The sequence below is a fragment of the [Enterobacter] lignolyticus SCF1 genome (assembly GCF_000164865.1).
Classification (GTDB): Bacteria; Pseudomonadota; Gammaproteobacteria; order Enterobacterales; family Enterobacteriaceae; genus Enterobacter_B; species Enterobacter_B lignolyticus.
In genome coordinates this window covers 2513725-2570507 of the sequence record NC_014618.1, presented here as the reverse complement: position 1 = coordinate 2570507, position 56783 = coordinate 2513725, and the positions used below count along the sequence as shown (strand labels likewise).

At 60.2% G+C, this 56783-nt stretch carries 52 protein-coding genes (2 of these 52 only partly in view); 37 read left to right on the top strand and 15 right to left on the bottom strand.

Features of this window, described 5'->3' with window-relative positions:
- Both ENTCL_RS12080 and ENTCL_RS12075 read left to right on the top strand, forming a co-directional pair.
- On the top strand, window positions 1-1361 hold the 3' portion of the coding sequence (locus tag ENTCL_RS12080) for an aldehyde dehydrogenase family protein (RefSeq protein ID WP_013366413.1). It extends 139 nt beyond the left edge of the window; only the last 1361 of its 1500 coding nucleotides appear in the window; the start codon falls outside the window, past its left edge; its stop codon occupies window positions 1359-1361.
- A gap of 76 nt (window positions 1362-1437) precedes the next feature.
- The gene (locus ENTCL_RS12075) at window positions 1438-2385 is read left to right on the top strand and encodes a zinc-dependent alcohol dehydrogenase family protein (RefSeq protein WP_013366412.1); all 948 of its coding nucleotides are present in this window, start codon (window positions 1438-1440) and stop codon (window positions 2383-2385) included.
- 40 nt (window positions 2386-2425) lie between these two features.
- Here ENTCL_RS12075 and tynA read toward each other — a convergent pair whose 3' ends face one another.
- Together tynA and paaZ are read right to left on the bottom strand one after the other, a co-directional pair.
- Window positions 2426-4693, bottom strand: coding sequence for a primary-amine oxidase (gene tynA, locus ENTCL_RS12070; RefSeq protein WP_013366411.1), 2268 nt, complete (start codon window positions 4691-4693; stop codon window positions 2426-2428).
- A 176-nt stretch (window positions 4694-4869) separates the two neighbouring features.
- Window positions 4870-6915, bottom strand: a complete 2046-nt coding sequence (gene paaZ / locus ENTCL_RS12065; protein ID WP_013366410.1) for a phenylacetic acid degradation bifunctional protein PaaZ — start codon at window positions 6913-6915, stop codon at window positions 4870-4872.
- A gap of 288 nt (window positions 6916-7203) precedes the next feature.
- On the opposite strand from paaZ, the gene paaA reads away from it, so the two are divergent.
- The 13 genes from paaA to paaY all read left to right on the top strand — a co-directional run bounded on the left by paaA (window position 7204) and on the right by paaY (window position 18366).
- Window positions 7204-8133, top strand: a complete 930-nt coding sequence (gene paaA, locus ENTCL_RS12060; protein ID WP_013366409.1) for a 1,2-phenylacetyl-CoA epoxidase subunit PaaA — start codon at window positions 7204-7206, stop codon at window positions 8131-8133.
- Between the two features lie 11 nt (window positions 8134-8144).
- A complete protein-coding gene (gene paaB / locus ENTCL_RS12055) occupies window positions 8145-8432 on the top strand; it encodes a 1,2-phenylacetyl-CoA epoxidase subunit PaaB (protein ID WP_013366408.1) in 288 nt (95 codons plus the stop codon).
- Between the two features lie 8 nt (window positions 8433-8440).
- Window positions 8441-9196, top strand: a complete 756-nt coding sequence (gene paaC / locus ENTCL_RS12050) for a 1,2-phenylacetyl-CoA epoxidase subunit PaaC (protein WP_013366407.1) — start codon at window positions 8441-8443, stop codon at window positions 9194-9196.
- Window positions 9197-9208: 12 nt separating this feature from the next.
- Window positions 9209-9706 (top strand): 1,2-phenylacetyl-CoA epoxidase subunit PaaD, encoded by a 498-nt coding sequence (paaD, locus tag ENTCL_RS12045; protein ID WP_013366406.1) that lies wholly within the window; start codon window positions 9209-9211, stop codon window positions 9704-9706.
- A gap of 7 nt (window positions 9707-9713) precedes the next feature.
- Entirely contained in the window at window positions 9714-10784 is a 1071-nt protein-coding gene (gene paaE / locus ENTCL_RS12040; protein ID WP_013366405.1) for a 1,2-phenylacetyl-CoA epoxidase subunit PaaE, read from the top strand.
- Entirely contained in the window at window positions 10781-11548 is a 768-nt protein-coding gene (gene paaF / locus ENTCL_RS12035) for a 2,3-dehydroadipyl-CoA hydratase PaaF (protein ID WP_013366404.1), read from the top strand. The genes paaE and paaF overlap by 4 nt, the downstream gene beginning before the upstream one ends.
- Before the next feature lie 2 nt (window positions 11549-11550).
- A complete protein-coding gene (gene paaG / locus ENTCL_RS12030) occupies window positions 11551-12339 on the top strand; it encodes a 2-(1,2-epoxy-1,2-dihydrophenyl)acetyl-CoA isomerase PaaG (protein ID WP_013366403.1) in 789 nt (262 codons plus the stop codon).
- Window positions 12340-12341: 2 nt separating this feature from the next.
- Window positions 12342-13784 (top strand): 3-hydroxyacyl-CoA dehydrogenase PaaH, encoded by a 1443-nt coding sequence (gene paaH / locus ENTCL_RS12025; protein ID WP_013366402.1) that lies wholly within the window; start codon window positions 12342-12344, stop codon window positions 13782-13784.
- The gene (paaI, locus tag ENTCL_RS12020; RefSeq protein WP_013366401.1) at window positions 13774-14196 is read left to right on the top strand and encodes a hydroxyphenylacetyl-CoA thioesterase PaaI; all 423 of its coding nucleotides are present in this window, start codon (window positions 13774-13776) and stop codon (window positions 14194-14196) included. The genes paaH and paaI overlap by 11 nt, the downstream gene beginning before the upstream one ends.
- The gene (gene pcaF, locus ENTCL_RS12015) at window positions 14196-15401 is read left to right on the top strand and encodes a 3-oxoadipyl-CoA thiolase (RefSeq protein ID WP_013366400.1); all 1206 of its coding nucleotides are present in this window, start codon (window positions 14196-14198) and stop codon (window positions 15399-15401) included. The genes paaI and pcaF overlap by 1 nt, the downstream gene beginning before the upstream one ends.
- Before the next feature lie 26 nt (window positions 15402-15427).
- Entirely contained in the window at window positions 15428-16741 is a 1314-nt protein-coding gene (paaK, locus tag ENTCL_RS12010) for a phenylacetate--CoA ligase PaaK (RefSeq protein WP_013366399.1), read from the top strand.
- A gap of 82 nt (window positions 16742-16823) precedes the next feature.
- Window positions 16824-17759, top strand: coding sequence for a phenylacetic acid degradation operon negative regulatory protein PaaX (gene paaX, locus ENTCL_RS12005; RefSeq protein WP_013366398.1), 936 nt, complete (start codon window positions 16824-16826; stop codon window positions 17757-17759).
- 10 nt (window positions 17760-17769) lie between these two features.
- A complete protein-coding gene (gene paaY / locus ENTCL_RS12000) occupies window positions 17770-18366 on the top strand; it encodes a phenylacetic acid degradation protein PaaY (protein ID WP_013366397.1) in 597 nt (198 codons plus the stop codon).
- A 44-nt stretch (window positions 18367-18410) separates the two neighbouring features.
- Here the strand turns inward: paaY and azoR are convergent, their stop codons facing one another.
- Window positions 18411-19016 carry an FMN-dependent NADH-azoreductase gene (gene azoR / locus ENTCL_RS11995; RefSeq protein ID WP_013366396.1) on the bottom strand — a complete coding sequence of 202 codons (606 nt, stop codon included), beginning with the start codon at window positions 19014-19016 and terminating at the stop codon, window positions 18411-18413.
- Window positions 19017-19217: 201 nt separating this feature from the next.
- Between azoR and hrpA the strand changes: the two genes are divergently transcribed.
- Window positions 19218-23120 carry an ATP-dependent RNA helicase HrpA gene (gene hrpA / locus ENTCL_RS11990; protein WP_013366395.1) on the top strand — a complete coding sequence of 1301 codons (3903 nt, stop codon included), beginning with the start codon at window positions 19218-19220 and terminating at the stop codon, window positions 23118-23120.
- An 8-nt stretch (window positions 23121-23128) separates the two neighbouring features.
- Here the strand turns inward: hrpA and ydcK are convergent, their stop codons facing one another.
- A complete protein-coding gene (gene ydcK / locus ENTCL_RS11985) occupies window positions 23129-24109 on the bottom strand; it encodes a YdcK family protein (protein ID WP_013366394.1) in 981 nt (326 codons plus the stop codon).
- Window positions 24110-24220: 111 nt separating this feature from the next.
- Between ydcK and tehA the strand changes: the two genes are divergently transcribed.
- Both tehA and tehB read left to right on the top strand, forming a co-directional pair.
- Window positions 24221-25225, top strand: a complete 1005-nt coding sequence (gene tehA / locus ENTCL_RS11980; protein ID WP_013366393.1) for a dicarboxylate transporter/tellurite-resistance protein TehA — start codon at window positions 24221-24223, stop codon at window positions 25223-25225.
- Window positions 25222-25818 (top strand): tellurite resistance methyltransferase TehB, encoded by a 597-nt coding sequence (gene tehB / locus ENTCL_RS11975; protein ID WP_013366392.1) that lies wholly within the window; start codon window positions 25222-25224, stop codon window positions 25816-25818. Before tehA ends, tehB begins: the two co-directional genes overlap by 4 nt.
- On the opposite strand, the gene pepT is transcribed toward tehB, so the two are convergent.
- Window positions 25815-27050 (bottom strand): peptidase T, encoded by a 1236-nt coding sequence (gene pepT, locus ENTCL_RS11970; RefSeq protein ID WP_013366391.1) that lies wholly within the window; start codon window positions 27048-27050, stop codon window positions 25815-25817. The genes tehB and pepT overlap by 4 nt on opposite strands.
- A 93-nt stretch (window positions 27051-27143) precedes the next feature.
- Here pepT and ENTCL_RS11965 point away from each other — a divergent pair, with 93 nt between their 5' ends.
- Entirely contained in the window at window positions 27144-28736 is a 1593-nt protein-coding gene (locus ENTCL_RS11965; protein ID WP_013366390.1) for an ABC transporter substrate-binding protein, read from the top strand.
- A 135-nt stretch (window positions 28737-28871) separates the two neighbouring features.
- Window positions 28872-29540: a DUF3313 domain-containing protein gene (locus tag ENTCL_RS11960; RefSeq protein ID WP_013366389.1), complete on the top strand. Its 669-nt coding sequence runs from the start codon at window positions 28872-28874 to the stop codon at window positions 29538-29540.
- A gap of 31 nt (window positions 29541-29571) precedes the next feature.
- Here ENTCL_RS11960 and ENTCL_RS11955 read toward each other — a convergent pair whose 3' ends face one another.
- Window positions 29572-30480: a DMT family transporter gene (locus ENTCL_RS11955; RefSeq protein ID WP_013366388.1), complete on the bottom strand. Its 909-nt coding sequence runs from the start codon at window positions 30478-30480 to the stop codon at window positions 29572-29574.
- Between ENTCL_RS11955 and ENTCL_RS23700 the strand changes: the two genes are divergently transcribed.
- Together ENTCL_RS23700 and ENTCL_RS11950 are read left to right on the top strand one after the other, a co-directional pair.
- Window positions 30479-30631: a hypothetical protein gene (locus ENTCL_RS23700; RefSeq protein ID WP_157865545.1), complete on the top strand. Its 153-nt coding sequence runs from the start codon at window positions 30479-30481 to the stop codon at window positions 30629-30631. The two genes, ENTCL_RS11955 and ENTCL_RS23700, sit on opposite strands and share 2 nt — an antisense overlap.
- A 33-nt stretch (window positions 30632-30664) precedes the next feature.
- A complete protein-coding gene (locus ENTCL_RS11950) occupies window positions 30665-31537 on the top strand; it encodes an AraC family transcriptional regulator (protein WP_013366387.1) in 873 nt (290 codons plus the stop codon).
- Here the strand turns inward: ENTCL_RS11950 and ENTCL_RS11945 are convergent.
- A complete protein-coding gene (locus ENTCL_RS11945; RefSeq protein WP_071841399.1) occupies window positions 31517-32713 on the bottom strand; it encodes a benzoate/H(+) symporter BenE family transporter in 1197 nt (398 codons plus the stop codon). The two genes, ENTCL_RS11950 and ENTCL_RS11945, sit on opposite strands and share 21 nt — an antisense overlap.
- Window positions 32714-32814: 101 nt before the next feature.
- Here ENTCL_RS11945 and ENTCL_RS11940 point away from each other — a divergent pair, with 101 nt between their 5' ends.
- The 3 genes from ENTCL_RS11940 to ENTCL_RS11930 all read left to right on the top strand — a co-directional run bounded on the left by ENTCL_RS11940 (window position 32815) and on the right by ENTCL_RS11930 (window position 36222).
- Window positions 32815-33393 carry a hypothetical protein gene (locus ENTCL_RS11940; protein ID WP_013366385.1) on the top strand — a complete coding sequence of 193 codons (579 nt, stop codon included), beginning with the start codon at window positions 32815-32817 and terminating at the stop codon, window positions 33391-33393.
- A gap of 45 nt (window positions 33394-33438) precedes the next feature.
- Entirely contained in the window at window positions 33439-33981 is a 543-nt protein-coding gene (locus ENTCL_RS11935; protein WP_013366384.1) for a helix-turn-helix domain-containing protein, read from the top strand.
- A gap of 276 nt (window positions 33982-34257) precedes the next feature.
- Window positions 34258-36222 carry a peptidase U32 family protein gene (locus ENTCL_RS11930; protein ID WP_013366383.1) on the top strand — a complete coding sequence of 655 codons (1965 nt, stop codon included), beginning with the start codon at window positions 34258-34260 and terminating at the stop codon, window positions 36220-36222.
- Between the two features lie 31 nt (window positions 36223-36253).
- Here ENTCL_RS11930 and ENTCL_RS11925 read toward each other — a convergent pair whose 3' ends face one another.
- From ENTCL_RS11925 to ENTCL_RS11915, 4 genes are all read right to left on the bottom strand, one after another.
- The gene (locus ENTCL_RS11925) at window positions 36254-36547 is read right to left on the bottom strand and encodes a hypothetical protein (protein WP_013366382.1); all 294 of its coding nucleotides are present in this window, start codon (window positions 36545-36547) and stop codon (window positions 36254-36256) included.
- Between the two features lie 111 nt (window positions 36548-36658).
- Window positions 36659-36784, bottom strand: coding sequence for a DUF2474 family protein (locus ENTCL_RS22975; RefSeq protein ID WP_013366381.1), 126 nt, complete (start codon window positions 36782-36784; stop codon window positions 36659-36661).
- Window positions 36784-37794: a cytochrome d ubiquinol oxidase subunit II gene (gene cydB / locus ENTCL_RS11920; RefSeq protein WP_013366380.1), complete on the bottom strand. Its 1011-nt coding sequence runs from the start codon at window positions 37792-37794 to the stop codon at window positions 36784-36786. Before cydB ends, ENTCL_RS22975 begins: the two co-directional genes overlap by 1 nt.
- Entirely contained in the window at window positions 37794-39191 is a 1398-nt protein-coding gene (locus tag ENTCL_RS11915; RefSeq protein WP_013366379.1) for a cytochrome ubiquinol oxidase subunit I, read from the bottom strand. The genes cydB and ENTCL_RS11915 overlap by 1 nt, the downstream gene beginning before the upstream one ends.
- A gap of 292 nt (window positions 39192-39483) precedes the next feature.
- Here ENTCL_RS11915 and tnaC point away from each other — a divergent pair, with 292 nt between their 5' ends.
- The 10 genes from tnaC to ENTCL_RS11870 all read left to right on the top strand — a co-directional run bounded on the left by tnaC (window position 39484) and on the right by ENTCL_RS11870 (window position 50198).
- The gene (tnaC, locus tag ENTCL_RS24160; RefSeq protein WP_203415279.1) at window positions 39484-39561 is read left to right on the top strand and encodes a tryptophanase leader peptide; all 78 of its coding nucleotides are present in this window, start codon (window positions 39484-39486) and stop codon (window positions 39559-39561) included.
- 249 nt (window positions 39562-39810) lie between these two features.
- Window positions 39811-41226, top strand: a complete 1416-nt coding sequence (gene tnaA / locus ENTCL_RS11910) for a tryptophanase (protein WP_013366378.1) — start codon at window positions 39811-39813, stop codon at window positions 41224-41226.
- 108 nt (window positions 41227-41334) lie between these two features.
- On the top strand, window positions 41335-42585 hold the full coding sequence (tnaB, locus tag ENTCL_RS11905) for a low affinity tryptophan permease TnaB (RefSeq protein WP_013366377.1): 1251 nt from the start codon (window positions 41335-41337) through the stop codon (window positions 42583-42585).
- 101 nt (window positions 42586-42686) lie between these two features.
- Window positions 42687-44099 carry an aminotransferase-like domain-containing protein gene (locus ENTCL_RS11900; protein ID WP_044612127.1) on the top strand — a complete coding sequence of 471 codons (1413 nt, stop codon included), beginning with the start codon at window positions 42687-42689 and terminating at the stop codon, window positions 44097-44099.
- Between the two features lie 321 nt (window positions 44100-44420).
- A complete protein-coding gene (gene ydcS / locus ENTCL_RS11895) occupies window positions 44421-45566 on the top strand; it encodes a putative ABC transporter substrate-binding protein YdcS (protein WP_013366375.1) in 1146 nt (381 codons plus the stop codon).
- A 16-nt stretch (window positions 45567-45582) separates the two neighbouring features.
- Window positions 45583-46596 (top strand): ABC transporter ATP-binding protein, encoded by a 1014-nt coding sequence (locus ENTCL_RS11890; RefSeq protein ID WP_013366374.1) that lies wholly within the window; start codon window positions 45583-45585, stop codon window positions 46594-46596.
- Window position 46597: 1 nt separating this feature from the next.
- Window positions 46598-47539 carry an ABC transporter permease gene (locus ENTCL_RS11885; protein WP_013366373.1) on the top strand — a complete coding sequence of 314 codons (942 nt, stop codon included), beginning with the start codon at window positions 46598-46600 and terminating at the stop codon, window positions 47537-47539.
- Window positions 47529-48335 carry an ABC transporter permease gene (locus ENTCL_RS11880; RefSeq protein WP_013366372.1) on the top strand — a complete coding sequence of 269 codons (807 nt, stop codon included), beginning with the start codon at window positions 47529-47531 and terminating at the stop codon, window positions 48333-48335. The genes ENTCL_RS11885 and ENTCL_RS11880 overlap by 11 nt, the downstream gene beginning before the upstream one ends.
- 19 nt (window positions 48336-48354) lie before the next feature.
- Window positions 48355-49782 (top strand): aminobutyraldehyde dehydrogenase, encoded by a 1428-nt coding sequence (gene patD, locus ENTCL_RS11875; RefSeq protein WP_013366371.1) that lies wholly within the window; start codon window positions 48355-48357, stop codon window positions 49780-49782.
- A 170-nt stretch (window positions 49783-49952) separates the two neighbouring features.
- A complete protein-coding gene (locus tag ENTCL_RS11870; RefSeq protein ID WP_013366370.1) occupies window positions 49953-50198 on the top strand; it encodes a membrane lipoprotein lipid attachment site-containing protein in 246 nt (81 codons plus the stop codon).
- A gap of 22 nt (window positions 50199-50220) precedes the next feature.
- On the opposite strand, the gene yncL is transcribed toward ENTCL_RS11870, so the two are convergent.
- Window positions 50221-50313: a stress response membrane protein YncL gene (yncL, locus tag ENTCL_RS22970; RefSeq protein ID WP_013366369.1), complete on the bottom strand. Its 93-nt coding sequence runs from the start codon at window positions 50311-50313 to the stop codon at window positions 50221-50223.
- Between the two features lie 179 nt (window positions 50314-50492).
- On the opposite strand from yncL, the gene ENTCL_RS22965 reads away from it, so the two are divergent.
- Complete coding sequence (locus tag ENTCL_RS22965; protein WP_013366368.1) at window positions 50493-50666, top strand: GhoT/OrtT family toxin; 174 nt, start codon at window positions 50493-50495, stop codon at window positions 50664-50666.
- A gap of 67 nt (window positions 50667-50733) precedes the next feature.
- Entirely contained in the window at window positions 50734-51492 is a 759-nt protein-coding gene (locus tag ENTCL_RS11865) for an alpha/beta fold hydrolase (RefSeq protein WP_013366367.1), read from the top strand.
- A gap of 37 nt (window positions 51493-51529) precedes the next feature.
- Here ENTCL_RS11865 and ENTCL_RS11860 read toward each other — a convergent pair whose 3' ends face one another.
- The 3 genes in view from ENTCL_RS11860 to ENTCL_RS11850 are tightly spaced (at most 2 nt apart) and all read right to left on the bottom strand, a layout consistent with a single transcriptional unit that may run on beyond the window.
- Complete coding sequence (locus tag ENTCL_RS11860) at window positions 51530-53671, bottom strand: virulence factor SrfC family protein (protein ID WP_013366366.1); 2142 nt, start codon at window positions 53669-53671, stop codon at window positions 51530-51532.
- Window positions 53668-56649, bottom strand: a complete 2982-nt coding sequence (locus tag ENTCL_RS11855; protein WP_013366365.1) for a virulence factor SrfB — start codon at window positions 56647-56649, stop codon at window positions 53668-53670. The genes ENTCL_RS11860 and ENTCL_RS11855 overlap by 4 nt, the downstream gene beginning before the upstream one ends.
- 2 nt (window positions 56650-56651) lie before the next feature.
- A protein-coding gene (locus ENTCL_RS11850; RefSeq protein ID WP_013366364.1) for an SrfA family protein crosses the window boundary here: on the bottom strand, window positions 56652-56783 show its 3' end. The gene runs 1212 nt beyond the window's last position; 132 of the gene's 1344 nt are visible here — the last part of the coding sequence; its start codon lies off the right edge, out of view; its stop codon occupies window positions 56652-56654.

The following is a 56783-nucleotide window of genomic DNA, read 5'->3' as shown; positions in this document are numbered from 1 at the left end:
CCATTGCCACCACCGCCGACGCCAACAGCGCCGACGTGGATAGCGCCGTTATGTCGGCGTGGCGCGCGTTTGTCGATCGCCGCTGGGCAGGGCGTTTACCGGCGGAGCGCGAGCGTATTCTGCTGCGCTTTACCGATCTGGTGGAGCAGCACAGCGAAGAGCTGGCGCAGCTTGAGACGCTGGAGCAGGGGAAATCGATTAACATTTCCCGCGCTTTTGAGGTGGCCTGTACGCTGAACTGGATGCGCTACACCGCCGGGCTGACCACCAAAATTACCGGCCAGACGCTGGATGTGTCTATTCCGCTGCCTCCCGGCGCGCGCTACCAGGCCTGGACGCGTAAAGAGCCCGTCGGCGTTGTCGCCGGTATTGTGCCGTGGAACTTCCCGCTGATGATCGGCATGTGGAAGGTGATGCCCGCGCTGGCGGCAGGGTGCTCTATCGTGATTAAGCCGTCGGAAACTACCCCGCTGACGCTGCTGCGGGTGGCGGAGCTAGCGGTGGAAGCCGGGATCCCCGAAGGGGTGTTTAACGTGGTGACCGGCAGCGGCGCGGAATGCGGCGCTGCGCTGACGTCTCACCCGCACGTGGCGAAGGTAAGCTTCACCGGCTCAACGCAGACTGGTAAGCAGATTGCCCGTACGGCGGCGGACAGGCTGACCCGCGTGACGCTGGAGCTTGGCGGCAAAAACCCGGCTATCGTGCTGAAAGACGCCGACCCGCAGTGGGTCATCGAAGGGCTGATGATGGGCAGCTTCCTCAACCAGGGGCAGGTCTGCGCCGCCAGTTCGCGAATCTACATCGAAGCGCCGCTGTTTGACACCCTGGTCACCGGTTTTGAGCAGGCGGTGAAATCGCTCTCCGTCGGGCCAGGCATGTCTGAGGCCGCGCAGATTAACCCGCTGGCGAGCCGCGCGCATTGCGATAAGGTGGCAGCATTCCTGCACGATGCGCAGCAGCACCATGCGGAGCTTATCCACGGCAATGAAGGGCCTGGCGGGCAGGGCTACTATATTCGTCCGACGCTGGTGGTGAACCCGGACGCCCGTTTGCGCCTGACCCGCGAAGAGGTGTTTGGCCCGGTGGTGAACCTGGTGCGCGTCGCCGATGGCGAAGAGGCGCTGCGCCTGGCGAATGAGACCGAATACGGGCTGACGGCAAGCGTCTGGACGCGGGATCTGTCGCAGGCGCTTGGCTACAGCGACCGCCTGCAGGCCGGTACGGTGTGGGTGAACAGCCATACGCTTATCGATCCTAACCTGCCGTTTGGCGGCATGAAGCAGTCCGGCACCGGCCGTGATTTCGGCACCGACTGGCTGGACGGCTGGTGCGAAACGAAGTCCGTCTGCGTACGCTATTAACCCTTCACCACAGGGATGGTATCATCCCTGTAAGGATCCCTCAGCTAAGCGGCCTGAAAAGGCCGCTTTTTTATTGATGAATAAATACTGCATTCGCTATGACCGCTACGGTCAACCCGAGTTTGTTCTGCATCTGCAGACCCTGGCGCAGATGGCGCTCAACCCAGGGCAGGTGCGGGCCAGCATGCGTTATGCCCCGGTTAACCCCTCCGATCTGATTCCGGTGACCGGCGCCTACCGTCACCGCACCCGGCTGCCGTGCGTCGCCGGGTATGAAGGCGTGGCAACGGTGACGGACGTTTCGACAGGGCTTGAACGCTGGTCAGGACGGCGCATTTTGCCGCTGCGCGGGGAGGGCACATGGCAAACGGCGCTCGATCTCGATAGCCGCTGGCTGGTCGCGGTGCCGGATGAGATCGACGATACGCTGGCGGCGCGGGGGTACATTAACCCGCTGACGGCGCTGCTGATGCTGCGACGCTGGCCGGTTCGCGACAAGCGCGTGGTGCTCACGGCGGCGTCCAGCTCCTGCGCCGGTCTGCTGGGCCAGTGGGCGCTGCGAATGGGCGCCCGTTCGGTCAGCGGCGTTATCCGTTCGCCCGCCCATGCGGAACGGCTGTCGCGGCTTGGCGTTTATCCGGTAATGGCGCAGGATCTCGCCACGCTGCAGCTTATCAGCCATGAGGCGGATGTGGTGTTTGACGCCGTCGGCGGCGAGCTGGCGACCCTGATGCTACAGGCGCTGTCGCCCAGCGCCGTCTTAATTTCCTACGGTCTGCTGTCGGGCCAGCCGGTAAGCTACCGGCGCGGACAGGCGAAAGTGGTGAAATTCCATCTGCGGGAGGCGCTGCCGCTGCTGGATGAGGTTGCGTGGCAGGCGGCGTTTAGCGAACTCTGGCGGCTGCTGCCGCAAACGGTGCTGCCGCCGGTGAGGATCCTCCCCTGGCGGCAGTGGCGGCTGGCGCTTGAGGCCGTCCGTGAGGTGGGCAGAGCGGAGAAGATTTTGCTCGATTTTGCAGAGTGAAGGGCCTTCTCCCCCTCAGGAAGAAGGCCTCAGCGCCGCGTTATTTTTTCTTTTCACCGAGCGTCGGCGTTTCATCAAAGAAGTTCCACGGCTTAAGCAGCGCATGGACCCACTCTGTCGGCATGATTGGCCACTCTTCGGCGCGGGCGACGTGGGTGGTGCCGGTGGTTATCCACACCACATCATCATGATTATCCAGCGACTCGTTATCCTTACTGTACTGTCCAAGCCCGGTGTCATGGGTTGAACGGTTCGGGTATTTCCCTTCCGGGTACAGCTCGCCCGGATGGTAGCGGGTGACCCACAGCTGTTTGTCCATAAAGCTCAGACGGTGATAGATCCACTCGTCCGGGGCGAACTTCGCGCCGGTAGCGACCGGATGCGTACCGCCCGCATACGGGATTATCTGGTAGGAGACCGGGTTACCCATGCGGTTTTCTTTGCTGGTGTTGCTCAGCAGGCGGATGGTGCCCGGGTCGAACTTCTGCGCCGCCTGCTGTTCGGTATCAATATTATACTTATCGATCTGCATGGTGCTGGTGCGCGGGCCACCTGCGGTGTTCGGCTTCACGACCGGGTCCATCGCGACCAGCGTGTTGTCGGTCCCGTCAACGTCGAGATCCAGACGGAAGTTATAGATGTGCTGGTGGGTGGTGCCGACGATGTTGTGATCGATAAGCGTGCCGTATCGGGTGTCGTCTTTTGCGCTCGGGTCATGCATGGTTTTCGCCTGCACGCCTTTCACCGCTTCAATCCCGGTCGCTCCGGCATCAATGCCAATAACGCCGTTGTCGTGGAACACCCAGTCAAAGATATAGTCATAGTTGCCGACGGTGCTAATCCAGCGGATCACCAGCTCGCGGCGCTCGGTGCTGACGTTCGGCTGCCCCATCTCCTGATGCTTATACTCCGGCCCGGCGTAGCGTTCGAAAACCGCGATAGCGTGCGGAATCGTCATCGGCGTACCGGTGTAGTCGGCAATGGTTTCATCCAGCAGCACGGCGTTTGACGGCGCGTCTTTACCACGGGCGATGGAGGAGGTCAGGGTGCCCATGCCGTAGTCGCCGGAATCCAGATAGGCTTTAAAGTACCAGCCCACGTCCGGGTCGCCGTAGGGCACGATCATCCCGCCAAGCGAACCTTCATACATGATCTGGCGCTTTTTGCCGTTGTCGTTGTACGTGACGGTCGACAGAATCGGTCCGACGCGTGAATCGAGGCGCAGGTGGAAATCCCAGTTCTGCCAGTGAACGGTATCGCCGGTAATGGTGTAGTTTTTCCCTTCCGGCTCAATAATATCCAGCGGTTTGACTGCGGCCTGGACGCGATCGCGCCCGTCGTATGGCCGCGGGGCCAGCGGTACCGGGATCGTCGGGCCTTCTTCAATTTTAATGATCTTCTTCTGCTCAAGATCGACCACCGCTACCAGGTTTTCAATCGGGTGCGCCCAGTAGTTGCCGTCGCCGACGTCGAGATAGCTCACCACTTTCAGCAGGCGGTCTTCCTGCTTTAAGCCGTCTTTACCGTCGAAATAGCCTACGGTCAGCGGGGTGGTGATCACTTTCGTCGGGTCTGTGATGCCGTGTTTTTTCAGCGCCTCGGCGTACTCCTGACTTGCGTTAATGATGTTCTGCACGCTGGTGAAATCGTCCAGCAGCACCATGCCGTGCGCGTCTTTCACCGGCTGCCAGCTAAGGACTTTTTTCTCTTTCAGGTCGACGACGCTTTCGATAACGTGTTTGCCGTCGAGCATCGTCACGTTGGCCTGGCGCGGTTCATCCACCGCGGTGCCGTTGAGGACGAAGTCCCAGACTTTCGCTTTTTCCGGTTCGGCCAGGGAGACCTGGGTAAAGCGGGTGTTCGGTTTGAAATCCGGCGACGCCTTGACGATAGCGACGGCCTGCTTAATTTCATCTGCGGTCAGCGCGTTCAGCGGATGCGGGCGCTTCTCGACCTGGAAGGTTTGATCGAGGCCGGACTGGAAAACGTCGTTGATAAAGGTGTCGGAAATCCACGCCGTGTTGTTTTTCATCACCACCGGCACCTGCAGCGCCAGGGTTTTGCCGTTAACCACGGCGGTTTTGGCACCTGGCTTCACCTTCACATAAGCGCCGTCTTTGGCGATGGTGAACATCTGTGCGTAATCATCCCACTGCACATCGGCACCAAAGTCCTGCAGCGTTTTATCCATCGGGACCATATGCGCTTCGTCGCCGTGGGCGAGAACCGGCGTCTGCCAGGAGCAAAACAGAGCGACTGCCAGGGCCAGCGCCGTTTTACGGGCGGAAAAAGAAGAGAAGCTTCCCATCGTTGACCTCATTATGTTTTGTTGTGTTTTGGTGTTGTGACAGCCTTATCCTGGCAGGAGACGACACGGGAGTGTTTGCCTGCTCCTGCCAGGTTGTTTGTCAGTTTTGCCAGGTTAGGGAGTGGTCCATCGAAGCCGGGCGGCAGCGCTGCCGCCCGGTGGGGAGAGCGGCGAAATTAGTCCGTAAAATCGCCGTGCTGGCGGGCGACCAGCGTCAGAATGGAGTACAGCGCCACGGCCTGCTGGTGCTGGTTAAACACTTCAACCGCCCATTCCACCACGCCGGTGGGTTTCTCTTCGGCGGTTTTCTGGCGTTTGGTGGTTTTGCGCTTACAGGTCAGCCGCACCTGGAGGGTGTCGCCGGGTTTGACCGGTTCGATAAAGCGCAGGTTTTCCATGCCGTAGTTGGCGATAACCGGGCCGACGCCCGCATCGACAAACAGCCCGGCAGCTGCCGAAATAACGAAATAGCCGTGGACGACGCGTTCGCCGAAGATGGACTCGGCGGCGGCAATCTTGTCCATATGGGCATAGAAGTGGTCGCCGCTCAGGCAGGCGAAGTTGACGATATCCGCTTCGGTCATGGTGCGGCGCGGCGTTAGCAGGCTGTCGCCCGGCTGCAGTTCTTCAAAATATTTGCGGAACGGGTGAATGCGGTCCTCCTGCACCTTCGCGCCCCGCACCCACTGCTTGCCGATGCTGGCAAGCATCGTCGGGCTGCCCTGCACGGCGGTGCGCTGCAGGTAATGTTTCACCGCCCGCAGGCCGCCGAGCTCTTCGCCGCCGCCCGCGCGTCCCGGACCGCCGTGCAGCAGCTGCGGCAGCGGCGAGCCGTGGCCGGTAGACTCTTTGGCTGACTCTTCATTCAGCACCTGGATCCGCCCGTGGGCGCGGGCGGCGCCGAGGATAAACTCGCGGGCGAGAGCGCCATCCGCCGTCACCAGCGTACCGGCCAGGCTGCCCTGACCGGCGCGGGCCAGCTGCAGCGCGTGCTCGCGGCGCTGGTAAGCCATCAGCGTGGCGACCGGGCCAAACGCCTCAATGGCGTGCGCCGCCGGGGTTTCATCCGGCTGCGGGCAGAACAGCAGGGTCGGCGGGAAAAAGGCCCCGGCGGCCTGCAGGTCGGCGCTACCGCCCAGACGAACTTCACAGCCCGCTTCGATAAGCGCGTTCACCTTCTCCTGCACGTCCGCGCGCTGCTCGTGGTTGATAAGCGCGCCCATTTTTACCCCCTCCTGCGCCGGGTCGCCAACGCGTACCGCCTGCAGACGGGCGACCAGCGCGTCGCTGACGGCCTGTAGCTGCGTCTGCGGTACGATAATACGGCGAATCGCGGTACATTTTTGCCCGGCTTTCGCCGTCATTTCCCGCACCACTTCGCGAATAAACAGGGCAAACTCCGGCTGCTCCGGGGTGACGTCATCCCCCAGCACGCAGCAGTTCAGGGAGTCCGCCTCCATGGTGAACGGCACCGCGTTCGCCACCAGGTTCGGATGAACGCGCAGCGACTGGCCGGTCTGCGCCGAACCGGTAAAGGTCACCACATCCTGGAAATCAAGATGGTCGAGCAGGCTGCCGGCTCCGCCGCAAATCAGGCTCAGGGCGCCATCCGGCACCAGCCCGCTGTCGACGATGGCTTTGACCATCGCCTGGGTCACCTGGGCGCTGGCGGTGGCCGGTTTCACAATAGCGGGCATACCGGCAAGCCAGGTTGGCGCCAGTTTTTCCAGCATGCCCCAGCAGGGGAAGTTAAAGGCGTTGATGTGTACCGCAACGCCGGATTTCGACGTCAGCACGTGGCGGGCGGCGAAACCGCCGCCTTTGGATAACGGGATCAGCTCATCTTCCGGCCACAGCGTATCGTCCGGCAGCTCGCGGGCGCCAAGCCCGGCATAGGTAAACAGCGTGCCGATACCGCCTTCGATATCCACCCAGCTGTCGGCGCGGGTGGCGCCGGTCTGCGCCGAGAAGGCATAGAACGTCTCTTTATGCTCCAGCAAATACTTCGCGACCGCTTTTAGCATGGCCGCGCGCTCGACAAAGGTCATCGCCCGCAGGGCGCTGCCGCCGTGGTCGATGGCATAGCGGCGCGCCTGCGCCATATCCAGCCCGTCGCTGGTGACTTCCCATAACGCTTCATTGCTGATGGCGTGGTGAATAGTGCGCGCGCGGCCCCGGCCATTTTGCCAGGTGCCGGATAAGTAACTGGCTAGCTGCTGCATCGTCTGTCTCCGTAATGTGTTACGTAATCTCACTATATATAGTTTTGTTGTGAATCATAAAAATCAATCCATATTTTAATAATTTATTAACATTGCGATCTGCATCGCCGTTACGCCGATCGTTATTTTTCTGTTTTTAAAGACGTTTAGCATTCTCTCTGCGAAGGAGATCACAGAATACACAAACTAAGCTTGGGGTTTTATTTAACCATTATGTAACTTTTATAAAACAAAGTGATTCACAAAAATCCGTTTTATGAATCATTATTGAATCGTAAAGGTGACGAAGTGACTGAAGAACAACGCTTTGAAGCGCGCATAGAGACAGAAACCGCCATCGAGCCGCAGGACTGGATGCCGGAGGCGTACCGCAAAACGCTGATCCGCCAGATTGGCCAGCACGCCCATTCCGAAATCGTCGGCATGCTGCCGGAAGGCAACTGGATAACCCGCGCGCCGACCCTGCGCCGTAAGGCGATTCTGCTGGCGAAAGTACAGGATGAGGCCGGGCACGGCCTGTACCTGTACAGCGCCGCCGAGACGCTGGGCTGCGCCCGCGAGGACCTCTACCAGAAGATGCTCGACGGCAAGATGAAATACTCCTCCATCTTCAACTACCCAACCCTGAGCTGGGCCGACATCGGCGTGATCGGCTGGCTGGTGGACGGCGCGGCCATTGTCAACCAGGTGGCGCTGTGCCGGACCTCCTACGGCCCCTATGCCCGCGCGATGGTGAAAATCTGCAAAGAAGAGAGCTTCCACCAGCGCCAGGGCTATGAGGCCTGTATGGCGCTTGCCGCCGGCAGCGACGCGCAGCGCCAGATGCTGCAGGACGCCATTAACCGTTTCTGGTGGCCGGCGCTGATGATGTTTGGTCCGAACGACGACAGCTCGCCGAACAGCGCCCGCAGCCTGGCGTGGAAAATCAAACGCTTTTCCAACGATGAGCTGCGCCAGCGCTTTGTCGACAACACCATCCCGCAGGTGGAGATGCTGGGGATGACCGTGCCGGACGCCGACCTGCGCCTTGATGAGGCCAGCGGGCACTACCGCTTCGGCGAGATCGACTGGCAGGAGTTTAACGAAGTGATTAACGGCCGCGGCATCTGCAACCACGAGCGGCTGGCCGCCAAGCGTAAAGCCTGGGAAGAGGGCGCATGGGTGCGCGAAGCCGCGCTGGAACATGCGAAGAAACAGCAGGCCCGCAGCGCCGCATAAGGAGAACAACGATGAGCAATGTTTACTGGCCGTTATATGAAGTGTTTGTCCGTACCAAACAGGGGCTGTCGCATCGCCATGTCGGCAGCCTGCACGCGGCGGATGACCGCATGGCGCTGGAAAACGCCCGGGATGCCTACACCCGCCGCAGCGAAGGCTGCTCCATCTGGGTGGTGAAGGCCAGCGAAATTGTCGCCTCGCAGCCGGAAGAGCGCGGTGAGTTTTTCGATCCGGCGGAAAGCAAAGTGTACCGTCATCCGACGTTTTACACCCTTCCCGACGGCATTGAGCACATGTGAGGCGGACGATGAACAATCACGATCCTATTGCCGCCTATGCCCTGCGTCTGGGCGATAACTGCCTGGTGCTGGCCCAGCGTCTCGGCGCCTGGTGCGGCCACGCGCCCGAGCTGGAAATCGATCTGGCGCTGGCGAACATTGGCCTCGATCTGCTGGGGCAGGCACGCAATTTCCTTAGCTACGCCGCGTCGCGTCAGGGCGCAGGCGATGAAGACACGCTGGCCTTCGGCCGCGATGAGCGCCAGTTCAGCAATGTGCTGCTGGTCGAACAGCCGAACGGCAACTTCGCCGATACCCTGGCGCGCCAGCTGCTGATGGATGCCTGGCACGTGGCGCTGTTTACCCGGCTGATGCAAAGCCAGGACGCGCAGCTTGCCGCGATCGCCGCCAAAGCGATTAAAGAGGCGCGCTACCATCTGCGCTTTAGCCGCGGCTGGGTCGAGCGCCTGGGCGGCGGTACGGCGCTGTCATCCGTGCGGATGCAGGCGGCGATCGACAGCCTGTGGCGCTTTACCGCCGAGCTGTTTGCTGCCGATGCGCTGGAGCGCGAGCTGAGCGAGCAGGGTATCGCCGTGGATCCAGCCAGTCTTCGCGACGAGTGGGAGACAACGGTGTTCGCCGCGCTTGCCGACGCCGGGATGACGGTACCGCAGGAGGCGGCGTTCCGCACCGGCGGTAAGCAGGGGCTGCATACCGAACATCTGGGGCCGATGCTGGCGGAAATGCAGTATCTCCAGCGCAGCCATCCAGGCCAGCAGTGGTAACCGGAGGCCGCGATGCAACGTCTTGCCGGGATTGCCCCCGCCGAAGTTCACCACATCTGGGCACTGTTAAGCCAGATCCCCGACCCGGAGGTGCCGGTGCTGACCATCACCGACCTGGGGATGGTACGCAGCGTGACGCCGCAGGACGACGGCTGGACCGTCGGGTTTACGCCGACCTACTCCGGCTGTCCGGCGACCGAGCATCTGATGGGCGAGATTTGCGCCACGCTGACCGCGCATGGCTATACGCCGGTTCATATCGTGTTGCAGCTCGACCCGCCGTGGACCACCGACTGGATGACGCCGGACGCCCGCGAACGCCTGCGCGCTTACGGCATCAGCCCGCCGCAGGCCCACAGCTGCCACGCGCAGATGCCGGTTGCGGTGGCGTGCCCGCGCTGCGGCAGCACCCATACCACGCTTATCAGCGAATTTGGTTCAACGGCCTGCAAAGCGCTGTACCGCTGCGACAGCTGCCGTGAACCCTTTGATTACTTTAAATGTATTTGAGGTTGCCATGACAACGTTTCATTCGCTCACGGTAGCAAAAGTGGAACCGGAAACCCGCGACGCGGTGACCATCACCTTTACCGTGCCGCAGGCGCTGCAGTCGGCCTACGCCTTTCGTCCAGGCCAGCACCTGACGCTGAAAGCGCGGCTGGCGGGCGAAGAGCTGCGCCGCTGCTACTCCATCTGCCGTCGCGCCGTGCCGGGCGAGATTAGCGTCGCGGTGAAAGCCATCGACGGCGGACGCTTTTCCGGCTACGCCCGGGCGCAGATTAAAGCCGGTATGACGATCGACGTCATGGTGCCGCAGGGCAACTTCGGCTACCAGCCGCAGCCTGAGCGCACCGGCAGCTATCTGGCGATTGCCGCAGGCTCCGGCATTACGCCGATGCTCGCCATTATGGAGTCAACCCTGCAGACCGAGCCGCACAGCCAGTTCACCCTGATTTACGGCAACCGCAGCAGCCAGACCATGATGTTCCGCCAGGCGTTGGCGGACCTGAAAGACCGCTGGCCGGCTCGCCTGCAGCTGGTCTGCCTGTTCAGCCAGGAGAGCCTCGACAGCGAGCTGCTGCACGGGCGCATCGACGGCGAAAAGCTGCGGGCGCTGGGGAAAACGCTTATCGCCTTCGACCAGTTCGACGAAGCCTTTATCTGCGGCCCGGCGGCGATGATGGATGATGCGGAAACCACGCTGCTGTCCCTCGGCATGCCGGGGAAAGCGATTCACCTCGAGCGCTTCAATACGCCGGGCGGTAGCGCGCGTCGCGCCGCCAACGTCCACGCCCAGGGGCAGACGGTGGTTATTCGCCAGGACGGCCGAGATCGTCATATCACCCTGTCCGCCGATGACGAAAGCATTCTTGACGCCGCATTGCGCCAGGGGGCCGACCTGCCTTACGCCTGCAAGGGCGGCGTCTGCGCCACCTGCAAGTGCAAAGTGCTGCGCGGCGAAGTGTCCATGGCGACCAACTACAGCCTTGAGCCGGACGAGCTGGCCGCGGGCTATGTGCTGAGCTGTCAGGCGCTGCCGGTCACGCCTGATGTGATCGTCGACTTTGATGCAAAGGGGATGGCATGAGCGAACTTTTAAGCGTGCATCACGGCCGCGTACTGCAGCTGACCCTGAACCGTCCACAGGCGCGAAATGCGCTGAACAACGCGCTGCTGACGCAGCTTGCTGAGGCCCTGGAGGCCGCGCAGCAGGACGACAGCGTCGGCGCCGTGGTGATTGTCGGTACGACGCGCTTCTTTGCCGCGGGCGCCGATCTGCAGGAGATGGCGGAGAAGGACCTGGCCGCCACCCTCAATGACAGCCGCCCGCGGCTGTGGGCGCGTATTGACGCGTTCAGCAAACCGCTGATTGCGGCGGTTAACGGCTACGCGCTGGGGGCCGGATGCGAGCTGGCGCTGCTGTGCGATGTGGTGGTCGCCGGGGATAACGCCAGCTTCGGGCTGCCGGAAATCACGCTCGGCATCATGCCCGGCGCAGGCGGCACCCAGCGCCTGATTCGCTGCGTGGGCAAATCGCTGGCCGCCCAGATGATCCTCACCGGAAACGCCATTGATGCGAAACGTGCGCAGCAGGCCGGGCTGGTCAGCGAAGTGTATCCCAGCGGCCTGACGCTGGAGTACGCGCTGGCGCTGGCGCTGCGCATGGTAGAGCACTCGCCTCTGGCGCTGCAGGCGGCGAAACAGGCTCTGCGCCAGTCGCAGGAAGTGAGCCTGCATGCCGGTTTAGGACTGGAGCGCCAGCTGTTTACGCTGTTGAGCGCAACTGACGATCGCCAGGAAGGGATCGCCGCTTTTCTTGCCAAACGCAAACCCGAATTTAAAGGACGGTAATCATGGATGCACTGATTCTGAGCCACGTTGAGCACGGCGTGATGACCCTGACGCTGAACCGTCCGGATCGCCTGAACAGTTTTAACGACGAGATGCATTATCAGCTCGCCGAGTGCCTGAAGCAGGCGGAGCGCGACGAGACGATCCGCTGTCTGCTGATTACCGGCGCCGGGCGCGGTTTTTGCGCCGGGCAGGACCTGAATGACCGCAGCGTCGACCCGAACGGCCCCGCGCCGGATCTCGGCCTGTCGGTAGAGACTTTTTATAACCCGCTGGTGCGCCGTCTGGCGAAGCTGCCGAAGCCGGTGATCGCCGCGGTAAACGGCGTTGCGGCCGGCGCCGGTGCGACGCTGGCGCTGGGCTGCGACATCGTGATCGCCGCCCGCTCGGTGAATTTCGTGATGGCCTTCAGCAGGCTTGGCCTGGTGCCGGACTGCGGCGGCACCTGGCTGCTGCCGCGGGTCGCAGGGCGCGCCCGTGCGATGGCCCTGGCGCTGCTCGGCGACAAGCTCAGCGCCGAACAGGCCCAGCAGTGGGGCATGATCTGGCAGGTGGTGGACGATGCGCAGCTGCTGGAGACCGCGGGCCAGCTGGCGCGCCATCTGGCGACGCAGCCGACCTTCGGGCTGGGGCTTATCAAGCAGGCGATCAACGCCGCCGAAACCCACACCCTTGACCAGCAGCTCGATCTGGAGCGCGACTATCAGCGGATGGCCGGGCGCAGCGACGACTATCGTGAAGGCGTCAGCGCCTTTCTTGCCAAGCGTCCACCTCAGTTCAGCGGGAAGTGAACATGAATGTAGCGATTAACACGGTGGCGGTCATTGGCAGCGGCACGATGGGCGCCGGGATTGCCGAAGTGGCGGCCGCCGCAGGCCAGCAGGTGCTGCTGCACGATATCTCCGCCGACGCGCTGTCGCGCGCGGTCGCCGCGATGCGCCAGCGCCTGGAAGACCGGGTGGCGCGCGGCAGGCTGAGCGCTGACGACGCCGGGCGGATGCTGGCGCGCATTGTGCCGGTCGCCGACCTCGCCGCGCTGGCGGCGGCCGACCTGGTCATTGAAGCCGCCGCGGAGAACCTGGAGATTAAAAAAACGCTGTTCAGCCGGCTCGGCGAGATTTGCCCGCCGCGGACGCTGCTGACCAGCAATACCTCCTCAATCTCCGTTACCGCCATTGCCGCCGGGGTGAAGCACCCGGAGCGCGTGGCGGGGGTGCACTTCTTTAACCCGGCGCCGGTGATGAAGCTGGTGGAAGTGGTGAGCGGCATGGCGACGTCGGCGGAAGTGGTCGAACAGCTGTGTCAGTGCGTTGCGCGGTGGGGAAAGCAGCCGGTGCGCTGCCAGTCAACGCCGGGGTTTATCGTCAACCGCGTGGCGCGGCCGTTCTACGCCGAAGCCTGGCGCGCGCTGGAGGAACAGGTGGCGCCGCCCGAGGCTATCGACGCCGCGCTGCGCGAGGCGGGCAGGTTCCCGATGGGGCCGCTGGCGCTGACCGATCTCATCGGCCAGGACGTCAACTTTGCCGTGACCTGTTCGGTCTTTAACGCTTTCTGGCAGGAGCGCCGTTTTCTGCCCTCGCTGCTGCAGCAGGAGCTGGTGCTGGCGGGGCGGTTTGGCAAGAAGAGCGGCCACGGCGTGTACCGCTGGCCGCAGGGGGCGCCGGAGGTGGCGCTGGCGGCAGCTGCCGACGACGCGTGCGCGGCAGCGCGGGTGACGCAAAATCGTGACGTTGTCACGCATGCGGTGTGGATCGAGCTGGACGAGGTGGTGCTGGCGGTGACGACCGGCGAAACCGCGCAGGCGATGTCGGCGCGCCTGCAGCGCCCGGTAGTGCTGATGGACCACAGCGAGGGCGACCTCGTGGCGGTCGCGGCGGCGGCGGGCAACCGTCCCGGGGAGACGCAAAAAGCCGTTCGTTATCTGCAGCAGCAGGGAAAACGGGTGCTGGTCGTCGCCGATTACCCGGGGCTGCTGGTCTGGCGTACCGTCGCAATGCTGGTCAATGAAGCGCTGGACGCCCTGCAAAAAGGGGTTGCCAGCGAAGCGGATATCAACACCGCTATGCGCCTTGGCGTCAACTACCCGCGCGGCCCGCTGCAGTGGGGAGAACAGCTGGGCTGGCAGCGGGTGCTGCAGCTGCTGGAAAACCTGCAGCGTCATTACGGCGAAGAACGCTATCGCCCCTGTTCACTGCTGCGCCAGCGCGCGCTTCTGGAGAGTAGCTATGAGTCATAACGCCTGGCATAACGCTCGCGCCATGTATGAACACGATGCCTGCGCGCAGGCGCTGGGTATCGATATCGTCGAAATGGACGACGGCTTTGCGGTGCTGACCATGACCATCACGCCGTCGATGCTGAACGGCCATAAAACCTGCCACGGCGGCCAGCTGTTCTCGCTGGCGGACACCGCGTTCGCCTATGCCTGCAACAGCCAGGGGCTGGCGGCGGTGGCGTCAGCCTGCACCATCGATTTTCTGCGTCCGGGGTTTGCCGGCGATAAGCTCACCGCCACGGCGCGGGTGAAGCATCAGGGCAAACTGACCGGCGTGTACGACATTGAAATCGTCAATCAACAACAAAAAACGGTTGCCCTGTTTCGCGGTAAATCACACCGCATCGGCGGCAGCGTAACGGGAGAAGCCTGATGCGTGACGCATTTATCTGTGATGGAGTTCGTACCCCGGTAGGCCGCTACGGCGGCGCGCTGTCCGGCGTGCGCGCCGACGATCTGGCGGCGGTACCTCTGCGGGCGCTGCTGGCGCGCTATCCGCAGCTTGATGCAGAGCGTATCGACGATGTGATCCTCGGCTGCGCCAACCAGGCCGGTGAGGATAACCGCAACGTGGCGCGGATGGCGGCGCTGCTGGCGGGGCTGCCGCAGACGGTCTCCGGCACCACCATTAACCGCCTGTGCGGTTCAGGCCTTGACGCCATCGGTTTTGCGGCGCGCGCCATTAAGGCGGGCGATGCGGATCTGCTGGTGGCCGGCGGCGTGGAGTCGATGTCCCGCGCGCCGTTCGTCATGGGCAAGGCGACCACGCCGTTCCAGCGTCAGGCGGAGATGTTTGATACCACCATCGGCTGGCGTTTTGTGAATCCGCTCATGCATCGGCAATTCGGAACTGACAGCATGCCGGAAACGGCGGAAAATGTAGCTGAGTTGTTAAATATAAGCCGCGCCGATCAGGATGCCTTCGCGCTGCGCAGCCAGCAGCGTACCGCGCTGGCCCAGCGCAACGGCGTCCTCGCGCAGGAGATAGTGCCGGTAAGCGTGGCGGGGAAAAAGGGCGCCGTCGCGGAGGTTGCCGTGGATGAGCACCCGCGAGCGGAGACCACGCTCGAACAGCTGTCGAGCCTGAAAACGCCGTTTCGCCAGAACGGCGTCATCACCGCCGGGAACGCCTCCGGCGTCAACGACGGGGCGGCGGCGCTGCTGATTGCCAGCGAGCAGATGGCGGCGCTGCAGGGGCTGACCCCGCGGGCGCGCGTCGTCGCGATGGCGACCGCAGGCGTTGAGCCACGCCTGATGGGGCTTGGGCCGGTACCGGCAACCCGCAAAGTGCTGGAGCGCGCAGGGTTAAGCATCAACGATATGGACGTTATCGAACTGAATGAAGCGTTTGCGGCGCAGGCGCTGGGCGTCCTGCGTCAGCTGGGGCTTGCGGATGATGCCCCCCATGTCAACCCCAACGGCGGCGCCATCGCATTGGGCCATCCGTTGGGAATGAGCGGTGCGCGTCTGGCGCTGGCCGCCAGCAATGAACTGCACCGTCGCGGCGGGCGCTACGCCCTCTGCACGATGTGTATCGGTGTGGGTCAGGGCATTGCCATGATCCTGGAACGTGTGTGAGCGAATCTACCTGCGAGTACCCGACAATGACAACTACAAAATTAGAACCGATCGAAACAGCGTCCGTCGATGAGCTGCAGGCCCTGCAAACCCAGCGCATGAAATGGACCCTCAGGCATGCCTACGACAACGTGCCGATGTACCGTCGCAAATTCGACGCGGCAGGCGTGCACCCTGACGATTTTAAAGAGCTGATTGATATCCGCAAATTCCCGTGCACCACCAAGCAGGATCTGCGCGATAACTATCCATTCGACACCTTCGCCGTACCGATGGAGCAGATTGTCCGCATCCACGCGTCTTCGGGCACGACCGGCAAGCCGACGGTGGTGGGCTACACCCAAAACGACATTGATACCTGGGCTAATATCGTCGCCCGTTCGCTGCGGGCGGCGGGCGGTAGCGCCAAAGATAAGATCCATGTCGCCTACGGCTACGGCCTGTTTACCGGCGGTCTTGGCGCCCACTACGGCGCCGAGCGCCTCGGCGCGACGGTGATCCCAATGTCCGGCGGACAAACGGAAAAACAGGCGCAGCTGATCCGCGATTTTCAGCCGGACATGATCATGGTGACGCCGTCCTATTGCCTCAACCTGATTGAAGAGCTGGAGCGGCAGATGGGCGGCGACGCCAGCGGCTGCTCGCTGCGCGTCGGCGTATTCGGCGCCGAGCCGTGGACGCAGGCGATGCGCAAAGAGATCGAGCGCCGCCTGGGGATCACCGCGCTGGATATTTACGGCCTGTCGGAGGTGATGGGACCGGGCGTGGCGATGGAGTGTATTGAAACCGCCGACGGCCCGACTATCTGGGAGGATCATTTCTACCCGGAAGTGGTAAACCCCAACGACGGTTCGCCGATTAACGACGGCGAGCTCGGCGAGCTGCTGTTTACCACCTTAACCAAAGAGGCGCTGCCGGTTATCCGCTATCGCACCCGCGACCTGACGCGCCTGCTGCCGGGCACCGCCCGCACGATGCGCCGCATGGACCGCATCAGCGGGCGCAGCGACGATATGCTTATCATCCGCGGCGTGAACGTCTTCCCGTCGCAGCTTGAGGAAGAGATCGTCAAGTTTGAGCACCTCTCGCCGCACTACCAGCTGGAGGTGAACCGCCGCGGCCATCTTGATTCACTTTCCGTAAAAGTGGAGCTCAAAGAGAGCAGCTTGTTCCTGACGCACGAGCAGCGCTGCCAGGTGTGCCACCAGCTGCGCCACCGGATCAAATCGATGGTCGGGATCTCAACGGACGTGATGATCGTCAACTGCGGCAGTATTCCGCGCTCTGAAGGCAAGGCCTGCCGGGTGTTCGATCTGCGCAAGGCGGCGGCCAACGGTTAAGTGCCGGTTTTTGCCCTCTCTCTGCGGGGAGAGGGCATTTTCATCTGTGCTATGATTCATCCAGGATAAAAAAGACAACAGAATGAATCAGATGAGCAAACTCGATAATTTCATCCAGCAGGTGGTGACCGCCGCGCCCGTCAGCGGCACGTCGCTTATCTCGTCGCTGTACGGCGACGCGCTTTCCCATCGTGGCGGCGAGGTCTGGCTTGGCAGCCTGACGGCGCTGCTTGAAGGGTTAGGTTTTGGCGACCGCTTCGTGCGCACCTCGCTGTTTCGTCTCAATAAAGAGGGCTGGCTGGACGTCGTGCGCATCGGACGGCGCAGCTTTTATCGCCTGAGCGACAAAGGGCTGCGGCTGACCCGGCGCGCAGAAAGCAAAATCTACCGCGCCGAGCCGCCGGCCTGGGACGGCACCTGGCTGCTGCTGCTTTCCGAAGGGCTGGATAAAGGCACGCTCAACGATGTGAAAAAACAGCTGATCTGGCAGGGATTCGGTACGCTGGCCCCCAGCCTGATGGCCTCGCCGTCGCAGAAGCTTGCGGATGTGCAGGCGCTGCTGCATGAGGCCGGCGTGGCGGAAAACGTTATCTGCTTCGAGGCCCATTCGCCGCTGGCGACGTCGGTCAGCGCGCTGCGGGCGCGGGTGGAAGAGTGCTGGCAGCTCACCGAACAGAACGCCATGTATGAGGCGTTTATCAGCACCTTCCGCCCGCTGCTGCCGCTGCTGCGTGACGCCACGCCGGGCGAGCTGACGCCGGAACGCTGCTTTAAAATCCAGCTGCTGCTGATTCATCTCTACCGCCGGGTGGTGCTGAAAGATCCGCTGCTGCCGGAGGAGCTGCTGCCCGCCCACTGGATGGGGCAGGCGGCGCGCCAGCTGTGCATTAACATTTACCAGCGCGTGGCGGCCGGGGCGCTGGCCTGGGTCAGCGAGAAAAGCGAGACCTCCGTCGGGCCGCTGCCGCATCCTGCCAGCCTGTTCTATCAGCGCTTTGGCGGGCTCAACCTGAAATAAGGGAGACAGAATGCCAGTTTATCAGATTGATGGGTTAACCCCGGTGGTGCCGGAAGAGAGCTACGTCCACCCAACGGCGGTGCTGATCGGCGACGTTATCCTCGGCAAGGGGGTGTACGTGGGGCCCAATGCCAGCCTGCGCGGCGACTTTGGGCGCATCGTGGTGAAAGATGGCGCTAACATCCAGGACAACTGCGTCATGCACGGTTTTCCTGAACAGGACACCATTGTCGAAGAGGACGGGCACATCGGCCATAGCGCCATTCTTCACGGCTGCGTGATCCGCCGCAACGCGCTGGTCGGTATGAACGCGGTGGTGATGGACGGTGCGGTAATCGGTGAAAACAGCATTGTCGGCGCGGCGTCGTTTGTGAAGGCCAAAGCGGAAATGCCCGCCGATCACCTGATTCTCGGCAGTCCGGCCAAAGCGATTCGTCCTCTCAGCGCCGATGAAATGGCCTGGAAAAGGCAGGGAACCCGCGAATATCAGGTGCTGGTGGAGCGCTGCAAGCTCACGATGCATCAGGTTGAACCGCTGCGGGAAGAGGAAGAGGGGCGCAAACGGCTGGCGTTTGACGAAAATCTGCGGCCAAAATCGGCGAAATAAAGCAAAAACCCCTCTCACCTGGCGGTGAGAGGGGGGGGCGTCAATCAGGCGGCAACGAAGTCGTTAATCGCTTCTTTTGCGTCGCTCTGCGCTTTCGCGGCCACGTCCGGACCGTAGGCAACGCCTTCAGCAAACACGAAGCTGACGTCGGTGATGCCGATGAAGCCCAGGAACAGCTTCATGTACGGTGCGACCAGGTCAGTCGGGGTATCTTTGTGGATACCGCCGCGGCTGGACAGAACCACCGCGCGCTTACCGGTCACCAGACCTTCCGGACCGTTCTCGGTGTAGCGGAACGTCACGCCCGCACGGGCCACCAGGTCAAAGTAGTTTTTCAGCTGCGTCGGAATGTTAAAGTTGTACATCGGCGCGGCGATAACAATCACGTCGTGGGATTTCAGCTCGGCAATCAGCTCATCGGACAGCGCCAGCGCGTCCTGCTGACGCGGCGTCAGCGGCGCATCGCTCGGACGCATTGCGCCAACCAGTTCACCATCCAGTACCGGAATCGGGGAAGCGGCCAGGTCACGGACGGTTACCTGATCGGCCGGGTGTTTTGCCTGCCACTGATCGACAAAATAGTCGGTCAGCTGGCCAGACTGAGAGTACCCTGCCAGAATACTGGATTTGAGAACTAATACTTTGCTCATGGGTGTTTCCTTATATTAGATTGACGGGCCGTTGCCCTGTTGCTTGTTGACACTCTATTCACAATCCTGCTGCAGGGATAGCGCAATATATCGAAGTCTTCGTTCAAATTTATTGATGAAAGAAAGAAGCGCCGCGATGTGGTAATCTAACATCAATGAAAACAGAGACATTTTTCCGGCAGTGCACTGCCCGGTAACGCTATGACAGAACAACCGAAGTTAACCTTCCCGATGCTCACTACGCTGCTCGATGGCCTGATGCTGCGCGACAGACAGCGCTTCAGCCGCCGCCTGCACGGGGTAAAAAAGGTTAAAAATCCTGATGCACAACAGGCCATTCTCCAGGAAATGGCGCAGGAGATTGAACAGGCAGCCGGTCAGGTCGTGCTGCGAGCAGCGGCGCGCCCGCCGATAACGTATCCGGAAAATCTGCCGGTCAGTCAGAAAAAACAGGCCATTCTGGAGGCGGTGCGCGACCACCAGGTGGTGATTGTCGCCGGTGAGACCGGTTCGGGGAAAACCACCCAGCTGCCGAAGATTTGTATGGAGCTGGGGCGCGGGGTGAAAGGGCTTATCGGCCACACCCAGCCGCGCCGTCTGGCGGCGCGAACCGTGGCGAACCGTATCGCCGAAGAGCTGCAAACGGAGCCGGGGGGCTGCATCGGCTATAAGGTGCGCTTTAGCGATCACGTCAGCGACAGCACCATGGTGAAGCTGATGACCGACGGTATCCTGCTGGCGGAAATCCAGCAGGACCGGCTGCTGATGCAGTACGACACCATTATTATCGACGAAGCGCACGAGCGCAGCCTGAACATCGACTTCCTGCTGGGCTACCTGAAGGAGCTGCTGCCGCGCCGTCCGGATCTGAAGATTATCATCACCTCGGCGACGATCGACCCGCAGCGCTTCTCACGCCATTTCAACAATGCGCCGGTGATTGAGGTTTCCGGGCGCACGTATCCGGTGGAGGTCCGCTATCGCCCGATAGTGGAGGACGCCGATGATACCGAGCGCGATCAGCTGCAGGCGATTTTCGACGCCGTCGACGAGCTGAATCACGAAGGGCCGGGCGATATCCTGATCTTCATGAGCGGCGAGCGCGAAATTCGCGATACTGCCGATGCGCTGAACAAGCGGGATATGCGCCATACCGAAATCCTGCCGCTGTATGCGCGGTTGTCGAACAGCGAGCAGAACCGGGTATTCCAGCCGCACAGCGGGCGACGTATCGTGCTGGCGACCAACGTCGCGGAAACGTCGCTGACCGTGCCGGGCATCAGGTACGTTATTGACCCGGGTACCGCGCGCATCAGCCGCTACAGCTATCGCACCAAGGTGCAGCGCTTACCGATCGAGCCCGTATCGCAGGCCTCCGCGAACCAGCGTAAAGGCCGCTGCGGGCGCGTATCGGAAGGGATCTGCATCCGTCTCTATTCCGAAGACGATTTTCTCTCGCGCCCGGAGTTTACCGACCCGGAAATTCTGCGCACTAACCTGGCCTCGGTTATTCTGCAGATGACCGCGCTGGGGCTGGGCGATATCGCGGCATTTCCGTTTGTGGAAGCGCCGGACAAGCGCAACATTCAGGACGGCGTGCGGCTGCTTGAAGAGCTGGGCGCGATTACCACCGACGAGCAGGCGACGGCCTATAAGCTGACGGCGCAGGGCCGCCAGCTCAGCCAGCTGCCGGTCGACCCGCGCCTGGCGCGGATGGTGCTGGAGGCGCAAAAGCACGGCTGCGTGCGCGAGGCGATGATCATCACCTCTGCGCTCTCGATTCAGGATCCGCGCGAGCGCCCGCTGGACAAGCAGCAGGCATCCGACGAAAAACATCGTCGCTTTCACGACAAAGAGTCCGATTTCCTGGCCTTTGTGAACCTGTGGAACTACCTGGGCGAGCAGCAGAAGGCGCTGTCGTCGAACCAGTTCCGCCGCCTGTGCCGCACCGACTACCTCAACTACCTGCGCGTGCGCGAGTGGCAGGACATCTACACCCAGCTGCGTCAGGTGGTGAAGGAGCTGCGGATCCCGGTTAACAGCACGCCTGCGGAGTACCGCGAGATCCACGTCGCGCTGCTGACCGGACTGCTGTCGCATATCGGCATGAAGGATGCGGATAAACAGGAGTTTACCGGCGCGCGCAACGCCCGCTTCTCGATTTTCCCCGGCTCCGGCTTGTTCAAAAAGCCGCCGAAGTGGACCATGGTCGCGGAGCTGGTGGAAACCAGCCGCCTGTGGGGGCGCATTGCCGCGCGCATTGAGCCGGAGTGGGTGGAGCCCGTCGCCCAGCACCTGATTAAGCGCTCATACAGCGAGCCGCACTGGGAGCGCGCGCAGGGGGCGGTTATGGCCACGGAAAAAGTGACCGTTTACGGCCTGCCGGTGGTTGCCGCGCGCAAGGTCAACTACAGCCAGATTGACCCGGCGCTGTGCCGCGAGCTGTTCATCCGCCACGCGCTGGTCGAGGGCGACTGGCAAACGCGGCATGCGTTTTTCCGCGACAACCTGCGGCTGCGCGCCGAAGTCGAAGAGCTGGAGCATAAATCGCGCCGCCGCGACATCCTGGTGGACGACGAAACGCTGTTTGAATTTTACGACCAGCGTATCAGCCACGAGGTTGTTTCCGCCCGCCACTTTGACAGCTGGTGGAAAACGGTCAGCCGCGCGACGCCGGATCTGCTCAGCTTTGAAAAGAGCATGCTCATCAAAGAGGGCGCGGAGGGCGTCAGCAAGCTGGATTACCCGAATTTCTGGCACCAGGGCAGCCTGAAGCTGCGCCTGAGCTATCAGTTCGAGCCGGGGGCGGACGCGGACGGCGTCACCGTGCACATCCCGCTGCCGCTGCTCAACCAGGTGGAGGAGGCCGGGTTTGAATGGCAAATCCCGGGGCTGCGCCGTGAGCTTATCATTGCGCTGATCAAGTCGCTGCCCAAGCCGGTACGGCGAAACTTTGTTCCGGCGCCGAACTATGCAGAAGCGTTTTTAGGCCGCGCCACGCCGCTGGAGCTGCCGCTGCTCGACTCGCTTGAGCGCGAGCTGCGGCGGATGACCGGGGTGACCGTTGACCGTGAAGACTGGCACTGGGAACAGGTGCCCGATCATCTGAAAATCACCTTCCGGGTGGTGGATGATAAGAATAAAAAGCTGCAGGAGGGACGCGACCTCACGGCGCTGAAGGAGACGCTGAAGGGGAAAGTGCAGGAGACGCTGTCGGCGGTCGCGGATGACGGCATCGAGCAGAACGGGCTGCACCTGTGGAGCTTCGGCTCGCTGCCGGAAAGCTATGAGCAGAAGCGCGGTAACTACAAGGTGAAAGCCTGGCCCGCGCTGGTGGACGAGCTCGACAGCGTGGCAATCAAGCTTTTCGACAATCCGCAGGAGCAGCAGCAGGCCATGTGGTGCGGCCTGCGCCGCCTGCTGCTGCTGAATATCCCGTCGCCGATCAAATACCTGCACGAGAAGCTGCCGAACAAGGCCAAGCTGGGGCTCTATTTTAACCCCTACGGCAAAGTGCTGGATTTGATTGACGACTGCATCTCCTGCGGCGTGGATAAGCTGATTGATGAAGCGGGCGGCCCGGTGTGGACGGAAGAACGTTTCGCCGCGCTGCATGAGAAGGTCCGGGGCGAGCTCAACGACGCCGTGGTGGAGATAGCCAAACAGGTTGAACAGATCCTGACCGCGGTGTTTAACATCAATAAACGCCTGAAAGGGCGCGTGGACATGACCATGGCGCTGGGGCTGTCGGACGTTAAGGCGCAAATGAGCGGTCTGGTGTATCGCGGCTTTGTCACCGGCAACGGCTTTAAGCGGTTGGGCGATACGCTGCGCTATCTGCAGGGCATTGAGCGCCGGCTGGAGAAGCTGGCGGTCGATCCGCACCGCGACCGTGCGCAGATGCTGAAGGTTGAAAGCGTGCAGCAGGCGTGGCAGCAGTGGCTGAACAAGCTGCCGCCCGCCCGCCGCGACGATGCGGACGTTCAGGAGATCCGCTGGATGATTGAGGAACTGCGCATCAGCTACTTCGCCCAGCAGCTCGGTACGCCGTATCCGGTCTCCGATAAGCGTATCCTGCAGGCGATGGATCAGATTAGCGCCTGACCCCTGGCCTACAGCGACCCTAACAGCGGCGTGCGGGTGATCCGCGCGTCGCCGTTAATGACCTTGCGTCCGCGCAGGTGAATCGTGTCGCCGTCGTAGGCCTCAATCACCGCATTTTCGGTAATCTCAACGTGATGCTCGATCACCACATCGCCGCTGATGCGGGCGTGGCCTTCCACCAGCACGTTGTCGTCGAGCAGCACCGGGCCGCCGCGCAGCCAGGCGTAGCCGCCGACCAGCACCCGGTGTTTCAGCACGCAGTTGCCTTCGACGACGGCGTTTTCCGCGACCTGTGCGCTGTAGCGCAGCGTGGGAATGGCGTCGTCGCCGCGCCCGGCGACCACCCGCGCCTGGCCGTACACTTTGGCACAATCGCACAGCCAGACGTTGTTTTCCTCGTTGCCCTGGATAATCGCCGCATCAAAGACCTCCGCCCGATGCTCAATAAACGCCTGATCGACGATGGCGTCGCCGTACACCTGCGCCTGATGGACAATTCGCGAGCGGCTGACCGTCGCGCGGTCGTAAATCTGCAGACGCTGTTCCTTATCCCGCGTGAGTCCTCTGGCGGCGATGATGTCGCAGTCGTTGAGGACCCGGGCGCTGCCGAAGAGGCGGCATTCGCCGCGCACGCGGGAGTTTTTTACCGTGACGTTGTCACTTAATTCGGCGCTGTCGCCGATCTCCGAGGTCTCCACAACGGCGTTTCCCACCACCCGCGCGCCGTGGCTGAGCACGCAGGCGCCGTAAATACGCGCGTTTTCCTCGACCCGGGCATCGGCGAAGACCATACTGTTTTCGTCGTAGATCCAGCACGCTCCCTGCTGGCTCAGCGCCTGCGGCGAATCCACCCAGCCGCCGGCGGCGCCCTGTTTAACGTCGGCAAAATCGCGCAGGGCGATCACCTGCCAGAGGTCGACGCTTTTTTTCTCACCGTCCTGCTGATAGTGAAAGACGCGGGAGGCGGTACTGAGGCGGTATTTGTTCATCGCAGTTCTCATCACGAGTGATTAACATAAACGTAGCAAAGAATTTCAGTGACGCCGTAGATAACATTACTTTAAAATGCAACTTCAAAATTATTTGAAAGATTAAACGCAATGAACGGACTATCGACGGAAGCCAAAGTGCTTCATCTTCCCGCCGGCTACTTTGGTATGGTGCTTGGCACTATCGGCATGGGCTTCGCCTGGCGCTACGCCAGCACTATCTGGCCGGTGAGTCCGCATATCGGTAATGGCCTGGTGATACTGGCCATCGCCATGTGGGGGCTGTTGACTCTGGCGTTTATCACCCGGCTGCTGCGCTTTCCGGCGAGCGTGGTGGAGGAGATGCGCCACCCGGTGGCCAGCAGCTTCGTCAGCCTGTTTCCGGCCACCACCATGCTGGTGGCGATTGGCGTAACGCCGTGGCTGCGGCCGCTGGCGCTGGCGCTGTTTTCCGTCGGCGTGGTGCTACAGCTTGCCTATGCGGCCTGGCAGAGCGCCGGGCTATGGCGCGGCAAACATCCGGGCGAGGCCACCACGCCGGGGCTGTATCTGCCGACGGTGGCCAACAACTTTATCAGCGCGATGGCCTGCGGCGCGCTGGGGTTTACCGACGCCGGACTGGTGTTTCTCGGCGCCGGGATCTTCTCCTGGCTGAGCCTTGAGCCGGTGATTTTGCAGCGCCTGCGCAGCAGCGGCGAGCTGCCCGCGCCGCTGCGCACCTCGCTTGGCATCCAGCTGGCGCCCGCGCTGGTCGCCTGTAGCGCCTGGCTTGCGGTCAACGGCGGCCAGACCGACGTGCTGGCGAAGATGCTCTTTGGCTACGGGCTGCTGCAGCTGCTGTTTATGCTGCGCCTGATGCCGTGGTATCTGAAACAGCCGTTTAATGCCTCATTCTGGAGCTTCTCGTTCGGCGTGTCCGCGCTGGCGACCACCGGGCTGCATCTGGGGCAGGCGGCGACGTCCGGGTTTTTTCATACCCTTGCGATTCCGCTGTTTATTTTTACCAACGCCATCATCGCATTTTTGCTGATTCGCACGCTGAGCCTGCTGCTGAGCGGCAAGCTGCTGATCCGCGTTGAACGTTCGACATTATCAGGAAAAAAGGAACCATCATGACCGTTCGTGACGAAAATTATTTCACCGAAAAATATGGCCTGACCCGCACCCATTCCGAAGTGCTGAACGCGGTTGCGCACGTCGCGCCGGGCAGCGCGCTGGATTTGGGCTGCGGCAACGGTCGTAACAGCCTGTATCTGGCGGCAAACGGTTTTGACGTGACGGCATGGGATAAAAATCCCATGAGCATCAATAATCTGGAGTCAATCAGAAGCGCGGAAGGGCTGGATAATCTGCGCGCGAGCGTGGCCGATCTTAACAGCCTGCGCTTTGACGGCGAGTATGACTTTATTCTCTCGACGGTGGTGCTGATGTTCCTTGACGCCGGGACCATTCCGGGGCTTATCGCGAATATGCAGCGCTGCACCCGTCCCGGCGGCTGGAACCTGATTGTCGCGGCCATGGACACCGACGATTATCCCTGCACCGTCGGCTTCCCGTTCGCCTTCAGGCCCGGCGAGCTGCGCGACTATTACGCGGGCTGGACGCTGGCCAGATACAATGAAGACGTCGGCGAGCTGCACCGCACCGACGCCGACGGCAACCGCATCAGGCTGCGCTTCGCTACGCTGCTGGCGCGCAAACCGGCCTAACAGCGCGCGGCCAGCAGGCAGAGCTGGAGCGCCATCTGGTATGAGGCCTCGAACGATCGCAGCGGCAGGAATTCAAACGGCGAGTGGAAGTTATGCGCGCCGGTGAAGAAGTTCGGGGTCAGCAGACCTTTCGCCGACAGCGCGGCGCCGTCCGTACCGCCGCGCATCGGCGTTGGTCTGGGATGAATGCCGAGGTCTTCCATAGCCTCGAACATCAGGTCAATCGCGCGCCGATCTTCGCCGATGGCGCTGCTGATATTGCTGTAGATATCGTTAATCGTAAACTCGACCTTTGCCGTCGGATACTGCGCGGCAATCGCCTGCACAACGTCGGCAATCTGCTGCTTGCGGCGGGCAAAGCTGGCGCTGTCGAAATCGCGGATGCTGGCCTGCAGCACCGCCGCGCTCTGGGCCGCCTCCATGCCGTTAAACCACACGTAGCCCTCGCGTCCGGCGGTATGCTCCGGCGTTTGCTGGCGGTCAAAATGGCTGATGAAATCCATCGCCATCAGTAGCGGGTTCACCAGCACGCCTTTTGCCGACATCGGGTGCGCCGTTACGCCGGTAAAGCGAATTTCGGCCGACGCCGCATTAAAGTTCTCGTAGACGATTTCCCCCAGCTCGCAGCAGTCGATGGTCCAGGCGAAATCGACGTTAAAGCGGCGCTCAATGTCCAGCGCTTTCGCGCCGCGTAGCCCAACTTCTTCGTCCGGCACAAAGGCGACCACGATATCGCCGTGCCGATGCGCCGCCGTCAGGTTCTCCAGCAGCGTCATCACCACCGTGACGGCCGCTTTGTTGTCGGCGCCCAGCACGCTGGTGCCGTCGCTGAAGATAATCTCTTCGTTTGGATAGGCGAGAATTTCAGGGTGCTCGTCAACGCGCAGCCAGATGCCTTTTTCCGGGTTCAGGCAGAGGTCTTCACCGCTAAAGCGCAGGATCTGCGGATGAATATCCGGCGACAGACCGACGTCTACGGTGTCGATATGGGTGATGAACCCCACTCGCGGCGCGCCCGCCACATTGCCTTTTTTCACCGCCGTTACCGTGGCGTGTTCGTCAATCACTATCTCCTCAAGCCCCAGCGTCCGTAGCTCATCGGCCAGCAGCCGCGCCATCGCGTACTGCCCCTCGGTGGTGGGCAGCGTGGCGGCGCTGGCGTCGCTCTGGCTGCTGACGGCCAGGTAGCGAAAGAAGCGTTGGGTTAATTGACTGGAGAGCGACGTTGCCATAGTGATTCCTTCTTTATTCGTGAGATCAGGTGTTTGCATGCAATTTTTGATGTTATGTATGGAAGGCTAAACCAATAAGAACAGGAAATGGACATGAAATGCAAACTGACAATACTTGCGCTGGCGGTTGCGGCTCTGACGGTAAGTTCCACCGTCGCGGCGAAAACGCTGGTCTACTGCTCTGAGGGATCGCCGGAGAATTTTAACCCCCAACTCTATACCTCGGGCACCAGCGTGGATGCCAGCGCGGTGCCCATCTATAACCGGCTGGTGGATTTCCGCGTGGGAACCACGGAGCTGCAGCCGAGCCTCGCCGAGCGCTGGGAGGTGAGTGAGGACGGTACGGAGTACACCTTCCATCTGCGCAAAGGGGTGAAGTTCCAGAGCAACAAATACTTCACGCCGAGCCGCGATTTTAACGCCGACGATGTGATTTTTTCCTTCATGCGGCAGAAGGACCCGGCAAACCCGTATCACATGGTTTCCGGCGGCAGCTATGCCAATTTTGAAAGCCTGGAGTTCGGCAAACTCATCACTGCCATCAATAAGATTGACGATCATACGGTGCGCTTCACCCTGGCGCACGCCGAAGCGCCGTTCGTCGCCGACCTCGGCTGGTACTTCGCCTCCATTCTCTCCGCCGAATACGCCGACGCGATGCTGAAAGCAGGGACGCCGGAGCGGGTGGATATGGACCCGGTCGGCACCGGGCCGTTTAAGCTGGCGCAATACCAGAAAGATTCGCGCATTCTGTTTACCGCTTTTGCGGATTACTGGCAGGGTAAAGCGAAAATCGATCGGCTGGTATTTAGTATTACGCCGGATGCCTCGGTACGTTATGCCAAACTGGAAAAGAATGAATGTCAGGTAATGCCATTTCCTAATCCCGCCGATCTGCCGCGCATGAAGGAAAATAAAAATATAACCCTGATGAATAAATCAGGGCTGAATACCGGCTTCCTCGCCTTTAATACGCAAAAGCCGCCGCTGGATAATAGTAAAGTGCGTCAGGCGCTGGCGATGGCTATTAATAAGCCCGCGATCGTCGAGGCGATATTTCACGGCACCGGCACGGCGGCGAAGAATTTACTGCCGCCGGGCGTGTGGAGTGCGGATGCCGATCTTAAGGACTACGATTATTCGCCGGAAAAGGCCAGGGCGTTGCTTAAAGAGGCCGGGTTTGCCGACGGTTTGACCATTGACCTGTGGGCGATGCCGGTTCAGCGGCCCTATAACCCGAACGCCAGGCGGATGGCGGAGATGATTCAGGCGGACTGGGCGAAAATCGGCGTTACCGCCAAAATCACCTCCTACGAGTGGGGCGAGTACCTTAAGCGCGTAAAAGACGGCGAGCATCAGGCGGCGCTGATGGGCTGGACCACGGCAACCGGCGACCCGGACAACTTCTTCGGCCCGCTGTTTACCTGCCAGTCCGCCAACGGCGGCTCGAACTCGGCGAAATGGTGCTATCCGCCGTTTGACGCGCTCATCGCCCAGGCGAAGTCGATTACCGACCGCGAGCAGCGAACGGCGCTGTATAAGCAGGCTCAACAGATGATGCATGACCAGATGCCGGCGGTGATGATCGCGCACTCAACGATATTTGAGCCGGTACGTAAAGACATTTCAGGTTACGAAATTGATCCTTTTGGTAAGCATATTTTTTATCAGGTGGATTTGAAATAATTAACCAAAGTCACCCGCCGTTCTGGCGGGTGACTCATTTATCTGATTTTTGCCGGATCGCTGTTTTTGCAACAACGTGGCCGCAATGGTTTTGCTATAAAGCGGAGGCATTTGTGCATTTACAGGGATTAACTCATGCGTACAATTACGTTATTTAAGGTAGCCGCCCTTGCGGGCACCTTGGCATTGACAGGATGTGCATCGAAACTCGCGCAGCCGAATCAATATTCCGGCTTTTTAAAAGATTATTCTAATCTCAAGGAAACCACGTCGGCTTCGGGTAAACCGGAGCTGCGCTGGATAGATCCGCACTTCGACCCGAAAAATTACGACAACATCGTTTATAACCCGATTATTTATTATCCGGTGCCTAAACCAAGCACCCAGATCGGTCAGCAGGTGCTGGACGGCATTCGCAACTACACCAACCAGCAGCTTAAACAGGCGATTTCCGAGAGGAGAACGCTGGCCGCCGCGGCAGGTCCGCGTAGCCTGATTTTCCGCGGCGCTATCACCGGGGTGAACTCCAGTAAAGAAGGGCTGCAGTTCTATGAAGTTATCCCGGTGGCGATGATTGTGGCGGGAACGCAGGCGGCAACGGGGCACCGCACCATGGATACCAACCTGTACTTTGAAGGTGAGTTAATTGATGCGGCAACCAATAAGCCGGTGGTGAAAGTGGTTCGTAAGAACGAGGGGCAGACGTTAGCCAACGAAACGACGCCGATGACCATCGATACCCTGAAACAGGTTATCGATGACATGGCGGTTGATGCCGTGAAGTTCGACGCTTCTAAGAAATAACTGAGAAGCCCGGAGCGCGCTCCGGGTTCTTTTATGCCGTCGTTTTAGACAGCGCGCGCCGTCTGAACCAGGTTTCCGGTTTAGCAAACATCACCAGATTTCCCACCAGGATAAGCGCCAGGCCGAAGACGGCATTGGCATGCCAGACATAGCCTTCATAGAACGTTGAAATCGTCAGCGCCACCAGCGGAAACAGCAGGGTGCTGTAGGCGGCATTGGCCGGACCGATGCGCCCGACCAGCGTAAAGTAGGCGCCAAAGGCGATAACCGAACCGAACAGCGCCAGATACAGCAGCGCGCCGAGGTAGCTCACCGTCCATTGCGGCATAAAGCTGTCGCCGCGAACCAGCGCAATAGCGCCCATCACCAGCGTGCCGTAGAGCATCGCCCAGCTGTTGGTGGTCAGGGTTTCCAGGCCGCGGCGCTGGTGTCGGAGGCTCAGCATGTTGCCGAGTGAAAAACCGTAGGTGCCCAGCGCGCTAAGGCCGACGCCCATCAGCAGCTCGCGGCTCATACCGCTGGCCTGAAGATCGTCCCAGAACAGGGTCACGATGCCGATAAGCCCCAGCAGCGCGGCGAGCCAGAAGCGGGCAGGCGGCTGCTGGCGAAAGAAGATAAAGCTGTTTATCGCGTTAAACAGCACGGCCATGGAGAAAATAACCGACTCCAGCCCGGTGTTGATCCACGCCGCGGCGGTGTAAAAGCACCAGAAGTTGAAGCAAAACACGCAGCAGCCCTGAATCATGCAGAAGAGATGATCGCGCAGCGCCAGACGGCGCAGACGGCCCATCAGCCCCAGAACCACCAGCAGGGTGACGCTCGCCACCGCAAACCGCCAGAAAATAGAGACCGGCGCCGGGACGGGGCCCTGTTGTAAAAAGATGGCAATCCAGGTGGTGCCCCAGATAACCACCACCAGAAGGTAGAGGAGGACGTTCATGTTTTCGCTCCGCAACAGCAATGAAAAGCGCAAGTATGGCGCTGGCATCGCGCCGGTGCTTGCAGCAGGTTGCGGAGGAATTGCAAAATCTTGCGCTTTTTTCGCCGGGCTTCAGGCCTCAGGGCTGGCAACGGCAGGCAACAATTCATAGACTACGTAGAGACTAATTTGTAAAGCGGATGTTATGTCACACTCTTACGGTACCTTCGAAACGCTGCGCCAGCAAAACGCCGTACTGCGCGATACGGTCGATCTTCACTCCGGTATTCAGCTGGCGGCCTGGTTCAACAATCGCGATACCGTCACCGTGAACAGCAACCACCATACCCTCAGCCTGTATATTGCGGACGGCTACGAAAGCTACCATAAAACGCCCCATGGCTGGAAAAACGGCGGCGGGCCGGATCGTTTCTGTCTGATGCCGCAGGAGAGCGAATCGAGCTGGGACATTCGTGGCAATCTGTCGTTTGTGCACCTGTACTGCACCGACGCGCACCTGCGCGACGTGGGCGAGCAGATCTGGGACAAGCGCCCGGCCGCCTTCAGTCTTGATGAAAAAACCTTTGCCCATGATGACAAGATAACCTCGCTGTACCGCCATTTTTTGCTGGGCTGCGACTGGCATCAGCAGGCTAATCAGCTGGCGCTGAGTACCGCCAGCACGCTGCTGCTGACGCATTTAATCCAGCGTTACGCCAACGTGCAGTGGCAGCTGCCGAAGGTGACCGGTGGGCTGGCGCCCGTGGTGCTGCGCAATGTGCTGGCGTTTATTGACAGCCATCTTGATAAGCCGCTGATGCTGGCGGAGCTGGCGCAGGAGGCGGCGCTGAGCGAGTATCATTTCGCGCGTATGTTCCGCCAGTCGATGCAGGTGGCGCCGCATCAGTACGTAATGCAGCGGCGGATGGAAAAAGCCCAGCAGCTGGTGCGCCACAGCGCGCTGCCGCTGACCGACATCGCGCTGGCCTGCGGGTTTAACTCCGCCAGCCATTTCAGCAACCGCTTCAAAAGCGTGACCGGGCTGACGCCGTCCAGACTACGCGCGGCGAGCCAGTGACAGCGCGCTAAAGCAAAGACCTCCCGCGATAAGCCCCCAGAACGCTGACCCGATGCCGCCGAGCGTCAGGCCGCTGGCGGTCACCAGAAACGTCACCATCGCCGCATCCCGCTCGCTCTCCTGCGCCAGCGCTTGCACCAGGCTGCCGCTGAGGGTGCCGAGCAGCGCAAGGCCCGCCAGCATCTGGATCCAGGCGACGGGCAGCGCCGCCATCAGCGAGGTTATCGAACCGCCGAACACGCCCGCCAGCAGGTAAAACACACCTGCGGCCGCCGCCGCTTTCCAGCGCTGATGCGGGTCCGGATGCGCGTCCGGGCTCTGGCAGATAGCGGCGGTGATCGCGGCGATACAGACCGAGTAGACGCCAAACGGCGACAGCAGCAGGGCGAGAGCGCCGGTAATGACGATCGTCGATGACGCCGGGACGCGGTAGCCGGAGGCCTGCAGGGTGGCGAATCCCGGCGCATTCTGCGACGCCATAGTGACCAGGAAGAAGGGCAGCCCGATGCTCAGCAGCAGCGCAGGTTCGAAATGTGGCGCGATGTAGCGCGGTACGACCACGGCAAAATGAACCGCCGTCGCGTTCACGTCCCCCAGCAGCAGGGCCGCGACGCTGCCCGCCAGCAGCGCGGCGACCACCGCATAGCGCGGTGCGAGCGCCTTACCGGCAAGCCAGGCCAGCAGCATGCTGCCGCACAGCCAGAGGTTCTGCGGCAGAGCGCTGAATGCCTGCAGACCAAAACGCAATAAAATACCCGCCAGCATCGCCGCCGCCAGCGAGTGCGGCACGATTTTCATGATCCGCGCAAACAGCCCGGTAATGCCGCACAGTACGATCAGGGCGTTGGCAAAAATAAACATCCCGACGGCGTCGTTGAGGCTAACCCCCTGCAGCCCGCTGACCAGCAGCGCCGCGCCGGGCGTTGACCATGCGGTGAGAACCGGTACTTTACGCCAGAGGGTCAGCAGCAGGGTGCTGACCCCCATCGCCAGGCCCAGCGCGGTCATCCACCCGGCGATATCCTGCGCGGTCGCGCCCGCGGCGCTTGCCGCCTGCCAGATGATGGCGGCGGAGCTGGCATAGCCGACCAGCACGGCAACGAAACCGGCCAGCAGCGTGGGGAAAGGAAGTGCGGGCGTGCGCATGGAACTCACCTTGTGCGTTATAACGTCCATGAAAGGTAGCATTGGGCGCTATAGCGCACAACTGGGAAATGTAAATATCAAAGAAAAACGTTAAGATATGCATGAAAATACAGGGAAAGTCAGGTGGGATGATGCGTTATAACCTTCAACAGTGCAGGCGGTTTATCTTTTCGAAAACGTTTGCCGTCATGGCGCTGGTCAGCACAGCGCTGCTGCTGATTTTTTGGTACATGCTGTGGGCTTCCGCGTTATCGGGCCGCACGGCGCTGGACAAATCCTTTCCTGAACTCACGATTTACCTGACAGTTTGCTGCATCATTGGGGTCATTTTTGCCGCGCGTGCCGTGTACCGACCCCCGGCAGGAAAAACGCCGAAGTATGTGTTCGAGGTGTTTGGCCATGGATTTTGCCTCGGTTTGATGCTGGTACTAAACAGCTTTGACGTTTACGTCTATTTGTTCCCCGATAAAACCGTGCAGTATGTCTCCGACTATGATGTGGTGTTCCCCGGTCCATCCAGGGGGAAATCAGGCCATTGTGAAGCGGGGATCTGGATTGACGCCCCCTATAGCCATCGTCAGAAACAGCTTTGCACCAACAAAACCGATCTGTTTTTGCGTCGTAAACAGGGGATGGACGGTGTATGGGTGACTGCGCGGGTTAACAAGCTGGGGACCTATATTGTTGATTATACTTTTATTTATAAATAGCCTGGCCTGCGCCGTATTTCGCCAGTTTTGCTTACGGGAACCGCTATGAATATTGCACAACATCTGGCAGTGACGCTAAAAACGCTGCGCCAGCAGCGGGGCTGGAGCCTGTCCCGGCTGGCGGAGGAGACGGGCGTATCGAAGGCGATGCTCGGACAAATCGAGCGCAATGAATCCAGCCCGACGGTGGCGACGCTGTGGAAAATCGCCACCGGGCTCAACGTCCCGTTTTCGCTGTTCATCACGCCGCCGGAGAGCGAGGCGGCGGCCTACGACCCGCAGCAGCAGGCGATGGTGGTGACGCCGCTGTTTCCGTGGGATGCGGAGCTGCGCTTCGACCATTTCTCCATCATGCTGGCGCCCGGCGCGCTCAGCGAGTCGGCGCCGCACGAGGCGGGCGTTATCGAGCACGTGGTGACCATCAGCGGGACGCTGGATATGCGTATCGACGGGCGCTGGCAGCAGGTCGCCGCTGGCGAAGGGCTGCGCTTTGCCGGTGATGCCGCCCATGCCTATCGCAACAGCACTGATGAAACCGTGCATTTTCATTCGCTGATCCACTACCCAAAAGAAAAATCCGCAGGCTAAGAGCCCACCCTGTCAGGCAATTTCAGCTGCCTGTCGGGATAGGCTCTCGTCTGCGGTAAATAACGACGACGAATGACAATTTCACAACGTGACGAGGAAAATCCGGAATACGTTCCGACAGTAGCGTTTCCGCGCCCGCCGGGGAAATAGCGATTTCACCGATGTTTTGCCGGATTCCGGCAATAGCCCGTCCTGCGGGGCGGAAAATGATTTCGTCCGGCGCGACTTCTGACTACAATAGCCGCCATTTTGACCATAACGGATAACGACGATTGTATGCGCCTGCAAAACCATCATCTCGAACTACTCAGCCCGGCCCGCGACGCGGCCATCGCCCGTGAAGCCATTCTGCACGGTGCGGACGCGGTCTATATCGGCGGCCCCGGGTTTGGCGCCCGTCATAACGCCAGCAACAGCCTGAGCGATATCGCCGGGCTGGTGCCGTTTGCCCATCGCTATGGCGCGAAGGTGTTTGTGACGCTGAACACCATTCTGCATGATGATGAACTGGAGCCCGCGCAGGCGCTGATTACCGACCTGTACCAGACCGGCGTTGATGCGCTGATCGTCCAGGACATGGGGATCCTCGAGCTGGATCTACCGCCAATTGAGCTGCACGCCAGCACCCAGTGCGATATCCGCAGCGTCGAGAAGGCGAAGTTTCTCGCTGACGCCGGCTTCAGCCAGATTGTTCTGGCGCGCGAACTGAACCTTGAGCAGATTCAGGCAATCCATGCGTCTGCCGATGCGACCATCGAGTTCTTTATTCACGGCGCGCTGTGCGTCGCCTATTCCGGACAGTGCTATATCTCCCATGCCCAGACCGGACGCAGCGCCAACCGCGGCGACTGCTCGCAGGCGTGCCGTCTGCCGTACACCCTGAAAGACGATCAGGGGCGGGTCGTGGCGTATGAAAAACACCTGCTGTCGATGAAAGACAACGATCAGACCGCGAACCTGGCGGCGCTTATTGACGCGGGCGTGCGCTCGTTCAAAATTGAGGGCCGCTATAAGGACATGAGCTACGTGAAGAACATCACGGCGCACTATCGCCAGATGCTCGACGCCATCATTGAAGACCGGGGCGACCTGGCGCGCTCATCGGCGGGACGTACCGAACATTTCTTTATTCCATCAACCGACAAAACCTTCCACCGCGGCAGCACCGACTATTTTGTTAACGCCCGTAAAGGCGATATCGGCGCGTTCGACTCGCCGAAATTTATCGGCCTGCCGGTCGGTGAAGTGCTGAAGGTCGGTAAAGATCACCTCGACGTCGAAGTGACCGAACCGCTGGCGAACGGCGACGGGCTGAATGTGATGATCAAGCGTGAAGTTGTCGGCTTTCGCGCCAACACGGTAGAGAAAACCGGCGAAAACCGCTATCGCGTCTGGCCGAACGAAATGCCCGCGGATCTGCATAAAGCGCGCCCGCACCAGGCGCTTAACCGCAACCTTGACCACAACTGGCAGCAGGCGCTGCTGAAAACCTCCAGCGAGCGCCGTATCGCCGTGGATATCGAGCTCGGTGGCTGGCAGGAGCAGCTGATCCTGACCATGACCAGCGAGGATGGCGTCAGCGTGACCCATACCCTCGACGGCCAGTTTGCTGTGGCCGACAACGCGGAAAAAGCGCTGAGCAACCTGCAGGACGGCATCGCGAAGCTCGGACAGACTCTCTACTACCCGCGCGAAGTGGCGGTGAATCTGCCGGGCGCGCTGTTTGTACCCAACAGCCTGGTCAACCAGCTGCGCCGTGAAACGGTCGGGATGCTGGATGAGGCCCGTCTGGCGGCCTATCAGCGCGGCAGCCGCAAGCCGGTGTCGGTGCCGCCGCCGGTCTATCCGGAAACACACCTGACGTTCCTGGCCAACGTTTACAACCATAAGGCCCGCGAATTTTACCAGCGCTACGGCGTGCAGCTGATCGATGCGGCCTACGAGGCCCACGAAGAGAAGGGCGATGTGCCGGTGATGATCACCAAACACTGCCTGCGTTTCGCCTTCAATCTGTGTCCGAAACAGGCCAAAGGCAACATCAAGAGCTGGCGTGCGACGCCGATGCAGCTGGTGCACGGCGATGAGGTGCTGACGCTGAAGTTCGACTGCCGGCCGTGCGAAATGCACGTGGTGGGCAAGATGAAAAACCACATCTTCAAAATGCCGCTGCCGGGCAGCGTGGTGGCGTCGGTGAGCCCGGAAGAGCTGCTGAAGACGTTACCGAAGCGGAAGAACGGATAGAAAAACAGGGGCGAATGCCCCTGTTTTTACATTACCGCTTGTCCTCAGGCGGGATCGGTTTTTTGCCGTCGTGATGATAGTTTTTATCATCGTGACGATGGTTTTTATCCTGGTCCGGACCATTGTGATCGTAACGGTGATCTTTGTTGTCATGACGGTACTCCTTACCGTCATGATGCATATTTTTGTCGTTATGATGATAATCTTTGCCATCATGGCGCTGTTCCGGGTGCTGCCCCGGCTGATATGGCGGGTTGTCAGCCGCAAACACGGTAGAAACAAAACCAAACGCCATTACGGCGGCCAACGTTAAGATTTTTTTCATAGTAACCTCTGGACTCACTGACTGAGCGATACCCAGTTCATCATAGAATAGTGATGAAATTGTGGAGAACGACGGGTTTGAGATTTCTCCTGGCGCCCGTCATTCGGCTTATCAGGACTTAAACCCGGCGGCGGTCATCAGCAGGCGAAAGACGCCGCCTACCAGCGCCAGCGCCAGTACGCTGCCTCCCCAGAGCAATACCAGCCATAGCAGACGGTTAACGAGCGATTTTTGCATCAGTGGTACCCCTCGCCGTGCTGCACCTTGCCGCGAAACACGTAGTAGCTCCAGAAGGTGTAGACCAGAATAATCGGGATGATCAGCAGCGCGCCGACCAGCATAAAGCCCTGGCTCTGCGCGGGCGCTGCCGCCTGCCAGAGGGTGATATCCGGCGGAATGATGTGTGGCCAGATGCTGATGCCGAGTCCGCTAAAGCCAAGGAAGATAAGTCCCAGCGTCAGCACGAACGGCAGGGCATGCATCTGCGGGTTAGCCAGTCCCTTCCACAGCCAGAAGCCCAGCGCCAGGGTCAGTACCGGCACCGGCAGCAGGAACCACAGGTTCGGCAGACTGAACCAGCGCGAGGCGATGGCCGGATGCGCGAGCGGGGTCCACAGGCTGATAACGGCAATCACCGCCAGCATCGCCAGCAGCAGCGTGCGGGAGACCCGGCGCATTCTGCCGAGCAGCGGCGCCTCGCTTTTCATCACCAGCCAGGCGGCGCCCAGCAGGGCGTAGGCGATGACCAGCCCAACGCCGCAAAACAGGGTAAACGGCGTGAGCCAGTCGAACGGCCCGCCCGCATAGGCGCGGTTTGCCACCGGGAAGCCGTTCAGTACGGCGCCGACCACTACGCCCTGACAGAAGGTGGCAAGGATCGAGCCGCCGAGAAAGGCGTTATCCCAGAACGGACGGTGCGACGGCGTGGCTTTAAAGCGAAACTCAAACGCTACGCCGCGGAAGATAAGGCCGATCAGCATCAGCGTCAGCGGAATGGTCAGCGCGTCGATGATCACCGCGTACGCCAGCGGAAATGCGCCAAACAGCCCCGCGCCGCCGAGGACCAGCCAGGTTTCATTACCATCCCAGACCGGAGCGACGCTGTTGACCATCACGTCGCGATCTTCGGCATCCCGCACGAAGGGGAACAGGATGCCGATGCCTAAATCAAACCCGTCCATCACGATATACATCAGCGTGGCGAAGACGATGATGACAAACCAGATAACCGATAAATCGATGCCCATTAGTGCGTCTCCTTGTGCTGATAGCCGTCAATCGCCGCGGAAAGCGGGCGGGCAGGGGTACCGTGCCCGGGCGGCAGCGCGTCCTGCGGGCCTTTGCGAATCAGGCGCACCATGTAGCTGTAGCCAATGCCGAACACCGACATATACACCACGAAAAAGGTCAACAGGCTGATGCTCATATGCAGATCGCCGTGGGCGGAAACCGCATCCGACGTGCGCTGCAGGCCATACACCACCCACGGCTGGCGCCCCACCTCGGTGGTGACCCATCCGGCGAGGATAGCGACCAGGCCGGAAGGCCCCATCCACAGGGCAAAGCGCAGGAACGGGCGCGAGGTGTAAAGACGCTCGCCCTTACGTAGCCACAGCGCCAGTACGCCAAGCAGGATCATCAGCCCGCCAAGCCCGGCCATGAGGCGAAACGACCAGAAAACGATGGTTGAATTTGGCCGGTCCTCTTTGGGGAACTCTTTTAACGCCGGAACCTGTTTGTCCAGGCTGTGGGTCAGGATAAGGCTGCCGAGCGCGGGAATTTCCAGCCCGAAGCGGGTGCGCTCCTGCGCCATATCCGGCCAGCCGAACAGCAGCAGCGGCGTCGGCTCTCCCGGCGGGTTCTCCCAGTGCCCTTCGATGGCGGCAATCTTCGCAGGCTGATGCTTGAGGGTGTTCAGCCCGTGCATATCGCCAATCAGCGCCTGCAGCGGCGCGACAATCAGGGTCATCCACAGCGCCATGGAGAACATTGCCCGGATAGCCGGCGTGTTGTTGCCTTTGAGCAGGTGCCAGGCGGCGGAGGCGCCAACGAACAGCGCGCTGCTCAGGAACGCGGCCACCGACATGTGCAGCAGGCGATACGGGAAGGAAGGGTTAAAGACCACCGCAAACCAGTCGACCGGCACCACCTGGCCGTTGACGATTTCATAGCCCTGCGGGGTTTGCATCCAGCTGTTGGAGGCGAGGATCCAGAAGGTGGAGATAATGGTGCCCAGCGCTACCATGCAGGTGGAGAAGAAATGCAGGCCCGGCCCGACCTTGTTCCAGCCGAACAGCATGACGCCGAGGAACCCGGCTTCAAGGAAGAAAGCGGTCAGCACTTCATAGGTCAGCAGCGGGCCGGTGATGCTGCCCGCGAACTGAGAGAATCCGCTCCAGTTGGTGCCGAACTGATAAGCCATCACCAGGCCCGAAACGACGCCCATGCCGAAGTTCACGGCGAATACCTTCGACCAGAAGGTATACAGCGAACGCCAGACGGGATTTTTCGTCTTCAGCCATAATCCTTCCAGCACCGCCAGATAGCTGGCGAGCCCGATGGTGATCGCCGGGAAGATAATGTGAAAAGAGACGGTGAACGCGAACTGTATTCGCGCAAGGTGGAATGCGTCTAAACCGAACATGCAAACTCCGCATTGAAAAAGATATCAGTGCGATTTTAAGACGCGCCGCGCCGGGGTTGCAGAGACAGAACCGCGTGATTTACCTATAACAGTTGCGGTACTGTTATTCGTTGTATCGACCGTTTTTGGCGAGACGAACTACGCGCTAGTGTTAAGAAAATGTATACCCTGAGAACTGTTATATAAGGAATGAAGTTAACTGTGATGGTATTCACAGTTGGATAAAGGAAAGATAGAAAAATAAAATCATTGAAGTAATGTAACCACTATCTTTCGTGGGAGTTGATCTATTATGGCTATGTCTAATAATGTCTGCCTTACCGCAAAGTGGTTCAATATTGACACTATGATTGTCAATCATCGCCCTTGAGTCCTCGTTTTTTCCTGTCTGTGTAAAATAAACATTAACGGATTTATTAATCTGTTCTGTTTGTTACGTCCTGAATAAATTGAAGCTTATGTAAACCATCAGCAGCCAGCTCCGTTGTACGGGCGGCATTTGCTGTTGTTGTTTGGCATGAGGCGATTTGTTCTGGATTCTCGCTGCCATATTAATTTCGCTAAACACTTTCGCAATAAGTGTTATCGGTTTTTGCATGCCAAAATAAAGGAATACATGATGAATAACTTTCAGCATTTACCAGAACCGTTCCGCATTCGTGTTATCGAGCCGGTAAAACGCACCACCAGAGAACACCGTGAAAATGCAATATTAAAGGCCGGGATGAACCCGTTCCTGTTGGACAGTGAAGATGTTTTTATCGATCTATTAACCGATAGCGGCACCGGCGCCATCACGCAGAATATGCAGGCAGCAATGATGCGTGGCGATGAGGCCTACAGCGGTAGCCGGAGCTACTATGCATTAGCCGACGCTGTCAAAAAGATATTTGGTTATAATTACACAATTCCAACCCACCAGGGCCGCGGCGCCGAACAGATTTATATTCCCGTTTTAATTAAAAAACGGGAGCAAGAAAATGGCCTCGACAGAAGTAAAATGGTGGTGTTCTCCAACTATTTCTTTGATACCACGCAGGGGCACAGCCAGATAAACGGCTGTACCGTGCGCAACGTCTACGTAAAAGAAGCATTTGATACCTCAATTCGCTATGACTTTAAAGGTAACTTTGATCTTCAGGCGCTTGAGGACGGTATTAAAGAAACGGGTGCAGAAAACGTACCTTATATTGTGGCAACCATTACCTGTAACTCCGCCGGGGGGCAGCCGGTGTCGATGGCGAACCTGAAGGCCATGTACCGCCTTGCGAAAAAATACAATATTCCGGTAGTAATGGATTCCGCGCGCTTCGCGGAAAACGCCTACTTTATTAAGCAACGGGAAGCGGAATATAAGGACTGGAGCATCGAGGCGATTACCTTCGAAGCCTATAAATATGCGGATATGCTGGCGATGTCGGCGAAGAAAGACGCAATGGTGCCAATGGGCGGGCTGCTGTGCTTTAAAGACGATAGCTTCTTCGACGTCTACACGGAATGCCGAACCATCTGCGTCGTTCAGGAAGGTTTCCCAACCTACGGCGGTTTAGAAGGCGGGGCCATGGAGCGTCTTGCGGTCGGGCTTCAGGATGGCATGAACTACGACTGGCTGGCCTACCGCATCACGCAAATCCAGTATCTGGTGGATGGGCTCGAAGAGATTGGCGTCGTCTGCCAGCAGGCCGGTGGTCACGCGGCGTTTGTTGATGCCGGGAAGCTGCTGCCGCACATTGCTCCGGATCAATTCCCGGCCCAGGCGCTGGCCTGCGAGCTGTACAAAGTGGCCGGGATCCGGGCCGTGGAAATCGGCTCATTCCTGCTGGGCCGCGACCCGAAAACCGGCAAGCAGCTGCCGTGTCCGGCAGAGCTGCTGCGCCTGACCATTCCGCGCGCTACCTATACGCAGACCCACATGGACTTTATTATCGAGGCCTTTAAACACGTTAAGGAGAATGCCGCCAACATTAAAGGATTAACCTTTACCTATGAGCCGAAAGTGCTGCGTCACTTTACGGCAAAACTGAAAGAAATTTAATAAAAACTATTATGCATGGTTATATTCGTCGTTATAGCCATGCATATTCTTTCCATTGCGATCAACGGTCGTGATGAATTACAGATCCGCTCGGCATGAGAGGGTATCATGGAAAATAAGTCGAATACGAAACATTCTTCCTTTTGGGGTATTATGGTGATAGCCGGTACCGTGATCGGTGGAGGGATGTTTGCTTTACCTGTCGATCTGGCTGGCGCATGGTTTTTTTGGGGTGCCTGTATTTTAGCCATTTCGTGGTTTTGCATGATGCATTCAGGACTATTGTTACTGGAGGCCAACTTAAACTATCCGGTAGGTTCCAGCTTCAATACCATAACAAAAGATCTGATTGGCAACGGCTGGAATATTTTTAGCGGCATTACCGTCGCCTTTGTGTTGTATATATTGACATACGCCTACATCTCGGCAAATGGCGCCATCATCAGCGAAACCATTGCAATAAATTCTGGCTATCAGGTTAACCCACGGTTGATTGGCATTTTAACGGCGATTTTTGTCGCTGGTGTTTTATGGTTTAGCTCGCTGGCCGCAAGCCGGATCACTTCGCTGTTTCTGGGAATTAAGATTATCGCGTTTATCGTGGTATTTGGATCGCTGTTCTTCCAGGTCGACTATTCCATTCTGCGTGACGTTACAAAGGAAGCCGGCGGCGGCGAATCCTACTTTTTATATGTCTTTATGGCCGTTCCCGTCTGTCTGGCCTCTTTTGGTTTTCATGGCAATATCCCGAGCCTTATCATTTGCTACGGCAAACGTACCGATAAATTAATAAAAAGCGTTGTGCTCGGTTCGCTACTGGCGCTCGGCATCTATCTGTTCTGGCTGTACTGTACTATGGGCAATATTCCACGGGTGAATTTTAAAGAGATTATTTCCTCCGGCGGCAACGTCGATTCTTTAGTGCACTCTTTTATGGGCACTAATCAAACCCGGGTGATTGAAATATTCCTGCTGATTTTTTCTAACCTCGCGGTGGCAAGTTCATTTTTTGGCGTAACCCTGGGGTTATTTGATTATCTGGCCGATCTGTTTAAGCTGGACAGTTCAAACAGCGGACGATTTAAAACGGTATTGCTAACGTTTCTGCCGCCGAGCCTGCTGTATCTGATTTTTCCGAACGGGTTTATCTACGGCATAGGCGGAGCAGGGCTCTGCGCCACAATATGGGCGGTGATTGTACCGGCGATTCTGGCGTTAAAAGCGAGACAAAAATTCCCTCATAAAACCTTTACGGTTTGGGGCGGAAACGTCATTCCCGTGGTGGTCATTACCTTTGGCGTGGTGGTCATTCTGTGCTGGTTTGGACGCACCTTTAACCTGTTACCGCAGATGAGCTAAACGTCGCGCGCTTTCGCATTTTTATACATAACAGTTTTCATAACAGGCAAGTTATCTGATTCTGTTATATGATGACGAAAAGGTCATCGGCGGAAGCGATCGTGAAAAAATATCAGCGCCTGGCGCAGCAAATCACCGAGCAGATTACCCTTGGGGTGTGGCAGCCGGGCGACCGGTTGCCGTCGCTGCGCGAGCAGGTCACGATAAGCGGCATGAGCTTTATGACCGTCGGCCATGCTTACCAGCTGCTGGAAAGCCAGGGACGGATCGTGGCGCGTCCCCAGTCGGGCTACTACGTGGCGCCGCGCCCGGCGAAACCGCTCAGCGCCGCGGCGCCCGCCCAGGTTATGCGCGACGAAGCGGTCGATATCAATACCTATATCTTTGATGTGCTGCAGGCCAGCCGCGAGGCGGCGGTGCTGCCGTTTGCCTCGGCGTTTCCCGATCCGCGTCTGTTCCCGCTTCAGCAGCTTAACCGCTCGCTGGCGCAGGTCAGCAAAACCGCGACGGCGATGAGCGTGATTGAGAACCTGCCGCCGGGCAACGCCGACCTGCGGCATGCCATTGCCCGCCGCTATGCCCTGCAGGGCATGAACATCTCGCCCGATGAAATTGTGATTACCGCCGGCGCCCTGGAGGCGCTGAACCTCAGCCTGCAGGCGGTGACCGAACCGGGAGACTGGGTCATCGTCGAAAACCCGTGCTTTTATGGCGCGCTGCAGGCGCTTGAACGGCTGCGGCTAAAAGCGCTGTCGGTGGCGACCGACGTGAAAGAGGGTATCGATCTCAACGCGCTGGAGCAGGCGCTCAATGAGTACCCGGTGAAGGCCTGCTGGCTGATGACCAACAGCCAGAACCCGCTCGGGTTTACCCTGAGCCCGGAGAAAAAGGCGCAGCTGGTGGCGCTGCTCAGCGCGCACAACGTGATGCTTATCGAGGATGACGTGTACAGCGAGCTGTACTTTGGCCGGGAAAAACCGCTGCCGGCTAAGGCCTGGGATCGGCAGGATATGACGCTGCACTGCAGCTCATTTTCCAAATGCCTGGTGCCGGGGTTTCGTATCGGCTGGGTGGCGGCGGGCAAGCACGCGCGGCGTATTCAGCGCCTGCAGCTGATGAGCACGCTGTCGACCAGTTCGCCGATGCAGATGGCGCTGGTGGATTATCTCGATACCAAACGCTATGACGCCCATCTGCGCCGCCTGCGCCGTCAGCTTGCGGATCGCAAACAGCTGGCCTGGCAGGCGCTGCTGCGGCACCTTCCCGCAGAGGTGAAAATTCATCATAACGACAGCGGCTACTTCCTGTGGCTGGAGCTGCCCGCCGGGGTCGACGCCGGTACGCTGGGCGCCCGGGCGCTGGAGTATAAAATCAGCATTGCCCCGGGCAAAATGTTTTCAACGACCGACAGCTGGGCCTCGTTCTTTCGGTTTAACACCGCCTGGGGATGGGGGGAGCGGGAGGAACAGGGGGTTAAAACGCTCGGACGCCTTATTCGTGAAATGATTAAATAAACGCCATTCTTATTTTCTGAAAACCTTATTCTCGTTTTAAAAATAATCCGCCACGCTAAGATAAATTGCGCGGCGGGTTATTTAACAGCCTGGCATCCACAGGAAATTCATATACGTACCCTGCCTGCATAACACGTTGTCTATACTGCAATTTGTTCCACCTGAAGGTGCTATTTTCAGCGTTATGCGTCCTTTGTCACAACCTGATGAAATTTCCGTGAGCGGGCGGGAATGCCTGCATTACGCCGTCTACTGTTATTAGGGGAGATATTTTTACGGCACGGCTGCCGCCAGTTTAATTCTGACAGGAGTAAAACGTCTATGAGCAAGAAATTTGCCCGCAGCAGCCTGTGCGCGCTGGGTTTGACCGTCATGACTGCACAAGCCGCCGAGCCGCCGACATCGCTTGATAAAGGCGAAGGGCGCCTGGATATTATCGCCTGGCCGGGGTATATCGAACGGGGCCAAACCGATAAACAATATGACTGGGTCACCCAGTTCGAAAAAGAGACCGGCTGCCAGGTGAATGTGAAAACGGCCGCCACCTCAGACGAAATGGTCAGCCTGATGGCGAAGGGCGGCTATGACCTCGTCACCGCGTCCGGCGATGCGTCTTTGCGCCTGATCATGGGCAAACGGGTGCAGCCGATTAATACCGCGCTCATTCCTAACTGGAAAACCCTCGATTCGCGCCTGGCGAAAGGCGAGTGGTTCACCGTGAAGGACAAAGTCTACGGCACGCCGTATCAGTGGGGACCCAACCTGCTGATGTATAACACCAAAACCTTTCCGACACCGCCGGACAGCTGGAGCGTGGTGTTCGTCAAACAAAACCTGCCGGACGGTAAAACCAACCTGGGCCGCGTGCAGGCCTACGACGGCCCTATCTATATCGCCGATGCCGCGCTGTTTGTGAAAGCCACGCAGCCGCAGCTGGGCATTCAGGACCCCTACCAGCTGACGGAAGCCCAGTACCAGGCGGTGCTGAAGGTGCTGCGCGATCAGCACGCCCTGATCCACCGCTACTGGCACGATACCACCGTACAGATGAGCGACTTTAAAAACGAAGGCGTGGTGGCCTCCAGCGCCTGGCCGTATCAGGCGAACGGGCTGAAGGGCGAAGGTCAGCCAGTCGCCACCGTATTCCCGAAAGAGGGGGTCACCGGCTGGGCGGATACCACCATGCTGCACGCGGAAGCTAAACACCCGGTTTGCGCCTACAAGTGGATGAACTGGTCGCTGACGCCGAAGGTGCAGGGCGATGTCGCGGCCTGGTTCGGCTCGCTGCCGGTGGTGCCTGAAGGATGTAAGGCCAGCTCGCTGCTCGGCGACAAAGGCTGTGAAACCAACGGCTACAACTTCTTCGACAAGATTGCTTTCTGGAAAACGCCGATCGCTGAAGGCGGTAAATACGTTCCCTACAGCCGCTGGACGCAGGACTACATTGCCATCATGGGCGGTCGTTAATGCCCGGGAGTAGAACATGACGTACGCTGTTGAGTTTCATGATGTCTCGCGTCTGTATGGTGATGTTCGCGCAGTAGATGGCGTTAGTATCGCGATTAAAGATGGGGAATTTTTTTCCATGCTGGGGCCGTCAGGCTCCGGCAAAACCACCTGCCTGCGGCTGATCGCCGGTTTTGAGCAGCTTTCCGGCGGCGCGATTACGATTTTTGGCAAAGAGGCCAGCGAGCTGCCGCCGTGGGAGCGCGACGTCAACACCGTGTTTCAGGATTACGCGCTGTTCCCGCATATGTCGATTCTCGATAACGTCGCCTATGGGCTGATGGTGAAAGGGATCGATAAAAAGCAGCGCTATGCCAAAGCGCAGGAGGCGCTGGAAAAAGTGGCGCTGGGCTTCGTGCAGTCGCGCAAGCCCTCGCAGCTCTCCGGCGGCCAGCGCCAGCGCGTGGCGATTGCCCGCGCGCTGGTCAATCAGCCTCGGGTTCTGCTGCTGGATGAGCCGCTTGGCGCGCTGGATCTCAAGCTTCGCGAGCAGATGCAGCTTGAGCTGAAAAAGCTGCAGCAGGAGCTGGGGATCACCTTTATTTTCGTTACCCACGACCAGGGGGAAGCGCTGTCGATGTCCGATCGCGTGGCGGTGTTCAATAACGGCCGCATTGAGCAGGTCGATACCCCGCGCGACCTGTACCTGCGCCCGCGCACGCCGTTCGTCGCCGGTTTCGTCGGCACCTCCAACGTTTTTGACGCGCCGCTTGCCGAGAAGGTCTGCGGCATGTCGGGGCTGTGGTCGCTGCGTCCAGAGCACATTCGCCTGAATGAGAGCGGTGAGATTCAGGTCAACGGCGTCGTGCAGGCCGTGCAGTACCAGGGGGCGGCCACCCGCTTTGAGATTCGCCTGCCGGACGGCGAAAAGCTGCTGGTAAGTCAGCCGAACTATAGCGGCGGCGCGCAGCCGGACGGGCCGCAGCCGGGGCAAACCGTGCTGGCGTCCTGGACCCGCGAAGCAATGGTGGCGCTGGACGGAGGGAGGTGAGATGGCGATGAGTATTGCACCGCTTCCTTCATCGGGCCGGGTCAGCCGCCTTTCGGGCCTGTTCTGGCGCAAACCGTCGCTCGGGCTGTTTCTGCTCTTACTCGGCCCGCTGATGTGGTTTGGCATCGTCTATTTCGGCTCGCTGCTGACGCTGCTGTGGCAGGGCTTTTATACCTTTGACGACTTCACCATGTCGGTGACGCCGGATTTAACCCTTGCCAACCTGAAGGCGCTGTTTAACCCCGCGAACTACGACATCATCGTGCGTACGCTGGTGATGGCGATTGCCGTCACTCTCGCCAGCGCGATTCTGGCGTTTCCGATGGCGTGGTATATGGCCCGCTACACCACCGGCAAATGGAAGGCGTTTTTCTATATCGCCGTCATGCTGCCGATGTGGGCGAGCTACATCGTCAAGGCCTACGCCTGGACGCTGCTGCTGGCGAAAGACGGGGTGGCGCAGTGGTTTTTGAGCCACATGGGGCTGGAGGGGCTGTTAAACCTGTTCCTGACGCTGCCCGCGGTAGGCGGCAATACGCTGTCGACCTCCGGGCTGGGGCGTTTTCTGGTGTTCGTCTATATCTGGCTGCCGTTTATGATCCTGCCGATTCAGGCGGCGCTGGAGCGTCTGCCGCCGTCGCTGCTGCAGGCGTCAGCGGACCTCGGCGCGTATCCGCATCAGACGTTTCGCTACGTGGTATTGCCGCTGGCGATCCCCGGCGTGGCGGCTGGGTCGATATTCACCTTTTCCCTGACGCTGGGCGATTTTATCGTCCCGCAGCTGGTGGGGCCGCCCGGGTACTTTATCGGCAACATGGTCTACTCGCAGCAGGGGGCTATCGGCAACATGCCGATGGCGGCGGCCTTTACCCTGGTGCCGATCGTGTTAATTGCCCTTTATCTGGCGTTTGTGAAGCGCCTGGGAGCGTTCGATGCACTCTGAACGAGCACCGTTGTTCCTGAAAATCGCGGCCTGGGGTGGGGTGATTTTCCTGCATTTCCCGCTGGCGATTATCGCTATCTATGCCTTTAACACCGAAGACGCCGCCTTCAGCTTTCCGCCGCAGGGGCTGACGCTGCACTGGTTTTCCGTAGCGGCGTCGCGCGGCGATATTCTTGATGCAGTGACGTTGTCACTTCAAATCGCGGCGCTGGCGACGGCCCTGGCGCTGGTGCTGGGAACGCTCGCCGCCGCCGCGCTCTGGCGCAGCGAGTTTTTTGGTAAAAATGCGATTTCGCTGCTGCTACTACTGCCGATCGCGCTGCCGGGGATCATCACCGGCCTCGCGTTGTTAACCGCGTTTAAGGCCATCAACCTTGAACCGGGGTTTTTCACCATCGTCGTCGGGCACGCAACCTTCTGTGTGGTGGTGGTTTTTAACAATGTGATTGCGCGCTTTCGGCGGACGTCCTGGAGCCTGGTGGAGGCTTCCATGGACCTGGGCGCCAACGGCTGGCAAACCTTCCGCCACGTAGTGCTGCCGAATCTCGGCTCGGCGCTGCTGGCGGGCGGCATGCTGGCGTTTGCGCTGTCGTTTGACGAAATTATCGTCACGACCTTTACCGCAGGGCACGAACGCACGCTGCCGCTGTGGTTGCTCAACCAGCTGGGCCGCCCGCGTGACGTTCCTGTCACTAACGTGGTGGCGCTGCTGGTGATGCTGGTAACGATGTTGCCAATTTTAGGGGCCTGGTGGCTGACCCGTGACGGCGAAACGGTCGCCGGTCACGGAAAATGAGACAATGATGGAGAAGGCTATGCAACACAACTTATTGATAAATGGTGAACTGGTTGCGGGTGAAGGTGAGAAGCAGCCTGTTTATAATCCGGCAACGGGCGAGGTGCTGGTGGAGATCCATGAAGCCACACCTGAACAGGTCGATGCCGCCGTCAGCGCGGCCGATCGCGCCTTCCAGCAGTGGGGGCAGAGCACGCCGAAAGCGCGTGCGGAGTGCCTGCTGAAGCTGGCGGATGTCATTGAGCAGAATGCGGAAGCCTTTGCCCGACTCGAATCGCTGAACTGCGGCAAGCCGCTGCACAGCGTGCTGAACGACGAGCTCCCGGCGATCGCCGACGTGTTCCGCTTCTTTGCCGGTGCGGCCCGCTGCCTCAACGGCCAGGCGGCGGGAGAATATCTCGAAGGGCATACCTCGATGATTCGCCGCGATCCGCTTGGCGTGGTGGCCTCTATCGCGCCGTGGAACTACCCGCTGATGATGGCCGCGTGGAAGCTGGCTCCGGCGCTGGCGGCGGGTAACTGCGTGGTCATGAAACCGTCAGAAATTACCCCGCTGACCGCGCTGAAGCTGGCCGAGCTGGCGAAAGACATCTTCCCGGCAGGGGTGGTGAACGTGCTGTTTGGCCGCGGGAAAACCGTCGGCGACCCGCTGACCGGCCATGAAAAAGTGCGCATGGTCTCGCTGACCGGCTCTATTGCCACCGGCGAGCACATCATTTCCCACACCGCGTCGTCCATCAAGCGCACCCATATGGAGCTTGGCGGTAAAGCGCCGGTGATCGTCTTTGACGACGCCGATATCGATGCGGTGGTGGAAGGTATCCGCACCTTCGGCTTCTACAACGCCGGGCAGGACTGTACGGCCGCCTGCCGACTCTACGCCCAGAAGGGGATTTACGACCAACTGGTGGAGAAACTGGGGGCGGCGGTCGCGAGCCTGAAGATGGGGGCGCCTGAGGATCAAAGCACCGAGCTTGGGCCGCTCAGCTCCGCCGCGCACCTCGCGCGCGTCAGCGATGCGGTAGAGAAGGCGAAAGCGCTGGGACACATTAAGGTCGTCACCGGCGGGCGCAAGGCCGACGGCAACGGCTATTATTACCAGCCGACGGTGCTGGCCGGCGCGCGTCAGCACGATGCGATTGTACAGCGTGAAGTGTTTGGCCCGGTGGTGAGCGTCACGTCGTTTGACGATGAGGCGCAGGTGCTGGCCTGGGCTAACGACTCTCAGTATGGTCTGGCCTCCTCGGTGTGGACCAAAGACGTTGGCCGCGCCCACCGTTTCTGCGCGCGCCTGCAGTACGGCTGCACCTGGGTTAACACCCACTTTGTGCTGGTCAGCGAAATGCCGCACGGCGGACAGAAGCTTTCCGGCTATGGCAAGGATATGTCGGTATACGGTCTTGAGGACTATACCGTGGTGCGCCACGTGATGATTAAGCACGGTTAAGGCGACGCGCCATTAACGCACTATGGCGTAACGGAAAATCCCCTCAGCGTTGAGGGGATTTTTTTATCTGCCGGCTGCTTTGTGATGTACATCACTTTTTGACTTTCCCCCTGACGCCGTGCGAGGATTGGCGACTTTCGCATTCCTGGTGAGAACGTCTGGTATTTAACATGAAGAAAGTGATTTGCGCCGTTGTCGCGCTGGCAGCATTGAGTGGTTGTACAAATTCTCCGGCGCACCGAATTGCCGAATGCCAGAAAAACGGCGGAACCAAGGACGACTGCGTAGCGGCCGAGTGGGCGTATGAAAAAGCGCATCCGCTGCCGAAGTATGACGCGTCGAATTATGATAATGCGGCCGCGCTTCAGGCGGCGTTTAACGCCAGTACCGCCCGCAGCAAAAGTACCGCCCAGTAACGTTATCGATGGCTCGTGGGGCTTAGAACCAGCCAAAGCGCATCGACAGTAGCCAGAGCAGCGCGATCGCCACGAGCAGATTAATCAGGACCACCGTTCTGCTGGAAACGTCCATTGTGCCTCCGGAGCAAATTAGCCTCTAATCATATAGATGGCAAAAATGGAAAACGCCAATACAGAGAGCAAAATTGCTGTAACGATCGCCAGAACTTACATTATTTATGTTAAAACTTGATGGAATTCAAAAAAAGTTGCATATTCCACACGTTTTTTGATTTCCTTGCAGGCTTTAGCATGACGCTGTACCAAAAGATGTTGGTTTTCTATGCCGTTATGGCAGTAATTTGTGCCTTTATTACCTGGTTCCTGACGAAAGAAAGTTTCTGTATCCGCCTGATTGCCACCGTACTGATTGGCGCCACCTGGCCGTTTAGCTTCCCCGTGGCGCTGCTGCTGTCGCTTTTCTGAACCGTATCCGGACTGGTTATTCGCCTCATCGTGCTGTATATAAATACAGTGATTAAGGAGGCGAATAATGAACGTTATGATCTCACGGGTTGCCGGCGCGGCGGTGCGCTGGCACGACTTGCCGGGCGACGGCGATCCGATTGTATTTATTCACGGGCTGGGATGCGCATCGTCCTACGAATATCCTCGTCTGGCGTCGGACCCGGCCCTGTCCGGACGCCGCGCGATTCTCATCGATCTGCCGGGCAGCGGCTTTAGCGACAAACCCGCTGATTACGACTACAGCACCAGCCATCAGGCCGAGGTCGTCGCGGAGGTCCTTACTCATCATGGCGTTAGCCGCTATTTCCTGTATGGCCATAGCATGGGCGGCAGCATCGCTATTGAGCTGGCGGAACGCGCCTGCGCGCAGGTCTTAGCCCTTGCGGTCTCGGAGCCTAATTTCCACGCGGGAGGCGGCGAGTTCAGCCGCCGGATCGTCGAACAAACTGAACGGGCGTTTGTGGACCGGGGATTCCGGCAGATGGTTGAGGCGGAAACCTCCGCGTGGAAAGGGTGCCTGCAAAATACGGCGCCATGGGCCGTGTGGCGGGGAGCAAGGAGCCTGGTAGAGGGAGTAACGCCCTCATGGTGGGCGCGTTTTGCTCAGCTGTCATGCCCCAAAGCGCTGATTGTCGGCGAGCGTTCCCTGCCGGACGCTGATGCGCAAAAGGCCGCTGCGGCGGGTATACCGCTGCATGCGATCGCCGATGCGGGGCATTCGATGTCGTGGGAAAACCCCTCTGCGCTTGCAGAAACGCTGGCGCACATTTTTACCCCCGGCTGAGGACAACCGGCGCACATTTCTGCGGCCGGTTGCCGTCTTAAAATAACGCGTTCAGCGCGGCGCGGGCGTCGTCGGGGATATCCAGCGGATGGCGGTAATCCGGCGCTTCGCAGGCCCGGGTGAAGAGGGCGACCAGCCAGTCGTAAACGTAGCGGGTTGCCGCGTGCGCCGGGTTTTCGCCAAGCTCCGTGAGGCGTTCGGTGCTGTGCGCGCTGGCGGCGAACAGCGTGCTACCTTTGGCTATCCGGCTGGCCGGTCGCGCCTGGGGCGGAACGCGGGTATAGCCCAGCCATGCCAGATAGTTGCTGATAATAGCGCGCAGCTGCGAGGCGCTGGCGCGCTCGTCCAGCATCACGGCCTGCAGCTGCTGGGGCAGCTCCAGGCGGTAGCTGGTGACGATTAAAATGTCCGCCAGCTGCTGTAGCGTCTGGGGGGCGACGCCATAGCGGCGGGCGTTATCCTCGCTGCGGCTCCACTGGCGCAAATAGCTGACCCACAGCGCATGGGCGGCAAAACCGCGATCCTGCTGCCCGGCGGCGTTGCGCGGGCTGTCGTCCGGCAGGGCGAACAGGTCCACGCTGTCGCTAAACAGCGCGCTGACTTTCTCTTCCCGCGGCGGCTGTGCCTGGCAGAGCTGCTCGAAATACTGCTGGGCGGGAAGAAGCCCTTCCAGCAGTTCGCCAAGCGTTGCCGCCTGTTTTTGCAGCTCGCGCACCACGCTTTCGGCCTGGGCGCGGCCGTGCGCGGCATCAGCGTTGGCCGGTGCTTTCCACGCCGACATCAGCCGCTGCGCCTGTTGCAGCAGCCGCGCGTCCTGCAGCTGCAGGCGGTTCTGACGCTGTGCCGGCACCGTCGCCTGCGACAGCCATTCGATCAGCCGCTGAAGGCTGCTGCTGTCCAGCGCCTGAAGCGTTCCCCAGCGCTGGCCGGGTTTGCCGATAAGCTGCTGCACCGCTTCATCCAGATTGCGTTTGTGTACGAAACGATCGTCCTGCGGGGTAATGGCCCACACCAGCCCGGGAAGCGCGCCGTCCTGCTGCGGCTGGGTATCGTCCACCCACTGCAGCAGCCGTCTGGCGGTGGCCGGGATCTGCGCCCGAACCGTCGCCGCGTTGCAGACGAGCAGCAGATCGGGCTGGCAGCGCTGGCGGTAGCTGTCGAGCAGCCAGTGGCATTTGCTGGCCCACAGCGGCGCGGCGTCGGTGGGTTCGGGCACCGGAATATCAATCAGGTCGACGTTATCCAGTACGCCGTTTTCAACCGGCAGCACCAGCTCGCGGGTCAGCAGGGCGAGGGCGTCTATCGGCAGGCTTACGGCGCTGAGCAGGTTTTCGCCCGCCAGCGGATGCGCCAGCACTTCGCCTTCCGGCGCATACTCCGGCGTCAGGAAACCTTCTGCAGGCAGGGCAAAACCGTCGACCAGCAGGCTGAGCGGCGCCGCCACTTCTCCCGCGTGTCCGCACTGCTGCAGGACGTGCGCCAGGGCGAGCCACTGGCGGGTCAGCTCCTGCTGCTCGCCCCACAGCAGCGCCCACGCACTGGCGCGCGCGCTGAGGTCGAGGCAGGGGATCAGCTGAATAAACTGCTGCCAGAGCGCATCATCAAACTGCTGCTGGCGCGTGGGAACCACCCCCTGCCAGAAGCGGGCCAGCGCGGCGACGTCCTCGCGGCTGACGCCCGCAGCGGGCTGTGACTGGCGCAGCGCCTGCCACGCATTCAGGCGCGCCACCACCACGGCCTTGTCCACCTGGCGAACCGCGCCCTGGCGCAGCGCGTGGGCGATAAACAGCTGCACCAGATCCGTTTCGCTCATCAGATGCAGGCGTAGCGGAAACGCGTCATCAGGCGCTGCGGCTTCGCGGGAAAAACGTAGCGCCATGCGGGTCAGCGCATGGCCGGGGTTGATATGGCTAAAATAGTCGAAGGTTTTATTCCCGGCGCGCACCATCAGCCGCCCCTGGCCGCTGGCGCATAATGCGCCAAGCAGATGCGCTTTCGCGCCCTGCGAGCAGCCGTACAGCGCAATGCTAACCGGTGCGCGCTGCGCCTGCTGTAGCGCCTGCTGCTGCGCGTTCAGCGCCTGCAGCCGGGTGAGCAGCGCGTCGGCATCGTTATCAAACAGCGCGGAGACCTGGCGGGTGGTCTGGGTCCAGTCGATGAATGTCTGTATGCGACTCATTTCAGATATACGCTCCCGCTATCAATCCAGTAGTGGCTGCCGCTGTGACGGCGGTCGGCCAGGGTGTTTAATTTCAGCGTCAGGGCATCCGGCGGCACCGGGGTGCCGTCCTGTAGCCAGGCATCGCTTAGCGTAAAGGCCTCCGGCCCTTCGCTACGGCTGCCGCCGGTCAACTGCAAACGAACCTGCAGCACGCCGTCGCCCGCGATGGCTTTTGCCACCTCCGGGGAGTTAATGCTCAGGGTGTACAGCGGCGTAGCCGGCCAGCGCGCGTTGGCCAGCTGACGGAAGCCGAGCGTGACGTTGCCGCGCAGCGGGAAGTGCAGTCTGGCATCGACTTTTGCCCCCGGCTTATCGAGATCGATACCGGCATACCAGACGTTTTCCTCGCGCAGGGTATTGACGGTGTTATCCAGCACCCCGAGATAGCGCACCGTGGAGTATGCCCCGATGTCGGCGGCTTTGAAGTTAAAGCGCGGCAGGCGGAGATCCAGCGCCAGGCTACAGAGCATCGCGCCGACGGCGGCGGTCGATTTCGGGTTGCCGATACGGCCCTGCTGGCTGAACGGATACCATTCATGTACGTGGTAGCTGTCCATCCACACCATGCGGTTAACGGGGACGGGCTGTAGGTAGCGGATCAGCGCCTGCACGCCGGGCAGACAGCCGGGGCGTCCGGTGACCAGCAGCACATCGCACTGATAGTGCGAGATGGCCTCGCAGACGGCGTGCAGCGGCGCGGCGATGGTAAATTCGCCTGCCAGCATGGCGTCGCGCAGTTCGTTGAAGCTCACCTGTAGCGGTACGGCCAGCAGGTCGAAGGGCTCAGAGCCCGCCGGAAGCGCGTGGCCAATGGCCTGGCCGACGTAGTTCATCACGTTACGAGTCGGCGCGTGCTTGAGCAGCTCGCCAAAGGTCGCGTGCAGCCCGGCCAGCGGATCGTTAATATCGCAGCGCTCCCAGGCGGCGAGAATGGCGTGGCCTATCGGCATAAACAGCTGCAGCGCCGTTTGCTGGCGCAGGACGGCCTGGGTATCAATACGCCCGGAGTCGCCGAACAGCGTCGCCATCAGCGCCGGGGCATCGGTAATGCCCGATTTTTGCAGCTGCGTTTGCAGCGCAGGCAGCACGCAGCGCTGGATAACGTCCAGCAGGATATCGTCGCCGGCAATTTTAAACCCTTCGCGGAACAGCAGCTGCGGCGTGATCTTAACATTGCTGCCAGTGCCGTCGTCGAGCTGATACTGGGTGATCGCCATATCGGTGGTGCCGCCGCCGAGGTCAACCGACGCCACGCGCAGCGCGCGTCCCGGCGCGACGGCATCCGCCGCCTGGCGGTCCGGGCGGGCGAGGGCGGCGAAGAAGGTTTCGGTCTGGCCGCCAAAATGCGACATCGCTTCGTTATACAGCCAGACGAGCTGTCCGCAGCTGGCCTCATCCCATTCCATATGAATGCGCGGCACCGGCACGACGCTTTTGTCCTGCTGCTTCGCGGTAACAAAATCGTCATCCTGCGGATGCCAGCCGAGGGATTTCCACACCAGGGCGATGGCTTCAAACATCCGGCGGCGGAAAATTTCCCGCTCCTGCTTCGGCATCGCCGAGGGGAGCGTCAGGATAAGCGTGCGCAGCTGGCGCGGCGAGGAGGGAAAGCCCAGACGCAGACGGGTGGCAACGCTGTTGATCTGCCCCAGCGCCTGCGCCAGTAGCTCGCACAGCATGTGGGTCATCAGCGTGCTGCGGCTGTACTGCGGTGAAAACACCGGCATGCGTTCGTCGAGCGGCAGCGTAAACAGCGGCTGGCCGTCGTCGTTCATCAGGTTGGTCAGCGGAAACGCGGTCGCCAGCGGTTCGCGCTGGGTACGGGCGTTCATCTGGCTGAAGCGCCAGTCCTGCACGGTGGGCGTTTCATCCCACAGGTAGCGGCGCGGGCTGGAGATCCCGCTGTTGCCTTCGGTGCCGAGGCGCTGGGTGGCAAGCTTGCGGGCCTCATCGCCGACGCGAACGATCGACGGCCAGACGAAAGCGTCTTCGCGGCCGCTCTCTACGGAGTAATGCTGTTTGCCAAAACGGGCTTCGGAGAACTCGAGGCGGCTGGTGAACAGCGGGGCGTTGAGGAACTGCGGTTCGCTGAGCGAGCGCACCTGCAGCTCGGCGGTCTGGCGCAGGCCGTCGTTGGCATCGCCATGATCTTCGATGATCACCCCGCAGGTGTGGCTGTTGCCGACGTCGAGAATTAAATCGACGGGGATCGCCGGTGTGCTCACCGTTTCGGTGACGATTTTTACTTCCGGCACCGACAGCTGCTCGCCCAGCAGCGCCAGCAGGTTGAGCCAGTGGCCCTGGTATTCAAAGCTGCGCAGCGCCTGGGCGATATCGCGTTCGCTACGGTTTTCCAGCTGGGCGGCGTGCTGGGTGAAAACCTCGCGCAGCCAGCCGTCGATCCAGGTCTGATCGAGGAAATCGGCGATTTCGTCGTCGCGCCAGGCCAGCGCAAAGCGCGTGCCGTTGAGCACGTCGTTTTCGCCGGGCGCCAGATGCGGCGGCAGGTTGCCGTGGATCTGGCTGTCCAGCGCGAGGGTCACGCGGTGGCTGTGGCCCGCGCTGTCCGGCTGTTCCAGCCGACGAATTTGCATCCGCGCCCAGTTATCTGGCCCCTCTACGAAGGTGCGCGGCGGGTTGAAGCGCAGAAAGGGCAACGGCAGCCACACGCCGTCGAGCAGGGCGAGCGAGTGGTCAAGCGACAGCGTGCTTTCCGGCTTGACCACCTCCGGCTGGCTGCCGTTTTCCGCAGGCAGAGTGTAGCGGCTGTTGACGATATCATAGTCCAGGCGCAGCAGCGGGCCGTTGGCGGTTTTGCGGACAAAACGGCCGCGGCTCAGCGCGTCCTGCGGCGTCAGGCCGAAATCAAGGAACTGCACCCCGCTGTTGGCGATAAGCGTCACGCTCTGTTGGTAGTCGCACAGTGTCACCAGCATGGTCAGGCTCCCACTTTTCTGAAGGTTAACGGTACGACGGTGTTGGCATCATAGCGTCCAGTGCATTCGGCAACATCGCTGGTGCCGGCTTTGCAGGAGATCTCCGGCATCGGGTAGCGCGAGCCGTCGCTACA

Bases quoted from the DNA above. Each gene is read 5' to 3' on its own strand.
- ydcS (WP_013366375.1), top strand. From the start codon at position 44,421: ATGAGCAAGAAATTTGCCCGCAGCAGCCTGTGCGCGCTGGGTTTGACC.
- ydcK (WP_013366394.1), bottom strand. From the start codon at position 24,109: ATGAACAAATACCGCCTCAGTACCGCCTCCCGCGTCTTTCACTATCAG.
- ENTCL_RS11955 (WP_013366388.1), bottom strand. From the start codon at position 30,480: ATGAACGTCCTCCTCTACCTTCTGGTGGTGGTTATCTGGGGCACCACC.
- ENTCL_RS11870 (WP_013366370.1), top strand. From the start codon at position 49,953: ATGAAGAAAGTGATTTGCGCCGTTGTCGCGCTGGCAGCATTGAGTGGT.
- tnaC (WP_203415279.1), top strand. From the start codon at position 39,484: ATGGCTATGTCTAATAATGTCTGCCTTACCGCAAAGTGGTTCAATATT.
- tehA (WP_013366393.1), top strand. From the start codon at position 24,221: ATGAACGGACTATCGACGGAAGCCAAAGTGCTTCATCTTCCCGCCGGC.
- paaY (WP_013366397.1), top strand. From the start codon at position 17,770: ATGCCAGTTTATCAGATTGATGGGTTAACCCCGGTGGTGCCGGAAGAG.
- ENTCL_RS11960 (WP_013366389.1), top strand. From the start codon at position 28,872: ATGCGTACAATTACGTTATTTAAGGTAGCCGCCCTTGCGGGCACCTTG.
- ENTCL_RS11865 (WP_013366367.1), top strand. From the start codon at position 50,734: ATGAACGTTATGATCTCACGGGTTGCCGGCGCGGCGGTGCGCTGGCAC.
- ENTCL_RS11945 (WP_071841399.1), bottom strand. From the start codon at position 32,713: ATGGACGTTATAACGCACAAGGTGAGTTCCATGCGCACGCCCGCACTT.
- azoR (WP_013366396.1), bottom strand. From the start codon at position 19,016: ATGAGCAAAGTATTAGTTCTCAAATCCAGTATTCTGGCAGGGTACTCT.
- paaZ (WP_013366410.1), bottom strand. From the start codon at position 6,915: ATGCAGCAGCTAGCCAGTTACTTATCCGGCACCTGGCAAAATGGCCGG.
- paaK (WP_013366399.1), top strand. From the start codon at position 15,428: ATGACAACTACAAAATTAGAACCGATCGAAACAGCGTCCGTCGATGAG.
- paaE (WP_013366405.1), top strand. From the start codon at position 9,714: ATGACAACGTTTCATTCGCTCACGGTAGCAAAAGTGGAACCGGAAACC.
- ENTCL_RS11950 (WP_013366387.1), top strand. From the start codon at position 30,665: ATGTCACACTCTTACGGTACCTTCGAAACGCTGCGCCAGCAAAACGCC.
- yncL (WP_013366369.1), bottom strand. From the start codon at position 50,313: ATGGACGTTTCCAGCAGAACGGTGGTCCTGATTAATCTGCTCGTGGCG.
- ENTCL_RS22965 (WP_013366368.1), top strand. From the start codon at position 50,493: ATGACGCTGTACCAAAAGATGTTGGTTTTCTATGCCGTTATGGCAGTA.
- ENTCL_RS11915 (WP_013366379.1), bottom strand. From the start codon at position 39,191: ATGTTCGGTTTAGACGCATTCCACCTTGCGCGAATACAGTTCGCGTTC.
- ENTCL_RS11885 (WP_013366373.1), top strand. From the start codon at position 46,598: ATGGCGATGAGTATTGCACCGCTTCCTTCATCGGGCCGGGTCAGCCGC.
- tnaA (WP_013366378.1), top strand. From the start codon at position 39,811: ATGAATAACTTTCAGCATTTACCAGAACCGTTCCGCATTCGTGTTATC.
- pepT (WP_013366391.1), bottom strand. From the start codon at position 27,050: ATGGCAACGTCGCTCTCCAGTCAATTAACCCAACGCTTCTTTCGCTAC.
- ENTCL_RS11860 (WP_013366366.1), bottom strand. From the start codon at position 53,671: ATGAGTCGCATACAGACATTCATCGACTGGACCCAGACCACCCGCCAG.
- ENTCL_RS11890 (WP_013366374.1), top strand. From the start codon at position 45,583: ATGACGTACGCTGTTGAGTTTCATGATGTCTCGCGTCTGTATGGTGAT.
- ENTCL_RS11930 (WP_013366383.1), top strand. From the start codon at position 34,258: ATGCGCCTGCAAAACCATCATCTCGAACTACTCAGCCCGGCCCGCGAC.
- ENTCL_RS11965 (WP_013366390.1), top strand. From the start codon at position 27,144: ATGAAATGCAAACTGACAATACTTGCGCTGGCGGTTGCGGCTCTGACG.
- paaH (WP_013366402.1), top strand. From the start codon at position 12,342: ATGAATGTAGCGATTAACACGGTGGCGGTCATTGGCAGCGGCACGATG.
- paaD (WP_013366406.1), top strand. From the start codon at position 9,209: ATGCAACGTCTTGCCGGGATTGCCCCCGCCGAAGTTCACCACATCTGG.
- hrpA (WP_013366395.1), top strand. From the start codon at position 19,218: ATGACAGAACAACCGAAGTTAACCTTCCCGATGCTCACTACGCTGCTC.
- pcaF (WP_013366400.1), top strand. From the start codon at position 14,196: ATGCGTGACGCATTTATCTGTGATGGAGTTCGTACCCCGGTAGGCCGC.
- tehB (WP_013366392.1), top strand. From the start codon at position 25,222: ATGACCGTTCGTGACGAAAATTATTTCACCGAAAAATATGGCCTGACC.
- ENTCL_RS11880 (WP_013366372.1), top strand. From the start codon at position 47,529: ATGCACTCTGAACGAGCACCGTTGTTCCTGAAAATCGCGGCCTGGGGT.
- paaX (WP_013366398.1), top strand. From the start codon at position 16,824: ATGAATCAGATGAGCAAACTCGATAATTTCATCCAGCAGGTGGTGACC.
- ENTCL_RS12075 (WP_013366412.1), top strand. From the start codon at position 1,438: ATGAATAAATACTGCATTCGCTATGACCGCTACGGTCAACCCGAGTTT.
- ENTCL_RS23700 (WP_157865545.1), top strand. From the start codon at position 30,479: ATGTTTTCGCTCCGCAACAGCAATGAAAAGCGCAAGTATGGCGCTGGC.
- ENTCL_RS22975 (WP_013366381.1), bottom strand. From the start codon at position 36,784: ATGCAAAAATCGCTCGTTAACCGTCTGCTATGGCTGGTATTGCTCTGG.
- patD (WP_013366371.1), top strand. From the start codon at position 48,355: ATGCAACACAACTTATTGATAAATGGTGAACTGGTTGCGGGTGAAGGT.
- paaB (WP_013366408.1), top strand. From the start codon at position 8,145: ATGAGCAATGTTTACTGGCCGTTATATGAAGTGTTTGTCCGTACCAAA.
- paaI (WP_013366401.1), top strand. From the start codon at position 13,774: ATGAGTCATAACGCCTGGCATAACGCTCGCGCCATGTATGAACACGAT.
- cydB (WP_013366380.1), bottom strand. From the start codon at position 37,794: ATGGGCATCGATTTATCGGTTATCTGGTTTGTCATCATCGTCTTCGCC.
- paaG (WP_013366403.1), top strand. From the start codon at position 11,551: ATGGATGCACTGATTCTGAGCCACGTTGAGCACGGCGTGATGACCCTG.
- paaF (WP_013366404.1), top strand. From the start codon at position 10,781: ATGAGCGAACTTTTAAGCGTGCATCACGGCCGCGTACTGCAGCTGACC.
- paaC (WP_013366407.1), top strand. From the start codon at position 8,441: ATGAACAATCACGATCCTATTGCCGCCTATGCCCTGCGTCTGGGCGAT.
- ENTCL_RS11925 (WP_013366382.1), bottom strand. From the start codon at position 36,547: ATGAAAAAAATCTTAACGTTGGCCGCCGTAATGGCGTTTGGTTTTGTT.
- ENTCL_RS11940 (WP_013366385.1), top strand. From the start codon at position 32,815: ATGCGTTATAACCTTCAACAGTGCAGGCGGTTTATCTTTTCGAAAACG.
- tnaB (WP_013366377.1), top strand. From the start codon at position 41,335: ATGGAAAATAAGTCGAATACGAAACATTCTTCCTTTTGGGGTATTATG.
- tynA (WP_013366411.1), bottom strand. From the start codon at position 4,693: ATGGGAAGCTTCTCTTCTTTTTCCGCCCGTAAAACGGCGCTGGCCCTG.
- ENTCL_RS11935 (WP_013366384.1), top strand. From the start codon at position 33,439: ATGAATATTGCACAACATCTGGCAGTGACGCTAAAAACGCTGCGCCAG.
- ENTCL_RS11855 (WP_013366365.1), bottom strand. From the start codon at position 56,649: ATGCTGGTGACACTGTGCGACTACCAACAGAGCGTGACGCTTATCGCC.